Origin of the sequence: Thermomonas haemolytica, assembly GCF_004346265.1 — a bacterium.
In the GTDB taxonomy this organism is placed as follows: domain Bacteria; phylum Pseudomonadota; class Gammaproteobacteria; order Xanthomonadales; family Xanthomonadaceae; genus Thermomonas; species Thermomonas haemolytica.
In genome coordinates, this window is the sequence record NZ_SMAP01000001.1 from 110,667 (window position 1) to 167,647 (window position 56,981).

Here is a 56,981-nt window from a genome sequence, read left to right on the forward strand (position 1 = left end):
GGATCTTCGGGTCGGCGTTGAGCTGGTCGATCAGAGCCAGCAGTTCGGCCTCGGTGGTGCCGGCCGGCAGGTCGTAGTCGAACGCCTGGATGCCCACCTTGTCGGCCGCGCGCCGCTTGTTGCGCACGTAGCTCTGGCTGGCCGGATCGCTGCCGACCAGCACCACCGCCAGCCCGGGCCGCGACTTGCCGGCGGCCAACCGCGCCTGTACCTGCGCCTTCAGCGAATCCAGCAGTTCGTCGGCGATGCGTTTTCCATCGAGGATGCGGGCGGTCATGCGGCGGCACGGCGGGCGGGAAAGCGTGCATTATCGCCCAGCCGGCCGTCTTCGCGCCGCCGCTGCGTTGGCAGCGGTAAGCTGCAGCGGCCAGCCAGCAGACGAACGAGGCCCGACATGGCAATTCAGGGGGAATGCCCGAAGTGCGGCAAGCGCGTGCTGCACGTGAACGTGGAGCAGATGGTGGGAATGGTCGGTGGCGACAGCAAGGCCCGCTGCATCAGCTTCAGCTGCATCCACTGCCATGCCGTGCTGGGCGTGCAGCTGGATGCCCGCGCCAAGCCGCGGCCGCGACGCAAGGCGGCATCCGCCAGCTGAGGCCGGGGGGGGCGCCCAGCGGCGCCGGGGCGCAGCTACTCGGCGCCCTGCAACGGCACCTCCGGCAGCCGTCGCGGTGGCGCCTGGCCGGGCAGCGGGCAGCGCGGAACGCCGCTGCCCAGCACGCAATTGACGCAGCAGGTTGGCGCCGGGGGCGGCTCTGCGACCGGCGCCGGCGGCGTCACCGCGCCCAACGCGGCCAGTTCCTCCTGCGGCCGCAGCACCAGCGCCGCCACCCAGTCCTGGCGATTGAAGTCGCAGGCCTGGGGCATGTCGGGCGAACACGGCAAATCACCCTCGGCGCGCTGCGGCAGGTTCCACAGGCGGTTCTCGGCATTGGTCGGCAGGATGCGCAGGGTCACCGCCTGTTGCACGTTGCCGCCGACCAGGTACACCCGGCCCGGCTCGCGCGAAACCACGACATCGCAATGCATCGGCACGCCGCCGTTGCCGGCCTCCAGCCGCTTGCGCAGCCCGGCCGGCCCAAGCACCTGGCCGGCGCGTGCGTAGCACAGCAGGTCACCGGCCTGCAGCTGCGCGTCCTGCGGTGCCTGCAGCCGGTACGGGCTGGCGGCCGGATCGCGCAGCGCGGCGCGCACGTAATCGGCGTGGCTGGCAGAGGCGCGGAAGCCCGGCACCCCGGCGCGCTGCATCACCCAGCCCACGAACGCCGCCGACCACGGGGTGTCCACCACGAAGGCGCGGCAGCCCAGCCCCGGGGACTCCGGCCGCATCGCCGCGACCTGGCAATCGCCGGCACCGGGCTTGAACGCCATCCCCGGCAGCAGGCCGCTGGCCTGCCAGTAGAACGCCACCCGCCGCCACGGCGCGCCGCCGTCCTGCAGGCCGCGGTCCTCGGCCTCGTAGGCGGTCAGGCTGGCCAGCCGGCCCTCGGTGTCGATGAAGGGGCGGTTCCAGCGCAACGATTCGGCGCAGGCCACCGCGGCGATGCGGGTGGACACCTGCGGGTCCTGTTGCCGCGATGCAAGATCGGCACAACCGTCACCCGCCGAAGCCGTGTCGGCGGCGAACATCAGGGCCAGCCCCAGCAGCAGCACTGGCAGGCGGCGCATCCGTGCAAAGTTCGACATCGATCATTCCTCGACAGTGCCAGCCACCTGCGCCCGCAGACGGCCAACGCACCGACTGAACAACGAAGACCGGGGCGACAAACGGACGCCCAGGGCGTCAGCCGCCGCGCTTCACATGCCGCATCAGGCGCCGCTTCTTGGCGATCTGGCGCTCGGTCAGCTCGTTCTTCTTGCCTTCGTACGGGTTGTTGCCTTCGCGGAACACGAAGCGGATCGGGGTCCCGACCAGCTTGAAGCGCTTGCGGAAGAAGTTCTCGAGATAGCGCTGGTAGCTGCCGCTGAGGGTCTTCAGGCGGCTTCCGTGGACGATGAAGGTCGGCGGCGACTCCCCGCCCGGATGGGCGAAGCGCAGCTTGGCCACGTGCCCACGCACCACCGGCGGCGGGTTCGCGGCATACGCCGCCTCGACCGCACGGGTCACCTCGGAGGTGCTGAACGTACGGGTGGCGGAAGCGTGCGCGCGGTGGATGGCCCGGAACAACTCGCGCAGTCCGGAGCCGTGCAGCGCGGAAATGCGCACGCGTTCGGCCCAGTCCACGAACCCCAGCTTGCGCGCGGCCAGCGCCTCGGCCTGCTGGCGTTCGTAGTCGCTGCGGCCATCCCATTTATTGAGCACCACCACCAGCGCGCGCCCGGCGTCCAGCACCGCGCCGAGCACGGTGGCGTCCTGGTCGGTCACGCCCTCGCTGGCATCCAGCATCAGCACCGCGACCTGGCACTGCTCGATCGCCTGCAATGTTTTGACTGCGGAGAACTTCTCCACCGCCTCCTCCACCCGCGCCCGCCGGCGCAGGCCGGCGGTGTCGATCAGGCGGTACTTGCGGCCATCGCGCTCGAGGTCCACCGCGATGGAATCGCGGGTGGTGCCGGGCACTTCCGAGGCGATCATCCGCTCCTCGCCGAGGATGCGGTTGACCAGGGTGGACTTGCCGACGTTGGGGCGGCCCACGAAGGCGATGCGGATGCGCTCGGGGTCGTCGTCCAGGGTCTCCGCGCTGCCGGTTTCCGGCAGCAGCGCTGCCACCCGCGCCAGCAACGCATCGATCCCGGTACGGTGCGCGCTGGAGACTGCCAGCACGTCGGAGAACCCGTAGCGGGCGAACTCCGCCAGCGCCGTGCGGACATCGATGCCATCGGTCTTGTTGACCACCAGCAGGGTCGGCTTGGCCAGCTTGCGCAGCCAGCGCAGGATGTCATCGTCCAGCGCCGAGCTGCCTTCGCGGCCGTCCACGATGAACAGCACCAGGTCGGCTTCTTCCGCCGCCGCCCGCGACTGGCGCGCAGTGGCGCCGGCCAGGCCTTCGTCCTCGCCGGCGATGCCGCCGGTATCCACCAGCACGAACGGCCGGCCTTCCAGCAGCCGGCACACGCCGTAGTTGCGGTCGCGGGTGACGCCGGGCTCGTCGTGCACCAGCGCATCGCGGCTGCGGGTCAGCGCGTTGAACAGGGTGGATTTGCCGACGTTGGGGCGCCCGACGAGGGCGACGAGGGGAAGCATGGGCACGTACCTTCAGGAACGGATGCCGGCGGGACATCCGGGGATCGAATGCGACAGCGGCCCCGGCAGGGTAGCCGGAGCCGCGGATCGGGGCCAGCCGCGCGGGCCGGCGCGGCGGGTCACTGCTGCAGCGCGAACGCGGTCAGCTTGCCATCGACGCTCTGCACCACCACGGTGCCGTTGGCTTCGACCGGCTTGCCGGTCACCGCCGCGCCCACCTTGCTGCGCGCGGCGAAGGCGCCGTCGTTGAGGCGCAGCCAGTGGACCACGCCCTCGTAATCGCCCACCACCGCGTAGTCGCCCTGCACGGTCGGGGCCGACACGTTGCGGTTGAGCAGGCCGGACTGCTTCCACAGGCTGCCGCCGGTGTTCTTGTCCAGCCCGACCACGTTGCCATCCTTGTCGGTGATGACCACCGCCGAGTTGCTCAGGCCCAGCCCGCGCACGCCGCCGTGCTCGCTGTCCCACAGCACCTGGCCGCGCGGGCCGTCGATCGCCACGGTGTGGTTCTTGAAGCTGGTGGCGAACAGCACGGTGCCATCCAGCACCGCCGCGCCGTCCACGTCGGCCATGCGCTCCAGCTCGCTGCGGCCATCGGGCTCGGCCACCGCCACGCTCCAGCGCTCGCTGCCATCACTGGCGCTGAGCGCGGTCAGGGTGCCGTTGTCGCCCGGCACGAACAGGATGCCCGGGCCGAGGGTGAGGTCGCCGGTGCCGCGCACGGTCAGCGCCGGCATGTCGGCGCTGTAGAACCAGCGGCGCTCGCCGTTGGCGGCGTCGAAGGCGGTGACGCGGCCATCGTTGGAATGCACGAACACCAGCCCATCGGCAATGGCGGGCGCGGCGATCACTTCATTGCCGACCTTGGCGGTCCACTTCTCATGGCCATCGCCGGCATCCAGCGCGATCACCTCGCCCTTCAGGCCGCCGACCACCACCAGCCCGTCGCCGGCACCGGGGCCGCCGCTCAGGCGCGCCTTGGAGTCGTAATGCCACAGGGCCTGGCCGCTGGCGAGGTCGAGCGCGGTGACCCCGCCATCGACCGCCGCCGCGAACACCTTGCCGTCGGCGATCACCGGATGCTGGCCGATGCCGAGATACTTCTCGCCCTTGCCGATCTTCGCCGTCCACAGCTGCTTCACGCCGACGGTGGGGGTGATATCGACCAGTTTGGCCGGCTCGCCGGTCTTGTCCTTGTTGCGGCCGCCGAACAGGTTCTTGACGCTGCTGCAGCCGGACAGGGCGAGCACCGCGACGAGGGCGGCGGCAATGAGGCGCAGGGCGCGGGGCTGGCGCAGGATCATCAGGCGTTGTCCTCGGTGTGCGGCGGCGTACCGCCGGCCTCGATCAGCTTCATTTCCAGCAGGCGGTGCTGGGCATCGCCCACGGCGACCAGCACCAGCGCCTTGCGGTAGGCCTCCTGCGCCTTGGCCATGTCGCCCAGCGCGAACTGCGCGTCGCCGCGCGCGTCCAGCATCGCCGGGTTGGTCTCGTCATCGAGCAGGGCCAGCGCTTCCTTGGCCTTGCCGGCATCGATCAGCAGGCGCGCCAGGCGCTCGCGCAGGATCGGGCGCAGGTCCGAAGGCACGTCGCGCACGCCGCGCAGGGTGGCGATGGCGTCATCGCGCTTGCCGGCATCCAACTGCGCCTTGGCCAGCTGCAGCGCGGCCAGCGTGCCCAGCGCGGGGTTGTTCTTGTCGAGGCTGGCGACCACGCCCTGCCCCTTGTCGGCCGGCAGCTTGCCGTCCTCGAACGCCTTCACCGCCTGCGCGTAAGCGGCGCTGACACCCATCTCCGCCTGCTGGCGCTGGGCCTGCCACCAGTTCCAGCCGGCGATCACCGCCAGACCGAGGCCGATGCCGCCGATGATGCCGAGGGCGTTGTTGCGGAGCCAAGAGCGTACCTGCTCGCTTTGTTCATGCTCATTGAGCAGATCGTCGATCGCCATGCTGCCTCTCGCCCGTCATCCTGGACGGGGTGATGTGGATGGATTCGGGGCCGGATGCGCCGCGCGTTTCGCAGATTCAATCGACCGCGGCGACCGAGCCGTCGGAGGATACCGCAAAGCGGGCGACGTTCGCGCGGGCGTGCGCCGCGACATCAATGGTCTGCCCGCGCACGTCGAGCTGCACCGCCGACGCGTTGCCGATGGTCATGCGCCCGACCTGAGCCGCGGCATAACGGCGCTCCACGCCGGCCGGCAACAACGCCTGCTCGATCGTCGCGCCATCGCGGCCGAGCACTTCCAGCCAGGTCTTGCCGCGGGTGCGCAGCAGGATGTCCGCACCCGGTTGCGCCGTCGCGGCCGGGCTCGCCGGGGCTGGCGCGGGTGCGGCCGGCAGCGGTGCCATCGAGGCCACCACCGTGCGCGGCAGCGCAGGCTGCGCGGCGGCGGACGGCGCGGTGTCGAGCGCCGCCACCGCGGGCGCGGCTTCCGCCGCCAGGTGCTGGCGGGTGGCGACCCAGGCCGGGATCGCCAGCGACAGCGTCAGCACGATGTAAACCAGCCGGCGCCCGATCTGCTCGGCCCACCAGCGGGTCTTGGGGATATGGGTGCGGCTGACCAGCCGGGTCGGCTCCACCGGCGCCACGTCCAGCGCCTCCATCATCGCGGTGGTGCCCAGGCCGAGCAGGCGCGAGTAGCTGCGCACCTGGCCGCGCACGAACACCGGCGCACCCAGCCGCGACCAGTCCTCCGCCTCCAGGGAGCGCACCACCCGGGCGGGCATGCGCAGCCGCGCCGCGACGTCCTCGATCTGCAAACCAGCCGCCTCGCGGGCCGCACGCAGGCGCGCGCCACAACCGGCCAATGCCGCGTGGGTGGAATCCTGGGCCATGTTCGCTGTCATTGCGTGCGCGGTGCCGTGGTTGGACCGGAGGAAATCGCCTGCAAACGGGAAAGATAGCGCGAAGCGGCCGCGTTGTCGCCCAGTTTCTGCTCGATTTCCGCCGCCAGCCGTAAACCGGACGGATCGTCCGGGCTCAGCGCCAGCCAGCGCTCGACGAACGCGCGCGCCTCCAGCCCGTTGCCGCGCGCCTGCTCCAGGGCGGCCAGCCCGGCCAGCGCGGCAAGGTTCTGCGGATCCAGCGCCAGCGCCTTGCGCCAGTTCGATTCCGCCCGCTGCACCTGGCCAGCCGCGCTCGCGCAGTTGCCGGCATTGGCCAGCGCGGCGACCGGCGTCGGGTAGGACGGATCGGCCAGCGCGCGGTCGAACCAGTCCAGCGACTCCGCCGCGCGCCCGTTGGCGCACAGCCAGCTGCCGTAGTTGTTGGCATAGATGCCGTTGCCCGGCGCGCCCATCGCCGCCGCCTGGTAGGCCTTGCCGGCAGCAGCGGCATCGCCGCGCGCGCTGGCGATCGCCCCCAGCAGGGTCTGGGCATCACCGGAGCCGGGCTGCAGCCTGAGCGCCTGCCGCGCCAGGCGCTCGGCCTCGGCGTACTCGCCGCGCTGCAGCTGATCGCCGGCGGACAGCAGCAACAAGGCCGGATCGGTCTCGGCGCGGCCCTTCTTGCCGCTCACATCATAGGTGGGGGCCACCTGGGTGTAGCCGCGCGGCTGGGCGCTGGGCCGGACGAAGGACAGGCGCTCCATCTGCTGGCAGCCGGCCAGCAGCAGCACCGAGAAGACCGCAAGCCCGATCCCCGCCCCGCTATGCCGCATGTACGTCCCCTTGCGCCTGCAGGCGCTTGCGATGCTCCGCCGAGCGCCGGGTGCGGTCCATCACCTGCCCTTTCAGCTGGCCGCAGGCGGCGTCGATGTCGTCGCCGCGGGTGCGGCGCACTGGCGCGATCATGCCGGCGTTGTTGAGCAGCTTCTGGAAGGCGCGGATGGCGCCCTCGTCCGGTCGCTCGTAGCGCGCGCCCGGGAACGGATTGAACGGGATCAGGTTGACCTTGGCCGCGTCCTTCATCTGCACCCGGCGGTCGAAGTCGCGCAGCAGCGCCACCAGCGCGCGCGCATGCTCCGGCTGGTCGTTGACGCCGCGCATCAGGGTGTATTCGAAGGTGACGGATTCGCCCTTCTTGCGCAGCGCGTAGCGCACGCAGGCATCCATCAGCTCGGCGATCGGGTACTTGCGGTTGAGCGGCACCAGCTGGTCGCGCAACTCGTCGAACGGCGCGTGCAGCGACACCGCCAGCGACACGTCGCTTTCCTGCGCCAGGCGGTCGATCATCGGCACCATGCCGGCGGTGGACAGGGTGACGCGCTTGTTGGCCAGGCCGTAGCCGAGGTCGTCGCGCATGATGCTCATGGCGCGCACGACGTTGTCGAAATTCGCCAGCGGCTCGCCCATCCCCATCATCACCACGTTGGTGAGCTTGCGCTGCTGGTGCGGCACGTTGCCGAGGTGGCGCGCCGCCACCCACACCTGGCCGATGATCTCGGCGGTGGACAGGTTGCGGTTGAAGCCTTGCGTCGCGGTGGAGCAGAACGTGCAGTTGAGCGCGCAGCCCACCTGCGAGGACACGCACAGGGTGCCGCGCCCCTTGTCCGGGATGTAGACCGTCTCGATGGCGTTCTTGGCATCCATGCCCAGCAGCCACTTGTGGGTGCCGTCACTGGATGCCTTGTCGAACACGACCTGCGGGGCGCGCACCACGGCGCGCTCCTCGAGCTTGGCCCGCAGCGCCTTGCCGAGGTCGGTCATGTCCGCGAAGTCGGTGGCGTAGCGGTGATGGATCCACTTCATCACCTGGTGGGCGCGGAACTTCTTCTCGCCCAGCTCGTCCTCGAAGAAGCGCTCCAGGCGAGCGCGGTCGAAGTCGAAGATATTGGTTTTCCCGGCATCGGCCGGGGCCGCAGCCTCGGTGGTGCGGCCGTCCACGCCGGCAGTCGCCGGCGCGGCGGCGGGCGCAGCCCCGTCGTCGCCCAGCAGGGCGATCTCGATGGACGGGGTGCGCGGGTCGGTCATCGCCGGATCAGCGCGCGTAGACGTCGGTGGCCGGGAAGAAGTACGCGATCTCGATCGCGGCATTCTCCAGCGAGTCCGAACCGTGCACGGCGTTGGCGTCGATGCTGTCGGCGAAGTCGGCGCGGATGGTGCCCGGCGCGGCCTCCTTCGGATTGGTCGCACCCATCAGCTCGCGGTTCTTCAGCACCGCGCCCTCGCCTTCCAGCACCTGGATCATCACCGGGCCGGAGATCATGAACTCCACCAGCGCGTTGAAGAACGGGCGCTCGCGGTGGACGGCGTAGAAGCCCTCGGCCTCGGCGCGCGAGAGGTGCTTCATCTTGGCGGCGACGACCTTCAGGCCGGCCTGCTCGAAACGGGTGTAGATCTGGCCGATCACGTTCTTGGCGACGGCATCGGGCTTGATGATCGAAAGGGTGCGCTCCAGCGCCATGGGATTCTCCGGGAGGTTGGCGGGCGTCCTTGCCGGAAGCGCCCGAGGATAACAGAAAAACCCGCGTACTGGCGCGGGTTTGGCCGATATGGCTGCCACGGATTCTAGCGCATTTCCGGTGCATTCCGCAGCATCGGCCGCACTGCCGTCCGTCGCCCGGAACGCGACTGCGATTGACGTACGCATGCGTACGGCGTAGCCTCAAACGAGCGTTTGATTCTGGCGCCGGGAGTCCGCATGAGCCTGCAGCACTTCTCCACCAAGGACCGCATCCTGTACGCGGCCGAGGAACTGTTCGCCCAGCAGGGCTTCGCTTCCACCTCGCTGCGCCAGGTCACCAGCCGCGCCGACGTCAACATCGCCGCGGTCAACTACCACTTCGGCAGCAAGGACAACCTCGTCAACGAGGTCTTCCGCCGACGCATGGACGTAATGAGCGCACAGCGGCTGGACGCCCTGCACCGCGCGCTGGAGACCGCGCCCGGGCAGCTGGAACCGATCCTGGCCGCGTTCGTGGAGCCGGCGCTGGCCATGGCCCAGGACCGCCACGGCGGCGGCGCCTTCATCCGGGTGATCGCCCGCACCTATGCCGAGAACAACGACAGCCTGCGCAAGTTCCTGTCCGACCAGTACGGCCACGTGCTGCGCGAGTTCGCCAAGGCCATCGCCGGCTGCGTGCCGGGGCTGGGCAAGGAGGAGCTGTACTGGCGGCTGGACTTCCTGTCCGGCGCGCTGACCTATGCGATGGCCGACTTCGGCCTGATCAAGCGGCCCTCGGGGGTGTCCGAGGCCACCCACCGCCAGCGCGCCGCGCAGGCGCTCATCCGTTTCGCCGCGGCCGGATTCCAGGCCGAAGCGCACTGATTAAATCAGGATTTTCAAGGAGATGGAAAACATGCCTCAGAAACTGCTTGTACATCGCGCCGCCGTGCTCGGCGCCGGCGTGATGGGCGCGCAGATCGCCGCCCACCTCACCAACGCCGGGGTGGACACCGTGCTGTTCGACCTGCCCGCCAAGGACGGGCCGGCCGACGGCATCGTGCTCAAGGCGATCGCCAACCTCGACAAGCTCTCGCCCGCCCCGCTGGCGAGCAAGGCGCTGGCCGCGGCGATCACCCCGGCCAATTACGACACCGGCCTGTCCCTGCTGCAGGACTGCGACCTGATCATCGAGGCGATCGCCGAGCGGATGGACTGGAAGCAGGACCTCTATCGCAAGATCGCTCCCTCGGTGCCCCCGCACGCGATCCTTGCAAGCAACACATCGGGCTTGGGAATCAATGCCTTGGCAGGCGTTCTTCCGGAAGAACTGAAGCATCGGTTCTGCGGCGTGCACTTCTTCAACCCGCCGCGCTACATGCACCTGGCCGAACTCATCCCGGCGCAGACCACCGACCCGGCGGTGCTGGATGCCCTGGAGACCTTCCTCACCACCCAGCTCGGCAAGGGCGTGGTGCGGGCCAAGGACACCCCCAACTTCATCGGCAACCGCATCGGCGTGTTCTCGATCCTGTCGGTGATCCACCACACCCGCGCGTTCGGCCTCGGCTTCGACGAGGTGGACGCGCTGACCGGCCCGCTGCTGGGGCGGCCGAAGTCGGCGACCTACCGCACCTCCGACGTGGTCGGCCTGGACACCATGGCGCACGTCATCAAGACCATGGCCGACACCCTGCCGGACGACCCCTGGCACCGCTACTTCCAGTCGCCGGACTGGCTGCAGGCCCTGATCGCCAAGGGCGCGCTGGGCCAGAAGACCGGCGCCGGCATCTTCCGCAAGGTCGGCAAGGACATCATGGTCCTCGATCTTGAGAAGCAGGACTACCGCCTGGCCGACCGCGGTGCGGCGCCAGAGGTGGTCGAGATCCTGAAGCTCAAGGATCCGGCCGAGAAGTTCGCCCGCATGCGTGCCAGCGCGCATCCGCAGGCGCGCTTCCTGTGGGCCTGCTTCCGCGACCTGTTCCATTACAGCGCCTACCACCTGGCCGCCATCGCCGACACCGCGCGCGACGTGGACCAGGCTATCCGTTGGGGCTATGGCTGGGCGCAGGGCCCGTTCGAGACCTGGCAGTCGGCTGGCTGGCGCCAGATCGCCACCTGGATCGGCGAAGACATCGCCGCCGACACCGCCATGAGCGACGCGCCGCTGCCGGCCTGGGTCGGCGCGCGCGAGGGCGTGCATGCCGCCGAAGGCAGCTACAGCCCGGCCAAGGACGCCCTGCTGCCGCGCTCGTCGCTGCCGGTGTACCGGCGCCAGCGCTTCCCCGACCCGATGCTGGGCGAGCGCTTCGCCCCCGGCGAGACGGTGTTCGAGAACGACGGCCTGCGCATGTGGCACGACGGCGACGACATCGCCGTGGTCAGCTTCAAGACCAAGATGAACACCGTCTCCGACGCCGTGCTGGACGGGCTGCAGGAAGCGGTGGGCCGCGCCGAGCGCGACTTCGCCGGCATGGTGATCTGGCAGCCGAAGGAGCCGTTCTCCGCCGGTGCCGACCTCGCCGGTGCGCTGGGCGCGCTGCAGGCCGGCAAGCTCGACCTGTTCGAGGCGATGGTGGCCAACTTCCAGGCCACCAGCCAGCGCATCAAGTACTCGCTGGTGCCGGTAGTGGCAGCCGTGCGCGGGCTGGCCCTCGGCGGCGGCTGCGAATTCCAGATGCACAGCGCCAAGACCGTGGCGCACCTGGAGAGCTACATCGGCCTGGTCGAGGCCGGGGTGGGCCTGCTGCCTGCCGGCGGCGGCCTGAAGGAGCTGGCGGTGCGCGCCTCCGCGGCGGCCGGCCCGGGAGGTGACGTGTTCGCCGAGCTGAAGAAGACCTTCGAGACGGTGGCGATGGCCAAGGTGTCCAACTCCGCGGCCAACGCCAAGGAGCTGGGCCTGCTGCGCGCTGGCGACAAGATCGCCTTCAACGCTTACGAGCTGCTGCACATCGCCAAGGTCGAGGCGCGCGCGCTGGCCGAGGGCGGCTACCGCCCGCCGCTGCCGGCGCGCCGCATCCAGGTCGCCGGCGAGGTCGGTATCGCCACCTTCAAGATGCTGCTGGTGAACATGCTGGAAGGCCGCTTCATCAGCGACTACGACTACGAGATCGCCGAGCGCATCGCCACCGTGCTGTGCGGCGGCGAGGTCGAACGCGGCGCGCTGGTGGACGAGGACTGGCTGATCCGGCTGGAGCGCAAGCACTTCGTGGAGCTGGCGCAGCAGGACAAGACCCAGGCCCGCATCGCGCACATGCTCAAGACCGGTAAGCCTCTGCGTAATTGATCGTGGAAAAGATCGGGCCTCCTGCCACGACTTTTCCGGCGCGGGCGAACGATGTGACGTTCGCCCGCTTGCGCGGCATCGCACGCGATGCCGCGGCGGCACGTCCCTGTGCCGCCACCACACCAGACATCGGAGCGTATCCATGAGCAAGCAAATCCAGGACGCCTACATCGTCGCCGCCACCCGCACCCCGGTGGGCAAGGCCCCGAAGGGCGTGTTCCGCAACACCCGCCCGGACGACATGCTGGCGCACGTGCTGAAGGCCGTGGTCGCGCAGGCCCCGGGCATCGACCCCAGCCGCATCGACGACGCCATCATCGGCTGCGCCATGCCCGAGGGCGAGCAAGGCATGAACGTGGCGCGCATCGGCGTGCTGCTGGCCGGGCTGCCGGACACCGTGGCCGGGCAGACCATCAACCGCTTCTGCTCCTCCGGCCTGCAGGCGGTGGCGCTGGCCGCGCAGCAGATCCAGCTGGGCCATTCCGACCTGATGCTCGCCGGCGGCACCGAATCCATGAGCATGGTGCCGATGATGGGCAACAAGGTCGCGCTGTCGCCGTCGGTGTTCCGCGACGACCACGTGGCGATCGCCTACGGCATGGGCATCACCGCCGAGAAAGTGGCTGAGGAGTGGAAAGTCTCGCGCGAGGACCAAGATGCCTTCGCCCTGGCCTCGCACCAGAAGGCGCTGGCCGCGCAGGCCGCCGGCGAGTTCCGCGACGAGATCACCCCGTACGAGGTGGTCGCGCGCCTGCCCGACCTCGCCGGCAACACCATCCGCATGAAGAAGCTGCTGGTGGAGCAGGATGAGGGCCCGCGCGCCGACACCTCGCTGGAAGGCCTGGCGCGCCTGCGCCCGGTGTTCCGCAACGGCCAGTTCGGTGGCACCGTCACCGCCGGCAATGCCTCGCAGATGAGCGACGGCGCCGGCGCGGTGCTGCTGGCCTCCGAGCAGGCGATCAAGGACTACGGGTTGACCCCGCTGGCCCGCTTCGTCAGCTTCAGCGTGGCCGGCGTGCGCCCCGAGGTGATGGGCATCGGCCCGATCGCCGCGATCCCCAAGGCGCTCAAGCAGGGTGGCCTGACCCGCGACCAGCTGGACTGGATCGAGCTCAACGAGGCCTTCGCCGCGCAGGCGCTGGCGGTGATCCGCGACTGCGAACTGGACCCGGCCAAGGTCAACCCGCTGGGCGGCGCGATCGCGCTGGGACATCCGCTGGGCGCCACCGGTGCCATTCGCACCGCCACCATCGTGCACGGCCTGCGCCGGCGCAAACAGAAATACGGCATGGTGACCATGTGCATCGGCACCGGCATGGGCGCGGCGGGCATCTTCGAGGCGCTCTGATCCCGCCCATTCCGGGAACGCGAAAACGGCGCCGCAAGGCGCCGTTTTCGTTGGGGCTTCCGGGAGCGCTGTGCATGACGCGACCGGCGCGCCGTGAACCGGAATCCCGCATGCATGCCAAGGCGCGGGCCGGATCAGGTCTCAACCACGCCCATCTCGCCCAGCGCGTTCTGCATCAGGCTGCGCGCGGCGTCGCTGAGCCTCTCGTTGTCCAGCGCATAGCGGATGGTGGCTTCGATCAGCCCCAGGTGGGTGCCGCAATCGAACCGGGTGCCGTGGAAGCGGAACGCATCCACCCGCTCGCGCTGCAGCAGCGCGGCGATCGCGTCGGTCAGCTGGATTTCCCCGCCGGCGCCCTTCGGCGTGGTTTCCAGCAGGTCGAAGATCCCCGGGTTGAGGATGTAGCGGCCGACCACCGCCAGGTTGCTGGGCGCGTGCTCCGGGCGCGGCTTCTCGACGATCTCGCGGATCCGCCCGGCCTGGCCGTCGAACGCGTCGGTGGCGACGATGCCGTAGCTGCCCGTCTGCTCGCGCGGCACGTCCTGCACCGCCACCGCGCTGCCGCCGGTGGCCTGGGCGTGATCAGCCATCTGCTTGAGCGCACCGTCGCCGCGGCTCCAGATCAGGTCGTCCGGCAGCAGCACCGCGAACGGCTCGTCGCCGACCACCGGGCGCGCACACAGCACGGCATGCCCCAGCCCCAGCGCCTCGGCCTGGGTCACGAACACCGCGCGCACGCCCTCGGGCAGCACGTTGCGCACCAGCGCCAGCAATTCCTGCTTGCCGGATTTCTCCAGCTTCTGCTCCAGCTCGTAGGCCTTGTCGAAGTAATCGGCCACTGCGTGCTTGTAGCGGTTGGTGACGAACACCAGGGTGTCGCAGCCGGCGGCGATCGCCTCGTCCACCGCGTACTGGATCAGCGGGCGGTCGACGATCGGCAGCATTTCCTTGGGCACCGTCTTGGTCGCCGGCAGGAAGCGGGTGCCGAGGCCGGCCACGGGGAATACCGCCTTGCGGATGCGCGGAGAGGATCGGGTCATCGATGGGCTCTGTCGTTGGAATCGCGGGAATCGCGGGAATATCGGGGTCCAGGCGCGCTGGAGTCGGCGGGCGCGGCCTCGCGCAGCAGGCGCTGCAGCGCGGGCACATCGTAACGGTGCACAGCCTCGCGCAGCGCCTCCAGCCGGGTGGCGAAGGACGCCGGCGCGGCCGCCTCCAGCGGCAGTCGCCAGATCCCGGGCGCGGCCTCCTGCCGCTGCGCCGGCAGCCCCGGCTCGTGCAGGCGCTCGCCCGGACGCAGCCCGGTGAATACCATCCCGACCTCCTGCGGATGCAGGCCCGCCTGCCGCACCATGCGCGAGGCCAGTGCCAGGATCGACACCGGCGCGCCCATGTCCAACGCGTACATCGCGCGCGGCTCGCCCAGCGCGGCCGCCTGCAGGATCAGCTGGCAGGCTTCGGTGATGGTCATGAAATAGCGGGTGGCCTGCGGATGGGTCACCGTCAGCGGCCCGCCGCGGCGGATCTGTTCGCGGAACACCTGCGCCACGCTGCCGGCCGAATCGAACACGTTGCCGAAGCGCACCACCGCCAGCCGGGTCGCGGAGGCGTCCGCGAGCAGCGCCATGCAGGCCTGCTCTGCCAGGCGCTTGCTCGCGCCCAGCACGCTGACCGGGTCCACCGCCTTGTCGGTGGACACCAGCACCATGCAGGCGATGCCGGCGGCACGCGCCGCCTGCGCCACCGCCGCGGTGGCCAGAACGTTGTTGCGCACGGCTTCGCGCGGCTGCGCCTCCAGCAGCGGCACGTGCTTGTAGGCGGCGGCGTGGATCAGGGTCTGCACCGGCCCCTGCCCCAGCGCATGCGCCAGCACCGCCGGATCGCCGCAATCGCCGAGCACCGCCACGCTCTCCAGCCCCGGGAACGCCGCGTGCAGGCGCTCCTGCACCTGCAGCAACGCCAGTTCGTCGATCTCCACCAGCACCAACCGACGCGCGCCGTGCAGCGCGCACTGGCGGCACAGTTCGGCGCCGATCGAGCCACCGGCCCCGGTCACCAGCACCGACTGCCCGCGCAGCCAGGCGCGGATCATGCCGGTATCAGCCATGCGCTCGGCGCGGCCCAGCAGTGCTTCGACATCCACGCCCTGCAGCGGCCCGCGCTGGCGGTGTCCGCGCAGCGGCGTCAGGCGATGCCACCAGTGGCGGTTCATGCCCGCACCTCCGCGCCAACAAGCGCCTGACCGCGCCACCACAGCCAGGCCGTGGCCATCAGGAACACGCCACTGCCGGCCCAGGCCAGCGCGACCGGCGCGGCCTGCAGCCTGGCCATGCAGGCGATCGCCAGCACGGTCCACGCCGCGTAGCGCAGGGTGACGCGCGGATGGCCGAGGGCAGGCGCCCAGCGCTGGTAGAGATGTTGCAGATGCGGCTGCCACCAGCGCTCGCCGCGCAGGACGCGCCGGCCCAGGGTCATCCCCACGTCCACCAGCACCGCCACCAGCGGCAGCGCCAGCAGCGGCCACCGCGCGGGCGGATGGGCCTGCAGCGCCAATACCAGCAGGCAGGCCAGCAGATAGCCCAGCGCGCCGCTGCCGACATCGCCCGCGAACACGCGCGCGCGCGGGAAATTGAACGGCAGGAAGCCGAGGCCGGCGGCGATCAGCGCCAGCGCCAGCCAGCGCCCCGCCTCCTGCAGGCCCCAAGCCAGCGCCAGCGCGCACAGCAGCGCCTGGCTGGCCGCCAGGCCGTCGATCCCGTCGATGAAGTTCCACGCGTTCACCAGCACCGGCACCGCCACGAAGCCCAGGACCACCACGGTCGGCGATGCCTGCGCACGCGCCAGCGCGATCGCCAGGCAGGCGGCGGCCAGCAGCTGCGCCGATAGTTTCCAGTGGATGGCCAGTGGACGATGGTCGTCGCTCCAACCGGCCAAGGCCACCAGCCACAGGCCCGCGCCCATCCAGCCGGCACCGGGGATGCCAAGCCAGGCGAACACGGCGAAGGCCGCCAGCCCGGCCAGCGCGATCCCGGCCCCGCCACCGCGCGGCGTGGGCACGCGGTGGCTGCGCCGCGGGCCCGGCAGGTCCAGCATGCCGGCGCGCGGGGCGAACCGGCGCACACCCTCGGTGGCCGCGGCCGAGAGTAGCAGGCTGGCCGCCATCCACATCCCGGCCAGCGCCGGATCAGACCACCGCATAGTTCAGCAGCGGCTTCACCGTTCCCCACTCCTTGCAGCTCGGGCACTGCCAGTGGTGGCTGCGCGCGCCGAAGCCGCAGCGGTTGCAGCGGTAGCTGGGATTGCGCACCAGCAGCTGGTCGGTGATGTGCTTGAGGTCGTGCAACGTGGCGACTGCGTCCGCGCCATCGGCCAGGCTGAGATCGATCAGCGCCGCCTCGCCGCGCACCGAGGGCCGGTCCTTGAGCTGCTGGGCCAGATACCGCCGCGCCGCGCCGATGCCCTCCTCCGCCTCCAGCATCCGGGTCAGCGCCAGCACCGGGGAGATGCCTCGGTAGTGCTCGCACATGCCGGCGAGGAAGGCCCGCGCGCCGGTGCGCTCGCCCACCTTCTCGTAGTTCTCCAGCAGCGTCGGCAGGATCACCGGGAGGAAATCCGGGTCGTGGCGGGCGGCGCGTTCGAGCGCGCGGATGGCGGCCTGGGTATTGCCGGCCTCGGCCTCGATCCGGCCCTCGATGATCCCCGCGCGCACCGAGGTGGGATCGGCTGCATAGGCGCGCGCCACCGCCGCGCGCGCGGCCTCGGCGTCGCCATTGCTGCGGTGGCGGTCGGCCAGCTCGCATTCGAACTGCCCGATCAGGCGGCCCATCGGCTGGCCGGTCACCTGCTCGTAGCGGGTGGCGTTGTGGATCGCCTTTTCCCAGTCGCGCTCGGACTGATAGATGTCGATCAGGTGCTTGAGCGCTTGCGGGGCGCGCTGGTCGAGCTGGGCGAGATCGTTGAACACGGTTTCCGCGCGGTCCAGCAGTCCGGCGCGCATGTAGTCCTCGCCCAGCGCGGACAGCGCCTGGATCTTCTGGGTATCGGTCAGGTCCGGGCGCTGCGCCAGCGCCTGGTGCAGGCGGATCGCCCGGTCCACCTCGCCACGCCGGCGGAACAGGTGGCCCAGCGCGACCTGGGTCTCGAAGGTGTCCTTGTCCAGCTCGGCCACGTGCAGGAACAGCTCGATCGCCTTGTCCGGCTGCTCGTTGAGCAGGTAGTTCAGGCCGCGGAAATAGGTGGTCGAGAGCTTGCTGACCTGATGCCCGCTATGGCGCTCGCCGCCGCGACGCCCGATCACCCAGCCGGCCAGCGCCGCCAGTGGCACCGCGATGATGAACCACATCCACTGGTCGAGAAATTCCATGGGTCCCTCCGGGGCTCGGACAACGCAGCACGCGGGCCACCGCGGATGCGGCCGCTAGCTTAGCGGACTGGACGGGACGGGTCAGCCGGAACGCACGCCTGCGGCGTGCTCAATCGGCATCGGGCAGCGGGATCACGTCGGTGACCCGCTCGCGCAGTTCCTTGCCGGGCTTGAAATGCGGCACGTACTTCCCGGGCAGGGCCACCGCCTCGCCGGTCTTGGGATTGCGGCCGGTGCGCGGCGGCCGGTAATGCAGGGAGAAGCTGCCGAACCCGCGGATCTCGATGCGCTCGCCACCGGCCAGCGCACCGCCCATCATCTGCAGCAGCGTCTTGACCGCCAGATCGACGTCGTCGGCCTTCAGGTGCGGCTGCCGACGGGCCAGCAGTTCGATGAGTTCGGATTTGGTCATGGATTTGTGTGGTTATCGCCGTGGATTGCAAGCGGCCCGGCACGAGCCGGGCCGCTGCAGATTCCGCTACCGACCGGATCAGTCGGCCTTGTTCAACTGCTCGCGCAGCAGCGCGCCCAGCTTAGTGGTGCCGCTGGCGGCGTCGGCATTGGCCTTGTTGTACTCGGCCAGAGCTTCGGCGGTCTCGGCCGCGTCCTTGTCCTTGATCGACAGCTGCAGGCTGCGGCCCTTGCGGTCCATGCCCACGAACTTGGCCTCGATCTGCTGGCCGACCTTCAGCACCTGGCTGGCGTCGTCCACGCGCTCGTCGCTGATGTCGCGGGCCATGACGTAGCCTTCCACGCCTTCGCCCAGGTCGATGGTCGCGCCCTTGGCGTCCACGTCCTTGACGGTGCCGGAGACCTTGCTGCCCTTCGGGTGCGCCGCCATGAACTGGCCCAGCGGGTCCTGCTCCATCTGCTTCACGCCAAGGCTGATGCGCTCGCGCTCCGGATCCACCGCCAGCACCACCGCCTCAAGCGTGTCGCCCTTCTTGTAGTTGCGGGCGATGTCCTCGCCGGTGGAGTTCCAGCTGATGTCGGACAGGTGGATCAGGCCGTCGATGCCGCCCTCCAGGCCGATGAAGATGCCGAAATCGGTGATCGACTTGATCTGGCCGGACACCTTGTCGCCCTTCTTGTGGATCGCGGCGAAGGTCTCCCACGGGTTGCTGGTGACCTGCTTGATGCCCAGCGAGATGCGGCGGCGCTCCTCGTCCACGTCCAGCACCATGACCTCGATCTCGTCGCCGACCTGCACCACCTTGGCCGGGTTGACGTTCTTGTTGGTCCAGTCCATCTCGGAGACGTGCACCAGGCCTTCCACGCCCGGCTCGATCTCGACGAACGCGCCGTAATCGGTGACGTTGGAAACCTTGCCGAACACGCGGCTGTTGGCCGGGTAGCGGCGCGAGATGTTGTCCCACGGATCCTCGCCCAGCTGCTTCAGGCCCAGCGAGACGCGGTTGCGCTCGCGGTCGTACTTCAGCACGCGGACGTCCAGCTCCTGGCCCACTTCCACCACTTCGGACGGATGGCGCACGCGCTTCCAGGCCATGTCGGTGATGTGCAGCAGGCCGTCGATGCCGCCGAGGTCCACGAACGCGCCGTAGTCGGTGAGGTTCTTGACCACGCCCTTCAGCACGGCGCCCTCGACCAGCTTCTCGAGCAGCTGCTCGCGCTCCTCGGAATGCTCGTTCTCGACCACCGCGCGGCGGCTGACCACCACGTTGTTGCGCTTGCGGTCGAGCTTGATGAGCTTGAACTCCAGCTCCTTGCCTTCCAGGTAGACCGGGTCGCGCACCGGGCGCACGTCGACCAGCGAGCCGGGCAGGAACGCGCGGACGTCCTTGATGTCGACGGTGAAGCCGCCCTTCACCTTGCCGCTGATGCGGCCGACGATGGTCTCGTTCTTCTCGAGCGCTTCCTCGAGTTCGTCCCACACCATGGCGCGCTTGGCCTTCTCGCGCGACAGCACGGTTTCGCCGAAGCCGTTCTCGAGCGAGTCGAGCGCGACCTTGACCTCGTCGCCGATGCCGACGTCGATCTCGCCGGCGTCGTTGCGGAACTGCTCGATCGGGACGATGCCCTCGGACTTCAGGCCGGCATTGATGACGACGACGTCGTTGCGGACATCGACCACGATGCCCTTGACGATGGCGCCGGGCTTGAGCTTGGCCAGGTTGGCCTGGCTGGCTTCGAACAGTTCGGCGAAGGATTCGGTAGCTGCGGAGTTCATGAAAAATCTCGGGTGGATACACGGGCAACCCACAGCAACGGGGCGGCCCACCTGGGTTGGTTGGCGGCGGCGCAGCAGGCGCCTTGGCCATGTGTGGATGGATGGAAACCGCGGGCACGGGCGTGCCTGCGGGGCTGCTTCTGCTGCGCGGGAAACGCGACCGTCAGGCCGCGGGGCGGGACACGATGTCCAGCACCCGTGCGACCACCGCCTCGATCGGCAGGCCGGTGGTGTCGATGGGCACGGCATCGCTGGCCGGCCGCAGCGGCGCCACCGCACGACTGGCATCGCGGGCGTCGCGGGCGAGGATCTCGCGCAGCAGACCGTCGATTGTGACCGAAACCCCTTTTGCTTTCAACTGCTTATACCGCCTCTCCGCGCGCTCCTCGGCACTGGCGGTCAAAAACACCTTGTGGGCGGCGTCCGGGAAGATCACCGTGCCCATGTCGCGACCGTCCGCCACCAGCCCCGGCGGCTGGCGGAAGGCGCGCTGGCGCTCCTTCAGGGCGGCCCGCACCTCGGGGATGGCGGCGATCGCGGAGGCGGCCGCGCCGGCGGTCTCGGTGCGCAGTTCGTCGGTGGCATCGGTTCCGTTCACGATCACCCGCGGCTCGCCGGCACCGTCGTCGCGGAACTCCACGTGGGTATCGAAGGTGCAGCGCACCAGCGCCGAGGCATCCGACAGGTCGATGTCGGACCACCCGGCGGCGATCCCCACCGCGCGGTACAGCGCGCCGGAATCCAGGTAGTGCCAGCCCAGCCGGGCGGCCACGATGCGGCTGATGGTGCCCTTGCCGGAGCCGGAGGGACCATCGATGGTGAGAACCGGGACGGAAGCATCCATGGCGGCCATTATGGCGGCAAGCCGGCACGGCGCACAGGCACCGCCGCGAGCGGCGCGCGACGGGCATCCTCCAAGCTGTTGAAATGCCAGCCGAATACCCGCTAGAATGCGTGGCTTCGCGTTTCACTCCATTCCATTTGCCGAGGTTTCATCATGAAGGTCCTGTCCTCCCTGAAGTCGGCGAAGGCCCGTCACCGCGACTGCAAGGTGGTTCGCCGTCGCGGCAAGGTCTTCGTGATCTGCAAGTCCAACCCGCGCTTCAAGGCGCGCCAGCGCTGAGAGATGCCGGCACGCGGCGGGGCGTTCGTCCCGCGCCTGCCCAAAAGGCCGCCGCAAGGCGGCCTTTTCCGTATCGGGCCCCGCATCCGCGGGCGACGCCCGTGGTCCCCGCCCGGTCTTGGCCCGGTTCGGCATAGAATCCCCCGTTCATCCACCTGCACTCCCGGGAGCATCGCCATGGATCGCCTGCTGCGCAGTCTCGCCCTCGCCTCCGCCCTGCTGGCCGCCTCTGCCGGCGCGACCGCCGCCGTCCCCGCGGCCAGCGGCGATACCCTGCTGATCCAGCGCGTGCAGCAGGAGCCCGGCAACTTGCCCGCGCGCGGCATGACCAGCGCACAGGTGGAAGCCAAGTACGGGGCGCCGAGCCAGCGCCTGCAGCCGGCCGGCGGCCAGAAGCGGGCGTGGCCCACCATCCAGCGCTGGGCCTATCCCACCTTCACCGTGTATTTCGAGAAGGGCCGCGTGATCGACGCCGTGGCCAACCAGGCCAGCCCGGACGAGATCGGTCCCAAGCCGGCCAGCCGCTGACATCCCCCGCCGGGGCCGCGCCATACGGCCCCGGCCTGCACGTTCCTCCCCACGATGACCCACGCCTCTTCCCGTTTTCCCGCCGAGTGGGAGCCCCAGTCGGCGGTGCTGATCGCCTGGCCGCACGCCGGCACCGACTGGGCCCCGCGCCTGGCCGAGGTCGAAACCACCTACGTCGCCCTGGCCGCCGCCATCACCCGCTTCCAGCCGCTGCTGGTCTGCGTCGCCGACGCCGCCCTGCAGGCGCACGCCCGCGACCGCCTGGCCGCCGCCGGGGTGGACCTGGCGCGCGTGCGTTTCCTGCAGGTCGAATACGACGACACCTGGCTGCGCGATTCCGGCCCGATCACCCTGCGCGAGGGCGAAGGCTTCCGCCTGCTGGACTTCTGCTTCACCGCCTGGGGCGGCAAGTTCGAGGCCAGCCGCGACGACCGCCTGGTCGAGCACCTGCACGCCCAGGGCGTGTTCGGCACCGCGGCGCGCGAGCGCATCGAATTCGCGCTGGAAGGCGGCGCGATCGAGACCGACGGCGCCGGCACCCTGCTCACCACCTGGCGCTGCCTGCACGAGCGCCACCCCGGTGCGACCCGCGAGCAGCTGACCACGCGACTGGCCGCTTGGCTGCGCCAGGAGCGCGTGCTGTGGCTGGACCACGGCGCACTGGAAGGCGACGACACCGACGCCCATATCGACACCCTCGCCCGCTTCGCACCGGATGACGCCATCGTGTTCCAGGCCTGCGACGACGCGGCGGACTCGCATTACGCCGACCTCAAGGCGATGGCCGAGGAGATCGCCGCCCTGCGCACCCGCGACGGCCGGCCCTACCGCCTGTTCCCGCTGCCGTGGGCCCGCCCCATCCTCGATGAAGGCCGCCGGCTGGCCGCCAGCTACGCCAACTACCTGATCGTCAACGGCGCGGTGCTGATGCCCGCCTACGGCGATCCGGCCGATGCGCGCGCCGCCGAGGTGCTGGCCGCCGCCCACCCGGGCCGCGAGATCGTGCCGGTGCCGTGCCGGCCGCTGATCTGGCAGAACGGCAGCCTGCACTGCATCACCATGCAATTGCCCGAAGGACTCCTCTGATGTCCAAGTACAGCAAGCTCCCCGTCGCGCTGGTGCAGGAGCGCAACCACGGCACCGCCGCGGCCAACCTCGCGGTGATCGAAACGCGCATCGCCGAGGCCGCCGCCGCGGGCGCGAAGCTCGTCCTGCTGCAGGAACTGCACAACGGCGCGTACTTCTGCCAGCACGAGTCGGTGCACGAGTTCGACCTCGCCGAGCCGATCCCGGGCCCCAGCACCGAGCGCCTGGCGGCGCTGGCCAAGCGCCACGGCGTGGTGCTGGTGAGCTCGCTGTTCGAGAAGCGTGCCCCCGGGCTGTACCACAACACCGCGGTGGTGTTCGATGCCGACGGCAGCACCGCGGGCAAGTACCGCAAGATGCACATCCCGGACGACCCGGGCTTCTACGAGAAGTTCTACTTCACCCCGGGCGACCTCGGCTTCACGCCCATCGACACCTCGGTGGGCCGGCTGGGCGTGCTGGTGTGCTGGGACCAGTGGTACCCGGAGGCCGCGCGCCTGATGGCGCTGGCCGGCGCCGAACTGCTGCTGTACCCCACCGCGATCGGCTGGGACCCGGACGATGCGCAGGACGAAAAGACCCGCCAGCGCGACGCCTGGGTGCTGTCGCACCGCGGCCACGCGGTCGCCAACGGCCTGCCGGTGCTGTCCTGCAACCGCGTCGGCCACGAGCCTTCGCCGCTCGGCGCCTCCGGGATCGATTTCTGGGGCAACTCCGTGGTGCTGGGGCCGCAGGGCGAACTGCTCGCCGAAGCCGGCACCGAGCCGACGTTGCTGCTGGCCGAGGTGGACATGCAGCGCAGCGAGCACGTGCGCCGGATCTGGCCGTTCCTGCGCGACCGCCGGATCGACGCCTATGGCGATCTCGTGAAGCGCTACCGTGACTGACGCGCCCGCGCAGCACACCGCTGGCTTCGCCGGCCAGCCGGTCATCGAGGTCGAGCGCGACGGCGTGCATTACACCCTGCTCGGCACCGCGCACGTATCCAGGACCAGCATCGAGGCGGTCCATGCTGCCATCGACAGCGGCCGGTTCGACGCCATCGCCGTGGAGCTGGACGAGCAGCGCCACAAGGCGCTGACCCAGCCGGAGGCGCTGGCGCAACTGGATCTGGTCAAGGTCATCCGCGAAAAGAAAGTGGCGCCATTCGCCGCCAACCTGGCGCTGGCCGCCTACCAGCGGCGGCTGGCCGAGCAGCTCGGGATCGAACCGGGCGCGGAACTCAAGGCGGCCGCGACCGAGGCAGCCGCGCGCGGCCTGCCGCTGCAACTGATCGACCGCGACGTCGGCATCACCTTCCGCCGCATCCTGCAGGGCCTGCGCTGGTGGGACCGCATGAAGCTGGTCGGCGGCGTGGCCGGCAGCCTGTTCGCGCGTGAGGATGTCTCCGAGGACGACATCGAACGCCTGAAGGAAGGCGACATGCTCGAATCCAGCTTCGGCGAATTCGCGCGCGACACGCCTTCGCTGTTTGCCACCCTGATCGACGAACGCGACCAGTACATGGCCGCCAAGCTGCGCGAACGCGCCGACGGGGCGACGCGCGTGCTGGCGGTGGTCGGGGCCGGCCACCTGAAGGGGATGGCGCGCTACCTGCGCGAGGAGACCCGCGCGCCGGCGACGCTGACCGCGGCGCTGGCCGAAGTCAGGCAGAAGCGCCGCCTGCCGTGGATCACCCTCACCCTGCTCGCACTGATCGCCGGCGGCATCGCCTGGGGCTGGTACCACGGCGGGCATGCGCTCGGCCGCGACCTCTTGTTGCAGTGGGTGGCCTGGACCTGCGGCCTGACCGCGCTCGGCGCGCTGCTGGCCGGCGCCAACCCGTTGAGCCTGCTGGCCGGGGCGCTGGTGGCTCCGTTCAAGCCGTTCCGCCCGGGGCTGCCGTCCGGCATGTTCAGTGCCCTGGTCGAACTGCGCCTGCGCAAGCCGGCCTACCCGGACTTCCTCGCCCTGCGCGACGACGCCCAGACCCTGCGCGGCTGGTACCGCAACCGCGTCACCCGGGTGGTGCTGGTGTTCATGCTCACCAACCTCGGCACCGTCGCCGGCGAGTGGATGGCTGGCGCCCGTATCTTCGGCAAGTTGCTCGGCTGAGCCGGCTCACCCGCCCAGCGGGCGGGCGTCGGCCGCCCGCCGCTGCGCACGGCTCATGCGCGCGCGGGCGATGATGCGGGCGGTGCCGGCGCGCAGGTCGTCCAGCAGGGCGTAGATGGTCGGCAGGAACAGCAGGCTGACCACGGTCGAGAACGCCAGCCCGCCGGCGATCGCGCGGGCCATCGGGTAGTACGGCGGGCCGTCGCCGGCGATCTGGGTCTTGGACAGGGCGATCGGCACCATCGCCAGGATCGCGGTGCCCATCGTCATCATGATCGGGCGCAGGCGCTCGCGGCTGCCCTCCACCAGCGCATCGATCCGCGGCAGCCCGCGCCGGCGCAGGTTGTTGATGTGCTCCACCATCACGATGCCGTTGTTCACCACCACCCCCATCAGCACCAGGATGCCGATGAAGGCCATGATGTTGAACTGGGTGCCGGTGAGCCACAGCAGCCAGTACACGCCGAAGATCGAAAACAGCACGCAGCTCATGATCGCCAGCGGGAACAGCAGCGACTCGAACACCGCCGCCATCACGATGAACATCAGTACCAGCGCGATGCCCACGTTGCGCAGCATCTGCTGGTTCATGTCGATATTGATGCCGAAGCCGCCGCCCTCGAAGGTGATGCCGTAGCCCGGCGGCAGGTCGAGCGCTTTCACCGTGTCCTCGATTTCCTTCTTCGCCGCCTCCAGGGTGGCGCCAGGCGCCAGGTTGGCCTGTACCTTGAGCATGGTCTGCCGGTTCATGCGCTGGATGGTGTTGGCCGACGACACCGTCTGCACGTCCACCATCGCCAGCAGCGGCACGCTGCGCCCGTCGGGGGCGCGCACGGTGAACGACTGCAGGTCCTCGGGGCCGTAGTGCTCGGCGCCCTGGAAGCGCACGCTCACCGGGATCTCCAGCTCGCCGCGCTGGAACTCGCGCAGCGAGGCGCCGCGCAGGGCCATGCCGACGAACTGCGCCACCTGCTGCGCGGAGAACCCGTAGGCCGCCGCGCGCTCGCGGTTCACCCGCACCCGCAGCTCGCTGTTGGCGTCGCCGGTGTCCACCCGCACGTCGCGCAGCGACTTGCTGCGCGAGAGGATCGGGATGATGTCGTCCGCGATCTCGCGCAGGGTCTGCGAGGAATCACCGACCAGGCTGAACTGGATGCCGTTCTCGCCGCCGCCCAGCCCGCCCTGGCGCCCGAAGCCGATGTTGGCGCGCGCCGACTTCGGCAGCCCCTCGCGCATCGCGTCCTGGATCTTCTTCGAGACCTGCGGGTCCTTGGTGGCGACGGTCACCTCGGTCATCGCCCAGCCCTGCTCGGCGTAGCGCGAATAGACCTTCTGCACCCCGAAGCGCTGGCGGTTGTCGTTGACGTAGCGCTCCACCGCCGCCACCACCTTGCCCATCTCCTCCTTCGAGTACGAGCCCTTCCACTGGTAGAAGATGGCGATCTTGCTGGGGTCGGACTCGTCGCCGGAATCGCCCTTGCTGAAATGGATCGGCACGAAGCTGACCGCGCTGATGGCCAGGATCCCGGCCACCGCCCAGCCGCGGTGCTCCAGCGTCCAGCGCAGGAAGCGCGCGTAGCGGTCCTGCAGGCGCGCGATGCGCGGCGACTTCACCGCCGGCGGCGTGCGCATGCGCGCCGACAGCATCGGGATCAGGCTGATCGCCACCAGCCACGAGGCCAGCAGCGATACCGAGATGGTCACCGCCAGCTGGGTCAGGTAGATGGTCAGCATGTTCTTGCCGCCGAACATCATCGGCAGGAACACGATGCAGTGGCACAGGGTACCGGCGGACAGCGCGATGGCCACGTGGCGGGTGCCCACGATCGAGGCCAGGCGCGGGTTGCCAGGAAACTTCTCGCGCTCCTGGTAGATGCTCTCCACCACCACCACGGCGTTGTCCACCAGCATGCCCACGGCCAGCAGCAGGCCCATCATCGACAGGATGTTGAGGGTGATCCCGGCGAAGTACATGAAGCCCAGGGTCATGATGAAGCAGATCGGGATGGCGGTGGTCACCATCAGGGTCGAGGGCCAGTGGCGCAGGAACACGTACAGCACGATCACCGACAGCAGCAGGCCGATCGCACCGGCCTCGGCCAGCGCCGACAGCGAGCTCACCACCGCCTTGCCCTGGTCGTCCACCACGTCGATCTTGATCCCGGCCAGCGCCGGGTCGCGCTCCAGCTCGACCAGCTCGGCGCGCACCGCGCGCGAGAGGTCCACCAGGTTCGCCGCACGCTCCTTGTAAATGTCCACGCCCACGCTGGGGCGGCCGTCGATCTGGCGCACGTAGTTCATGCGCTGCGGCTGTAGCCGCACGTCGGCGATGTCGGACAGACGCACGCCGCGCGCATTGATCGGCAGGTCGCGCAGCTGCTGCAGATCGGTCAGCTCGCCCTTGGGCTGGATCCGCAGGCGCCGGCCGTCGTCGGTGATCTCGCCCGCCGAAACCGAGAAATTGGCGGCCTGCAGGCGCGTCACCAGGTCGTTCAGCACCACCCCGTTGGCGGTCAGGCGGTCGGGGTCGATCGCCACCACCACCTCCTGCACCGGCACGCCCTCCACCTCGATCCGCGCCACCCCGGGCAGGCGCTCCAGCCGGCGCTTGATGCTCTGGTCGATCAGCTCGCCGCGCGCGGTCAGGTTCTCGTTGCTGGTCAGGCGCAGGCTGATGGCCTCCTGGTCGCCGGTGCTCCAGCGCCGCACGAAGTAGCGCTGGAAATCGGACGGCAGCTGGTCGCGGATCGCGTCGATCCGCTCGCGGGCCTCGGAGGCCGCGACCGCCACGTTGCGGCCCCAGTCGGTGAACTGCACGAACACGCCGCCGCCGTCGGCACTGGCGTTGGCGTTCATCGACTTGATGCCGGACATGGTGGCCAGCGCCTCCTCCACCGGCCGCACCAGGTTGCGCTCCACCTCCTCGGGGGTGGAACCGGCATACGGCAGCTGCACGAAGAAGAACGGCGCGGTGGCCTCCGGCTGCGCCTCCAGCGGCAAGCGGAACGCGGCGATCAGGCCGATCACCACCATCGACACGAACAGCATGATGGTGGTGACCGGACGCCGGATGGAGAGTTCGGTGATGTTCATCGCCTGCTCACGCCTTCGCTTCGCCGCTGCCGGGTGCGGCCAGCGGGTCGTGCTCGTGGGCCAACACCTCGGCCACCGCCTGCGCGTCGCTGCGCGCGCGCCGGCCGCGCTCGGCGTAGTACTCGTCCGGCTTGCGGTCCAGCAAGTCGTACACCACCGGGATCACCACCAGGGTCAGCAGGGTGGACACCAGCAGGCCGCCGATCACGGTCACCGCCATCGGACTGCGCACCTCGGCGCCGTCGCCGAACGCCAGCGCCAGCGGCAGGAAGCCGAACACCGCGGTAAGGGTGGTCATCATGATCGGACGCAGGCGCGAGCGCGCCCCCTCCACCAGCGCCTCGCGCTTGGCCACCCCGGCCTCGCGCAGCTGGTTGACCTTGTCGATCAGGATGATCGCGTTCTTCACCACCAGGCCCACCAGCAGGATCAGGCCGATGAACACCACCACCGAGATCACCGAACGGGTCAGCAGCAGCGCGGCCACCGCGCCCACCAGCGCCAGCGGGATGGTGAACAGGATCACGAACGGGTGCAGCAGCGACTCGAACTGCGAGGCCATCACCAGGTACACCAGGAACACCGCCAGACCGAACGCGAACAGCAGCGAGCGGATCGAATCGTCCAGCTCCTGGCCCTGGCCGCCGATCTGCATGCCGATGCCGACGCCCAGCGGGTGTTCCGCCACCATCGCCTGCACCTCGCGGATCGCGGTGCCGAGGTCGATCCCGCGCAGGTTGGCGGAGACGATCGCCACCCGGCGGTGGTCGGCGCGGTGGATCTCGCTTGGGCCGGAGGTGGAGACCACGCTGGCCACCGAGGCCAGCTCCACCGGCGCGCCCTTGCCCGGGTTCACGATCAGGCGGCGGATGTCCTCCACCGAGGCGCGGTCGCCTTCCTGCGCGCGCACCAGCACGTCGATCTTGCGGTCGCGGAAGCTGTAGCGGGTGGCCACTTCGCCGGCCACCTTCTTGGTGACGGCATCGGCGATCTGGCGGGTGGTCAGGCCGAGCGCGGCGGCGCGGTCCTGGTCGAAGCGGATCTGGATCTCGGGGAAGCCCTGCTCCACCGTCGACTTCACGTCGGCGTAGTGGCCGTTGGCGCGCAGCATCGCGGCCAGCTTGTTGCCGGCGGTGCGGATGGCGTCGAGGTCGTTGCCCTCCACCTCGATCTCCAGCGGCGGCGACAGCGAGAACAGCTCGGGACGGCTGAAGTCGACCTGCACGCCCGGATACTCGCGCATGGTCTGGCGCAGGGCGTCGGTCAGTGGGCCTTCGGCCGCGTTGCTGGTCATCACCACCGACAGCTTGCCGATGTTCTCGCCGCTCTCGGTGGGGCTGGCATCCAGCCGGGTGCCGGTGCCGGAGACGCCGTACAGCACGCGCACGCCCTCGTCCTTGGCATGCGCGGCCTGCACCTGCCGGATCAGCGCGTCGGTGCGCGCCAGCGGCGTGCCGGGCGGCAGCTTGGCGGTCATGTCGAAGCGGTCCTGCGCCAGCTGCGGGATCAGGTCGGTGCCCAGCAGCGGCAGCACCGCCAGTGTCGCCGCGAACGCGATGCCCGCCACCAGCAGCACCGGCGCCGGGCGCGCCAGCGCCGCCGGCAGCACCCGCAGGTAGCCGCGCTCGGCGCGCGCATACGGCGCCATCGCGAGGTCGCTGGCCTTGCGCATCACCGGCCCCACCAGCGCGCCCAGCAGGCGCCAGGCGCGCACCACCAGCCACACCAGGCCGAAGAATCCGTAGCGCACCAGCGCGCCGATGCCACGCCCGGCGTACATCGCCGGTTTCTGCCAGGTCTTTTCGGCCTGCCAGCGCGGATGCGGCGGCTCCTCCGGGAAGCCCAGTGGGGCGCGGCCCTTGAGCGAGCTGAGCATCGGGATCAGGGTCATCGCCACCACCAGCGACACCGCGATCGCGATCGCCACCGTCAGCGCCTGGTCGCGGAACAGCTGGCCGGCGATGCCCTGCACAAACACCAGCGGCAGGAACACCGCGATCGTGGTCAGGGTCGAGGCCACCACCGCCATGCTCACCTCGCGGGTGCCGGCGATCGCCGCCTCGAGGATGCCCAGGCCACGCTCGCGCGCTTTCGCGATCGACTCCAGCACCACGATGGAATCGTCCACCACCAGGCCGGTGGCCAGCGCCAGGCCGCCCAGCGACATCACGTTCAGGCTCAGCCCCAGCTGGCCCATCACGAAGAAGGTGGCGATGATCGACACCGGCAGCGACAGGCTGATGACGAAGGTGCTCCAGCCGTCGCGCAGGAACAGGAAGATGATCAGGATCGCCAGTACGCCGCCGATAATGCCATCCACCTTCACGTCGTGGATGGCGTTGCGGATGAACACCGACTGGTCCTCGATCACGGTCAGCTCGACGTCGCGCGGCAGCTGCTCGCGGATCTTCTTCAGGCGCGCCTCCAGGGCATCGGCGGTGGCCACCGTGTTGGCGTCGCCTTCCTTGTAGATCGCCAGCTCGACCGCCTCGCGGCCATTGAGGCGAATGATGGTGTCGCGCTCCTTGTAGCCCTGGCGCACCTGCGCCACGTCGCCCAGGCGCAGGGCATCGCTGCCGCTGCTGGAACCATTGCCGCTGCCCTGCGCCAGCGCGGCCATCACGCTGGCGTTGCCGCTGGCCGCCGCCACCCGCATCGCGGCCTGCTCGGCGGGGTTGCTGGACGCCGCCGCGCGCGTGGTCAGCAGCATGTTGCGGATTTCGTCCACGTTGGCGAACTGGTTGACGGTGCGCACCAGGTAGCGCTGCGCGCCTTCCTCCAGGCGGCCGCCGGAGATGTTCACGTTCTCCTGCTGCAGGCGCTGGATCACGGTGTCGATCGACAGCCCCAGCTGCGCCAGCTTGCGCTGGTCCACGTCCACCTGCACCTCGTCCTCGAGGCCGCCGCCCACCTTCACCGCGGCCACGCCGGCCACCGGCTCCAGCTTGCGCTTGAGGTCCTCGTCGGCGTAGCGGCGCAGTTCCATCAGCTGGCGCAGCTCGTCGTCGCCGCGGCCGACCTGCTTCGGCGACAGCGCCAGGCGCATGATCGGCTGGGTGGACGGATTGAAGCGCAGCAGCACCGGGGCCTTGGCCTCCAGCGGGAACTGCAGCGACTCCATCTTGTCGCGCACGTCCAGGCTGGCCTGGTCCATGTCGGTGCCCCAGGCGAACTCCAGCACCACGTCGGACTGGCCGGTGCGCGAGACCGACTTCAGCTTGCGCAGGCCCTTGACCACGCCCAGCGCCTCTTCCGCCGGCTGCGAAATCAGCGTCTCGACCTCGGCCGGCGCCGCGCCGGGGTAATCGGTGCGCACGGTCAGGGTGGGATAGCTGAGGTCCGGCAGCAGGTTCACCTTCAGGCTGCCCAGCGCGATCAGGCCGAACAGCACCAGGGTCACCGTCATCATCGCGATGGTGACGCGCCGGCGGGTGGAGAACTCGGCCAGGCTGAAGCGGCCGGCGGGCGCGCCCAGCGGGTCGTGCGGCGACGGCGCGCTCATCGGGCCGCCTGCGCCGGGGATGCGCTCCCCTCCAGCACCTTCACCGCGCTGCCATCGCGCAGCGCGGCCTTGCCGGCGACCACCACCGGCTCGCCCTGCTTCAGGCCGTCGCGCACCTCCACCCACGGGCCGTCGTCATAGCCCAGCTTGAGGGTGGCGCGCGCGGCCTTGCCATTGCGCACCACGAACACCGCCGGGTCGCCGCCATCCTCCAGCAGGGCGGTGCGCGGGATCACCAGCGCGTCCGCGCGCTGGTCGTAGTTGATGCGGATGCGCCCGAACATGCCTGGCTGCAGGCCACCGTCGGCATTGAAGGCGCACACCACCCGGAAGGTGCCGCTGCCGGCATCCACCACCGGCGCCACCCGGTCCACCCGGCCGTTGAAGGTGCGGCCCGGCAGCGGGTCCACCGTCAGCTCCACCGCCTGCCCGGGCTTGAGCTTCTCGATCTCGCGCTCCGGCGCGTTGAGGGTGGCCTCCAGCCGCGAGGTGTCCACGATGGTGAAGATCGGGGTGTTGATCTGCACGAAGTTGCCGGGCTTGATGTCGCGGCTGGCCACCACCCCGGAGATCGGCGCGGCCACGTTGCCGTAGGCCAGCTCCAGCTTGGCCATGCGCAGGGTGGCGCGGGCATTGTCAAGGTCGAACCGCAGCTGGTCCACGTCGTTGGCGCTCACCATCTTCTGCGCCGCCAGCTGGGTGGCGCGGTTGTAGTTCGCCTCCAGCTTGCGGACCTGCGCCTCGGCCTGGGCCTCCTGCAGGAGCGCGCGGTCGCGGTCGATCACCACCAGGGTCTGCCCGGCCGCCACGTGTTGGCCGACGTCGGCCAGCACCTTCAGCGCGATCCCGGAGGTCTTGGCCACCACCTGTGCCTGGGCGCGCGCCTCCAGCGGCGCGGTGCCGTTGTAGCTGGCCGAGATCGAGCGCCGCTCGACGTGCGCCACTTCCACCGGCACCGCCTCCGGGCCCTTGTCCTGCTTGGCGTCCGGCTTGCCACCGGGGCCCGTGGAGCCTTTGCAGGCGGACAGGCCGAGGATGATCAGCAACAGGCCGGCACGGGCCAGGACGGAGGTGCGGCCAGGGCGGAAAGCGGTGGCCATGGGGGTGTGATGCATGGGGAGGTCGCCAGTGTCTGGTGTTGTAGTCAAGTATGTCACCTAGCCAACCGCACCTGCCATGCGCCGAAGGTCATGGATGAGATCATGGATGGCAGGGCCGGCGTGGTGCGGTGCGACGCGCTGGGCGGATTGGAGGACGGGACGGCGGGAATGGCGGCCGCAACCGGCTTCTACGCAGGGCCGCGCCGCATGGATGGCGCGCCGGTGTTGGGACGGAAAATCGCCGCTATACTCCCTGAACGGAAGCTGCCTGACGCGGCGGCTTCGCCTGCCAACGCACTCCTTCCGAAATCACCACGGGAACCGCCCGATGATGCGACCGCTGTCGATTGCCGCAAGCCTTGCCCTGCTCCTGGCGGCCTTCTCCGCCACCGCCCAGGACCCCGCGCCCGCCGCCGCGACGCCGGCAACCGCCGCGCAGGCCGCTGCCAAGGGCGATGCCGCCCGTGGCAAGGGCCTGACCTACACCTGCCGCGGCTGCCACGGCCTGACCGGCTACAAGAACGCGTATCCGAGCTACCACGTGCCGATGATCGGTGGGCAGTCGGAAACCTATCTTCTCAACGCGCTGAACGAGTACCGCACCGGCAAGCGCAAGCACCCGACCATGCAGGCGCAGGCGCAAAGCTTCTCCGAGCAGGATCTCGCCGACATCGCCGCCTACCTGTCCAGCCTGAAGTGAGCCGCGCCATGACCAAGACCTCCATGACCCTGCTGGCCCTGGCCTGCGCGCTCGCCCTGTCCGCCTGCAGCGCCGGCAAGCCTGACGCCGAAGCCGCCGCCGAAACTGCCCACGCCACCGCCTCGTCCGCGGGCCTGCCCAAGGGCGACATCCGCGCCGGCCAGGAGCTGGCCACCAACGGCGGCAACGGCATCGCGCCCTGCACCTCCTGCCACGGCGCCGAAGGCAATGCCCCGATCGGCGACATCTATCCGAAGATCGGCGGCCAGTACGCCGACTACATCGCGCACGCCCTGCAGGCCTACCGCGGCGGCACCCGCGCCGGCGGCAACGCCGACGTGATGGCGGCGCAGGCCAAGGCGCTGAGCGACCAGCAGATCGCCGACTTGGCCGCCTACTTCCACAGCGTGCCCACCCAGCTGCACGACCTGTCGAACGTGAACTGATCCCGGCCCGCGCCGGCGCACCATGCGAAGGGGCCTGCGGGCCCCTTTTGCATGACAGGGGAGTCATCCAGCGAAAGCCGCCCATCGGCAGCACGCGCCGCCATCACGCGGCGCCCGGATGCGTGCATGCAAGGGCGGGCGCGCATAACAAAAGACCCGGTCTCGCGGGCGTTGCGCCTGGAGGGGACCGGGTCGTGGCCGGAGCGATTCTGCAGGGCGCCTTGCGCGCCGGACAGTTTTTCTCCGGTGCCGGAAACCTTAGGACCGGCGGCGTTAGCAAAACGCTAAGCGCACCCGCGCCGCGACGCCGCCCGTCGGCGAGCCGCATTCAGTCGCGCGCCCACGGCCACCAGCCGCGCCCGCTCAACGCATAGCGGTCGGCCGCACGCTCGAAACGGTTGCGCGCGGACACCCCGCCGTGCAGCAGGTACAGCGGCAGGAACAGCGCACCCAACGCCATGTACTGGAAGACATGCGCGCGCTCGTGGTCGGCCAGCAGGATCGGCGGATCGTGGCCGATCCCCGCCGCATGCGCATAGGTGTGGCACGGGCGCGCGAGCGTGTCGCCGGTATCGAGGATCACGTTGCCCAGGGTCAGCGCGCCGCCCGGCCCCCACGGCACCCGCTGGAACACACAGGCCAGGTCGCGCGGGCTGAAATGCATCCGCGCGCCGGCGGCCAGTGCCGCCAGCCCCGCCACCAGGCCGAGCGCCGTCATCGGCAAGGCCCACGCAATGCCGAGGCCCTGCGCGAGGCGCAGCAGCCAGCGCTGCGGCGCGCGCATGTTCAGCGCGACCGCTGCGCCAGCCAGTCGTGGATCGCCTGCGGCACGTCCTTCTGCGCGCGCCCGGAGACGTAGATGCCGATGTGGCCGCCGCGGAAGGAATACTCGGTGTAGTCGCGGCTGCCGCACAGCCTGCGCAGCGCGCGCGAGGCATCCGGCGGCACCAGGTGGTCCTGCTCGGCGTAGATGTTGAGGACCGGCATCTCCACCAGCCCCAGGTGCACCTCGCGTTCGCCCACCTTGGCGCCGCCGGTGACGAAGCGGTTCTCCTGGAAGAACTGCTTGCTGAACTCGCGGAACGCCTCGCCGGCCTGGTCGGGCGAATCGAAGATCCACTGCTCCATGCGCAGGAAATCCTCCATCGCCTTGCGGTCGTCGAGGATGTCGAGCATCCCGACGTATTTCTGCGCGAACAGCCGCCACGGCTTCAGCATCAGGTAGGTGAAGTTCATCATGTCGGCCGGCACGTTGCTGAGCGTGTCCACCAGCAGGTCCACGTCGATCTCGCGGTTCCAGTTCGACAGCATGTTGTCCGGGGTGTGGAAGTCCACCGGGGTCACCATGGTGACGAGGTTCTTCACCCGCTCCGGGTGCAGCGCCGCGTAGCACAGCGAGAACGCGCCGCCCTGGCAGATGCCCAGCAGGTTGACCGCCGGCAGCCCGTGCGCGTGGCACAGATGCTCGATCGCGCCGCCGAGGAAACGCTCGATGTAGTCCTCCAGGGTCAGGAAGCGGTCGGAGCGGTCGGGGTAGCCCCAGTCGATCACGTACACGTCCTCACCGCGCGCCAGCAGCCCCTTCACCAGCGAGCGGTCGTCCTGCAGGTCCACCATGTACGGGCGGTTGACCAGCGCGTAGGCGATCAGCAGCGGAACCTTCGCCGTGGGCGCGCGCTCGCCGCGGAAGCGGTACAGCACCACCTTGCCGTCGCGCCAGACCTCCTCGCGCGGAGTCGCGCCGACGTGCACGTCCTGCAACTCGCGCAGGGTGCGCAGGCCGGCCGCGAGTTTCCGTTGCAGCGTGCTGGCCTCCTCGGCCAGTGTTTCCGGGGTGATGGCGAGCGGGCCGTACATGTCAGCGCTTCCTCGCGGTGGTCTTGGCAGCCGTCTTGGTAGTGGTCTTGGCAGCGGGCTTTGTCGCAGGCTTCACGGCAGGCCTGCGCGTGCGCCCAGCCTTGGCCGGCGCAGCCTTCGCCGCTCGGGTGGCTCCCGCCTTCACGGCCTTGCCGGCCGCGCTCTTTGCAGCTCCCGCTGGGTGCATGGTCGAGTCGGCGGCCGGCGCGCGCTGCATCCGCCGCACTGCGCGTTCGAGTTCCGCGATCTTGCGGTGCGCGCTGTCAAGCTCCACCCGCCCGGGCAGACCCAGTGCCGTCGCCATCTGCTCGCCGATCGCCTGCGCCGCGGCGCGCGCCTGCATCTGCGCATTGACCAGCTCGCCCAGCACGCGGCGGTACTCCGGCGACAGCGCGATCTCGGCCCAGGCCTCCTCGGCGGCATCCACCCACAGGTCGAACAGCGCGCGCACGCGGGTGAGCTGGCGACCTGGCTCCTCGTGCTCGGCCAGCTTTGCCTCGAAGCGCGCGAACGCCTCCTGCGAGGCCTTGGCCAGCAGCGCGTTCCAGGCCTCCTGCGCGCTCTGCAGGCGCAGCTGCGCGCGCCCCAGTGCCTGCAATCGCTCCTGGTGTTCGCGCGTGAAACCGAACACCGGCAGGCCCAGCAGCCCCTCCGCCTGCGCGCGCAGCCCGTGCAGCCACGGCGCGGCTGCCTCGCCCCACTGCGCGATGTTCCCCAGTCCCGGCCCCTGCATGCCCTGGACCATGCCGGCGAACGGATTACCTCCGACCACACCGCGCCAGGCGCGCGCCACGTCCTGGGCCGTATGCGTCTGGCCCGCGAGCTGCGCTGCGACCTGCTGCATCTGCGCCAGCCAGGTGCCGGCCTGCCGCTGCAGGTGGTCGAGCACGCCGTTGAAGGTATCGCCGCCGCCGAGCTGGGCGCGCCATGCCCCAAGCGCGTCCTGCAGGCCAGCCGCCGCCGGGCCGCCCGCGGCCGATGCACTGCGCAGGGCATCGCCCCACAGCGCCCAGTACTGGCGCGCCAGTGCCGCGAAATCGTTGGATGCGTCCGTCATGTGTCCTCCGCGAGATGCATCCGATGCTAGCAACGCGGCGATGACGCCGCTATTGCATCCTCGGTCAGGGTTTGGGGATGCGCAGCGTCTTGCTGATCATCAGCGAGCCCGACAGCGCATACACCAGCACCAACGGGTGCAGCTGCCAGGGCCCGAGGTGGACCACGCCCAGCCACAGCGATGGCCCGATCGCCCCCGACCAGGCGGCAACCGCCAGCACGCCGACGATGGCCACGCTGGTGGGAATCGGGGTGCCCTCGAAATAGCGGACCTTGCCGGCGTCGCCGGACAGCTGCTCGGCGGTGACGTTGTAGCGCGCCAGCCGGCTGACGCCGCAGCCGATGAAATAACTCAGCACCACCCAGTCCCAGCCGCCCTGCAGGCCGCAGGCATAGCCCAGCGCCGCAGGCGCCACGCCGAAGCTGATCACGTCGGCCAGCGAGTCGAGCTCGCGCCCCAGGGTGCTGGCGACCTTGCGCCAGCGGGCGATGCGGCCGTCCAGCGCGTCGAAGACGAACGCCAGCGGGATGAGCGCCATGCCCACCAGCAGGTCGCGCACCCCGCCCTCCTGCAGGAAGCGCATCGCCGCGAAGATCGCGCCGGTACCGCAGAACGCGTTGGCCAGGGTGAACCAGTCAGCGAGATGGAAATCCCGCAGCATCGAGAAATGGCGCTGTTTCATCGGCGGCTCCGGCGGCAGGGCCGCCAGCGTGCCAAGCGGGCGCGACGCCCGCAACCTCAGTGCGGCATCGCCAGATTCGCCGGTGCCAGCGGCGCGCCCATGCGCGGCACGGTGGCGATCACCGCGTCCTCCGGCAGCGCGGCCTTGCCGTCGAGGTAGGCCTCCACCCGATCCAGCGCCGTGTACACGTACGGCAGCAGCGGCAGGTAAGCCGCGGCCATGTGCGGCAGGCCGAGGAAGGCATCGAAATGCTGGGCATTGCGCACCTGCCAGTAGCGCACGTCGCGGCCGGCGGACTTGGCCATCGCCACGTAGGGCGCGCTGGAGAACGCCGGCGGCACCAGGCCGTCGTCGCTGCCGTGCACGACCACCAGCGGCAACCCGGCGCGCGGCGGCGCGGCGCGGATCTCGGCGATGCCCTGGCGCACGCGGCGGGCATCCGCGCCCTCGCCCGTCCATAGCCCGCGCAGGCACTGCAGGCCGGTCAGGCCGAGATCGGCCGGCGGCTGCGGATCGACGATGGCCACACCCGCACCCGGCGGAATGCCGCTGGCATCGGCCCACCAGGCGGCGCGCTCGGCCTCGGTGGCGGCGCGCGGCGCGAGGTCCGCGCCCAGCGCGGCATAGCGGTAGCCGCAGGGGTGCGCATCGTGCGGATAGCGCCCGTAGGCCGAGGCATAGGCCACCGCGATCGCGCGCCATAAGTCGAAGCCCACGCTGATCGCACCCGCGCGCAGGCCGGCATCGCTCCAGCCGGCTGCACGCAGCCGTGCCAGCGCGTCCTTCTGCTGGGCATCGAAGGTCGCACCGGAAATCACGCCACGCGCGGCCAGCGCCGCGCACCTCATCTCCAGCCCCGGCAGTGCCGGGATGCCCAGCTGCGGCAGCGCGCAGGGCATCAGCAGCGCGGCCTCGCTGGCGTAGTCGTACAGCGCACGCGCGCCATGGCCGTCCACCAGCACGCTGGGTTCGCCGGCCACCGCCGCATCCAGCCACGGCTCCGGGTCTTCCGCCGCGCGCAGCACCGCGCCGCCCGCATTGGAAATGCCGACCGCGATGATGCGGGTGTTCGCGAAGGTGAACGGCGCCTGTTGCGGGAATTGCGCGTCCAGCACCGAAAGCGCGAACTGCGCCGCCTGCTTGAGGTGGCGGCCCCAGTCGGCCTCGGGGTTGTCCTGCGAATGCGCGTGCTTGAAGGCCACGCCGTGGCCGGAAGCCGGCGTGGGCGCGAAGGCCAGCGCGGCATCGTCCCCTGCAACTGCGACGGTGCCATCCAGCGCGATGCCCTGCCCGGCATCCAGATCGAAATAATCGGTGCCCGTGCCCTTGTCGGTGTAGGCCACCGCGCAGCCGCGCGGCAGGCCCCAGGCGCCGACCACCGCGATCGCGCCGTAGATGCCGCGCGAACCCGAGGACGCGGTCACCACCACGCAGCGCTTGCGCGCATCGAAATCGTCCGGCAGCTGCACCAGCACGCGATGCGGCTGCCTGGCGCCGGACAGGCGGGCATAGGCGCTGAACTCGCGGCCTGGCACCGCCGCGGTGCTGCCGTACAGCTCGCCATAGCCGCCACCGGGGGCGAGGTCGGCGATCCCGCGCCAGTTCGACCAGATCGCACGCCGGCGTAGCTCGGATGGGGTCGGATGCGCGGCCTCCGCGAACGCCGGCGGCACCAGCGCACGCAGGCCCTGTAGGCCGAGGCCGGCGGTCAGCAGATCGTCATCGCCGCGGTGTTCGGTGATACGGATCGGGCTGAACATGGGACGGGCTTCCTGGTTGGACGGTGCCTGCGCGGGCAGGCTGGCACAGGCGGCCAGCAGCAGGCCAGCCGCAGCGAGGGCGCAATGGCGGAGTGTATGCATGTGCCGACCTTACCCCCTGCCGCAAGCTCCCGCATCGTACTTTCGTACCAGCCGCGCGTAACCGCCGCTTGGGTGCGATCCTGCTAGCGTATGGCTCCCCCACGGCGTCGCGGAGTTCCCCCATGAGCGAATCCTTCCTGCACGGGCGCACCGCCCTGGTCACCGGCAGCACCTCCGGCATTGGCCTGGCGATCGCCAAGGCCCTGGCCGCGGCCGGCGCACGGGTGGCGATCAATGGCCTCGGCACCGACGAGCAGATCGCAGCCGCCATTGCCGAAGTGGACGCGGCCACGGGCGGCAGTGGTGGCACCCGCCACTTCGGCGCCGACCTGCGTGACCCAGCCGCCATCGAAGCGATGATGCGCGATCTCGCCGCCTGGTCGGACGGCGGCGTGGACGTGCTGGTGAACAACGCCGGCATCCAGCACGCGGTGCCGCTGCACGAGATGCCGGTTTCGAAGTGGAACGACATCCTCGCCATCAACCTGTCATCCGCCTTCCACACCATGCGCGCGGCGCTGCCGACGATGGCCGCGCGCGGCTACGGGCGGGTGGTCAACATCGCCTCGGTGCACGGGCTGGTGGCATCGAAGGACAAGGCGCCGTACGTGGCCAGCAAGTTCGGCCTGGTGGGCCTGAGCAAGGTCGCCGCGCTGGAATACGCGGCGCAGGGCAGCCGCGAGTCCGGCGGCATCACCGTCAATTGCATCTGCCCGGGCTGGGTGGAAACCCCGCTGATCGAGCCGCAGATCGAGGCGCGCATGCACGGCGGCTCGCGCGAGGACGGCGTGCGCGCACTGCTGGCCGAGAAGCAGCCCAGCCTGCGCATGACCCTGCCGGAGGAGATCGCCGCGCTCGCCGTGTTCCTGTGCCGGCGCGAAGCGCACAACATCACCGGTGCCGCACTGCCGGTGGATGGCGGTTGGACGGCGCAGTGAGCCCATGCCCTCGCTGCTGATCGCCGACGACCACCCGCTGTTCCGCGCTGCGCTCAAGCAGGCGGCGCGCGAGGCGTTGGGCGGGGTGGAGCTGTTCGAAGCCGGCACTCTGGAGGCGACGCTGGCGTTGCTGGAGGCGCAGCCGCAGGTGGACCTGGTGCTGCTGGACCTGCACATGCCGGGCAACCACGGTCTGGCCGGGCTGGCCGCGATCCGTGCGCAGTTCCCCGGCGTGGCGGTGGTGGTGGTGTCGGCCAACGACGATCCGCGGGTGGTGCGGCGCGCGCTGGACCACGGCGCGGCCGGCTACCTGCCCAAGAGCGCCGGGCTGGAGGAACTGCGCGCGGCGATCACCGCCGTGCTGGCCTGCGAGACCTGGCTGCCGCCGGCACTGCGCACCAGCGTGGCGCGCGCGCAGAGCGCGCCGGGCGATGCCGATCTTGCCGCGCGGCTGGCCAGCCTGTCGCCGCAGCAGTTCCGGGTGCTCACGCTGGTCGCAGACGGCCTGCTCAACAAGCAGATCGCCGACCGCCTCGGCGTGCAGGAGCGCACGGTGAAGGCGCACCTGACCGCCATCTTCGAACGCCTGGGCGTGCGCAACCGCACCCAGGCCGGGGTGGTGCTGCGCTCGCTGGAGCTGAGCGACCCGGCGCGCCAGGTCGAAGCCTGAGCCGCACCCGCAACTGGCGATTTTTTCACCACCCCCATTGACAGCCGCGCCACGCAAGGCGCGCGCGTGGTTGTCCACATCGTTATACGATTTCCATCCACAGCCGCTGTGGAAAATCCAGGATCAGGGCCGCGCAGTCGGCCTGGATACACTGGCGATTTTTTCGCCACACCTCTTGACAGCCGCGCCGCGCAAGGCGCTCGCGCGGTTATCCACACCGTTATCCGACGTCCATCCACAACCGCTGTGGAGAACGCGCCGGCTCCGGCACAGCGCCCTGGGTCCACACGCCTCGGGCACGCGGCGATGCCCGCCACGTACCCTGCCTCACAGGGTGGCGGTATCGATCACGAAGCGGTACTTGACGTCGCTCCTGAGCATGCGCTCGTAGGCAACCTCGATCTCGTCCGCGCGCACCATCTCGATGCTGGCCACGATCCCGTGCTCGGCGCAGAAATCCAGCATTTCCTGGGTTTCGGCAATGCCGCCGATCAGGGAACCGGCGATCGACTTGCGGCCGAAGATCAGGCCCATCACCGCCGGGCTGGGATGCGGCGTGGCCGGCGCGCCGACCAGGCACAGGGTGCCGTCGCGCTTGAGCAGCGCAGTGAACGCATCCAGCACGTGCGGCGCGGCCACCGTGTCCAGGATGAAGTCGAAGCTGCCGCGGTGCGCGGCCATCTGCGCCTCGTCGCGCGAATTCACCACCGCGTCGGCGCCCAGCGCATGTGCTTCCTGGCGCTTGGATTCGCTGGTGGTGAACGCCACCACGTGCGCACCCATCGCGTGCGCGATCTTGATGCCCATGTGGCCCAGCCCGCCGATGCCGACGATCCCGACCTTCTTGCCCGGGCCGGCCTTCCAGTGGCGCAGCGGCGAATAGGTGGTGATGCCGGCGCACAGCAGCGGTGCCACCGCCGCCAGCTGGTCCTGCGGATGGCGCACGTGCAGGACGAACTTCTCGTCCACCACGATCCGCTGCGAATAGCCGCCGAGGGTATGGCCCGGCGCATCCGTGGTCGGGCCGTTGTAGGTGCCGACCATGCCGTTCTCGCAGTATTGCTCCAGCCCCTCCTCGCAGGCCGCGCAGTGCTGGCAGCTGCCGACCATGCAGCCTACGCCCACGGTGTCGCCGGGCTTGAAGCGGGTGACGGCCGCGCCGACCGCGCTGACATGGCCCACGATCTCGTGGCCGGGGACGCAGGGGTACAGCGTGCCGGGCCATTCCGAGCGGATGGTGTGCAGGTCGGAATGGCAGATGCCGCAGTAGGCGATGTCGATCTGCACGTCGTTGGCGCCCGGCGCGCGGCGCTGGATGTCGAGGGCGACGAAGGGCTGGTCGGCGGCGTGCGCGCCCCGGGCTTTCACGGTCATGGTCATGCGGCTCTCCAGGTGGGGGAAAGCCACTATTGTGCGCCTACAAACATTCAGCCGGCGCGAATGCGGCCCGCCGCCCACCGCCGCCGCCCGCGCCTTGCGGCGGCCCTTACAGGCGGGAAAAGGACCAGGACTGCATGCGCCCGTCGCGGTAGGGCATCACCCCGTGGAACGGGCGCGGATCGTCGTCGAACACCAGCGGCAGGAAGTGGCGATCGCCTTCCCACAACGGCAACTCGAGCAGGCGCTCGCGTTCCACCCATTCCAGGGTGCCTTCCGGGTTGCGCTGCAACGGGGTGCCGGTGAAGGCTTCGACCAGGAACACGAAGCCCAGCCAGTCCTCGCCCTGCTTGCCGAAGCCGGGCCAGCTGATGGTGCCGCGCAGGCGCACGCCGGTGCACTCGATCCCGGCCTCCTCGCGCAGCTCGCGGCGCAGGCCGGCCAGCACGTCCTCGTCGCGCTCCAGCTTGCCGCCAAGGCCGTTGTACTTGCCGAGGTGGTGGTCGCCGGGGCGCGCGTTGCGGTGGATCATCAGCACCCGCCGGCGATCGGGCGAGAGCACGTAGCCGAGGGTGGCGGCAATCGGGGTGTAAGGCATGCGCACAGTGTAGCTGGCGCACCGCGGCGGCCTTGCGACTAAGGAACCTCTGAACAACTCAGAGGTTCCTGCCGGCCATGGATGGCCGGCCACGCATCAATCACGTAAGTGATGGATGCGTGTGAGCCGAGTCCGGGCCTGTACCGGACTCGGCGTGGGCTGACAACGCCTGGATGGCGTTGTTCAGACCTTCCCTAACCCGGGATGCGCGGTGGATGCGCGGCCAGCAGGCGATCCAGCATCGACTTCAGCGCCAGCGGGCGCAGCGGCTTGGCCAGCAGCGGCAGCCCGGCCTCCTGTACCGCGCTGCGTACCGCGCCGGTCTGGTCGGCGCTCAGCACCAGGCAGGGCGCCGGCGGGAAGCGCGCCGCCAGCCGTGCCTGCAGGGCCACGCCGTCATCGCCGTCATCCAGGTGGTAATCCAGCAGCCACAGCTCGCAAGGCGCCGCGGCCAGTACTGCGGCGGCGGCCTGTCCATCGGCCACGGCATGCACCTGGCAGCCCCAACCTTCCAGCACCCGGCACAGGGCTTCGCGTGCGCCGGCTTCGTTATCCACCACCAGCACCCGCAACCCGGACAGGCCGCGGGTGGCGACGTGCGCCGGCGGCCGCTGCGGCTGCACTTCGACCGGCGCCAGGCACAGGCCGAAGCAGCTGCCGCGCCCGGGTTGCGAACGCAGGAAAATCTGGCTGCCCAGCAGGCCGGCGATGCGCCGCGCGATCGCCAGCCCCAGCCCCAGGCCCTGCCCCGGTGCGCCGTCGCCGCGGCGGAACTCCTCGAAGATCGCCTCACGCTGGGCATCGGAGATGCCCGGGCCGGTGTCGTGCACCTCGATGCACAACTGGCCGTCGCGGCGGCGCACGCCCAGCAGGATTTTCCCGCGCGCGGTGTAGCGCACCGCATTGGCCAAAAAGTTCTGCAGCACCCGCCGCAGCAGCTGCGGATCGCTGTGCACCCAGGCCCGGGTGGGCACGTAGCGCAGCTGCAACCCGCGCTCGGCCGCCAGTGCCCTGAACTGCGCGACCAGCGGCTCCAGCACGTCGGCCAGCGGCAGATCGCGCGGCTCCGGCACCAGGCCGCCGGCCTCCAGCCGCGACATGTCCAGCAGGGTGGTCAGCAGGTCTGCGGTGGAATCCAGCGCCGATGAAATCTGCCGCGCCAGCTCGCGCTGCTCGCCGTCGCCGCGCTGCTGCAACGCATCCGCGAACAGGTGCGCGGCATGCAGCGGCTGCAGCAGGTCGTGCCCGATCGCGGCCAGGAACCGGCTCTTGGCATCGTTGGCCTGCTCGGCCTCGCGCTTGGCGGTTTCCAGCAGCGCGGTGCGTTCGGCCACCCGCTGCTCCAGGGTTTCGTTCACCCGCATCAGCCCGGCCTCGGCCTGGCGGAACGCGGTGACGTCGGTGAAGGTGGCGACGAAGCCGCCGCCCGGCATCGGGTTGCCGCGGATCTCGACGATGCTGCCGTCCGGGAACACCCGTTCCGACAAGTGCGCGGTGCCCGCGCGCATGTGCGCCAGCCGCCGTTCCAGCGCGGCGGCTTCCTGCACCGGGTCGATCGCGGCCACCCGGCGCAGCGCCCAGCGCGCGGCCTGCGCGATCGGCATCCCCACCCGCAGCATCCCGCGCGGGTAGCCGAACAGTTCCTCGTAGCGCCGGTTCCAGGCCACCAGCCGCAGCTGGGCATCGACCACGCTGATGCCCTGGCTCATGTTCTCCAGCGCCGCCTCCAGCACCCGCTGGTTGAAGCGCAGGTCCTGCGAGGCCTCGCCCACGATTGCGGCCACCGTATCGAGGTCGGCCCCCGGCGCGGCGCGGCGCGCGGCATCCAGCAGCAACCGCGCCGAAGCGCTGCCCAGCACCGCCGCCAGCTCGTGCTCCAGCCGCGACTCCAGCCGCGCCGGCACCGGCCCGCTCGCCGGCGCCCCGCGCAGCAGCGCCTCCACCCGTTCCGCCGGCAGGAAGCGCAGCCCGGCGCTGCGCAGGGTGGCAAGGTCGGCCCCACGCGCGGCGCGTTGACGCGGCACGCCGCGCAGTATCGCCACCAGCCAGGTGGTGACGGTGCCGACGAACAGGCTGGCGCCGACCGCGCGGCCCAGCCGGCTCCAGCCGGTCAGGCCGAAGATCGCCTCCGGGGCCAGCCAGGACATCCCCAGCGGCCCGTCGCGCAGCCAGTGCGGGTCGCCACCCAGTGCCGTCGCCAGCATCGGCACCAGCATCACCCAGGCCCAGGCGGCGAACCCCGCCAGCACTCCGGCCGTGGCAGCGATCGCCGGGGTGAGCGGGCGCCAGACCGCGAAGGCTAGCGCCGGGGCCAGGGTGGCCAGCGCCGAGAACGACACCGCGCCGACATCCGCCAGCGCTTCATTGCCGCTGAGTAGGCGGGCGTAGCCCCAGCCCAGCAGCATCAGCAGCAGGATGCCCAGCCGCCGCAGCAGCAGCAGGTCGCCGCGGCGATCGCCTCCCTGCGCGTGCGCCCAGGCCCCGCGCAACAGGCCCGGGGCGAACCAGTGGTTGCCGATCATCAGGCTCAGCGTGAGCGTGCTCACGATCACCATGCCGGTGGCCGCACTGAGCCCGCCCAGGAACACCAGCAGGGCCAACCCGGCATGCCCCTGCGCCAGCGGCAGCGCCAGCGCGTACATGTCGGTGGGCACGCTATCGCCCAACAGCGCCGCGCCCGCGCGCGCCAGCGGCAAGGTGGGCAGCGCGATCAGCAGCAGGTACAGCGGGAACTGCCAGCGCGCAGTGCGCACGTCGGCCTCGTCGCGGCATTCCACCACCCCGACGTGGAACTGGTGCGGCATCACGAACATCGCCAGCGCACCCAGGAGCACCAGCGGCATGAACCCCCCGGCCGCCGCGGGCGGCACCGGCGGCGACAACTCCGGCAGGCCGCGCAGGCCAAACCAGACGAACGCGCCCAGCGCCAGCATCGCCATCAGCTTGAACAGCGATTCGAACGCCAACGCCAGCACCAGCCCGCGATTGTGCCCGGCGGCGCTGACGTGGCGGGTGCCGAACAGGATCGCGAACGCCGCCATCGCCAGCGCCACGTACAGCGCACCGTCGCGCCACGCCGGCGGCGCGCCGTCGGCCGCGCTGGCCATGCCCGAGGTGAGCGTGGCCAGGCTCATGGTGATCGCCTGCAGCTGCAGGGCGATGTAGGGGATCAGGCCGAGCACCGCGACCAGGGTCACCACCGCGGCCAGCCACGCATCCTTGCCCAGCCGGGTGGCGATCAGGTCGGCCAGCGAGGTGGCATTGCTCTCGCGCGCCAGCCGCGCCAGCCGCGCCATGAAGGCGATCGCCAGCGCGTAGAACAGGATCGCGCCGACGAACGTGGGCGGCAGCGGCCAGCCGTAGCGGGCGGCCTGGGTGACCGTGCCGTAGAAGGTCCACGAGGTGCAGTGCACCGCCAGCGACAGCGCATAGACATGCCGCCAGTGGCGGGCGAACACCTCCGGGTGGCGCTCCGCGTACAGGCCGGTGCCGAACAGCAGGCCCAACCACAGCAGCGCGGCGGCCACCACCGCGGCGACGCTCAGCATGGCGCCGCCTTCAGGCATGCATGGGGACGCGGGTCATCATCAAGGCGCATTCGCGGCGAGGATAGCGCGACGGCGGGCTTGCGCCCGCCGTCGTAGCGTCCCGGCCCGGAAAGTGCGCGGGTCAGAAGTTGTAGCGCACCGAGGCGTACCAATTGCGCGGCAGCCCGTAATAGGCGGTCTGGATGTTGGCCACGCTGGCGAACTCCTGGCCGTCGATCATGTAGCGCTCGTCGGTCAGGTTGCGCACCCCAACCCGCACCTGCCATTTGTACTCGGGCGAATCCCACACCCCGTACAGCCCGACCACGGTATAGGCCGGCTGGCTCAGCACGTCGCGGTTGTCCACCGACAGCCAGGTGCGGGTGCGGTAGGACACGTCGCCCCCGAAGCTGAGCATGCCGCCATCGGGGAGCGGGATGGCGTGGTTGACCGCGATCCGGCTGGTGAAGCGCGGCGAGAACGGCACGTGCGCATGGCTGACGTTGGGGTCGTAGCCGGGGTAGCTGGGATCCAGCCGGAAGTCGTCGAAGCGGTCGTACTTGGCATCCAGCCAGCTCATCTGGCCGGTGACGGTGGTGCGCTCGCCGAGCATCGCGCTGCCCTCCAGCTCCAGGCCCTGGATGCTCAGCGCCGCCGCGTTGAGCACCGGGAACGTGCTCACGTCCTGCGAGACGCGTGCCTGGAAGTCCTTGTAGCGGCTGGTGAACGCAGTGATGCCGCCGCGCAGGCGATGATCCGCGGACTCCATCTTCAGCCCGGTCTCGTAGGTCCACACGTATTCCGGGTTGTACTTGGCATGGGCCACGTCGTAGGGCGTGTTGGCGCGCCCATTGAACCCACCGGACTTGAAGCCGCGATTGGCCGAGGCGTACCACATCAGGCCCGCGCTGATCTTCTTCTGCAGGCTGAAGGACGGGGTCACCGCGGTCCAGGTGGCGCCGGTGCGCGGGAACGGCACGGTGCCGTTGAGCCCGGTGAACGGCGCGCCCCAGAAGGTGCTGGTGGTGCGCTCGTAATCCTTGTGGTCGCGGGTCCAGCGCACGCCGGCCGACAGGGTCCAGCTCGGCACGAATTCCCAGCTGGCGTGGGCGAACGCAGCCGTGCTGGTGGTGGTGAGGTCATCGGCAATCGTGCGCAGGAAGCTCACCCGGCTGCCGGCCACCGCGTACAGGTCGCTGGCATAGGCCTCCTGGTAGGACGGCACGTGCTCGCGCATCCAGTACGCGCCGAAGATGGCGCGCAGGTTGCTTCCGTTGTCGAACTGCAGCTGCAGCTCCTGGCTCTTCTGGTCCTGGTCGATGGCCACCAGCACATCGCCCAGCTCCCACTTCGAGGCGTCGATGTCGATGAAGGAGTGGGTCTTGAGCTTGCGGTAGGCGGTGATGCTCTTGAGCAGCCAGGCCTGCGACAGGTTCCACTGCATCGACAGGCTGACGCCCTGGTGGGTCATCTGCTGGCCCTTGCCGGGCGCGAACGAGGTCTGCGCGGAATAATCCCACTTGCCGGTCTCGCCGGGCTGCAGCACCACCGGTCCGAATACCACGTCGGTGCGCACCAGGTTGGCCATCGGGCGACCCATGGTCAGCGCCGCGTCCTGCTTGGTGTAGTCCAGCGACAACATCGCCTCGAATGCCTCGCTGGGCTTGAAGCCGAGCTTGGCGCGCACGCTGCGGGTGTCGTCGTCGTTGAAGTTGTGGCCGCCGGCGCGGTTCTTCACGTAGCCGTCGTTGGTGATCCAGGCGCCCGCAATACTGCCGGCCACGGTGTCGGAGAGCTTGCCGCCGGCATAGAAACGCGCCTCGGCGCGGCCGTAGTCGCCATAGGTCAGCTCGGCGGCGCCACCTTCGTACGAGAACGGGTCCTTGGTGGTCAGCTTGACCGCGCCGCCGGTGGAGTTCTTGCCGTACAGGGTGCCCTGCGGCCCGCGCAGCACTTCCACGTCGGCGATGTCGAACAGGGAGAACAGCGCGCCGTTGATGCGCGAGTAGTACACATCGTCCACGTACATGCCCACGCCCGGATCGAAGGTCTGCAGCGCGTCCGGCTGGCCGATGCCGCGGATGAACACGTTCACGCTGTTGGCCGAACCGCGGCCCTGCACGATGTTCATGTTGGGCACCGCGCCCTGCAGGCCATCGACATTGCTGGCCTGCAGGTCCTTGAGCTGGTCCTCGCCGAACGCGCTGACCGCGACCGGCACGTCCTGGATGGACTCGGCGCGGCGACGGGCGGTGACGGTCACGGTGTCCAGGGTCTTCGCCACCTGCTCGCCTTCCTTCGCCTTCGGCGCGTCCTGCGCCAGCGCCGGGGCCCCGACCAGCAGCGACACGACCAGCGCGCCGTGGATCGCCATGCTCAACTGCTTGCGTTTCATCTCTCCCCCTCCGGGTATGCGGGCGGCACGATTACCACCAATGGCGGGCACGGTAAGCCGCGCCGTCCGCCGGCGGCATTGGACGTTCGGACAATGGGCCGGCCTGCCCCGGGCCTTGACACTCGCAGCCCTGCATCCGTCGCCGGGAATGGGCATGTCGTTTCTGATCGTGTTGGCCGCGCTGTGCTTCCTGATGCTGGTGGCCTACCGCGGCTACAGCGTCATCCTGTTCGCGCCGGTGGCCGCCCTCGGCGCGGTGCTGCTCACCGACCCGCAGCTGGTCGCGCCGATGTTCACCGGCCTGTTCATGGACAAGATGGTCGGCTTCCTCAAGCTGTACTTCCCGGTGTTTCTGCTGGGCGCGCTGTTCGGCAAGCTGATCGAACTGTCGGGGTTCTCCAAGGCGATCGTGCAGGCCACCATCCGCGTGGTCGGCGCGCAGCGGGCGATGCTGTCGATCGTGCTGGTGTGCGCGCTGCTGACCTATGGCGGGGTCTCGCTGTTCGTGGTGGTGTTTGCGGTGTACCCGTTCGCGGCCGAGCTGTTCCGCCAGGGCGACATCCCCAAGCGGCTGATCCCCGGCACCATTGCCCTGGGCGCGTTCACCTTCACCATGGACGCCCTGCCCGGCACCCCGCAGATCCAGAACATCATCCCGACCACCTTCTTCGGCACCACCACCTGGGCGGCGCCGGTGCTGGGCACGCTGGGCGGCGTGTTCATCCTGATCACCGGCCTTGCCTGGCTCGACTGGCGGCGGCGGGTGGCGGCGCGCAACGGCGAGGGCTATGGCGATGCCGCCACGCTCACGAACGAACCGGCCGCATTCACCGGCGGCAAGCTCGCCCACCCGCTCCTCGCCGTGCTGCCGCTGCTGGTGGTGGGCGTGGCGAACAAGCTGCTGACGCTGTGGATCCCGCTGCATTACGGCGACAGCACCAGTTTCATGCCGGCGGTGATCGGCAACCCCGCCCCGGTGGTGCAGGACACCTCCAAGCTGGTGGCGATCTGGGCGGTGGAAGGCGCGTTGCTGGCGGGCATCGCCTGCGTGCTGCTGCTGGCCTGGCGGCCGGTCAAGGCGGGGTTCTCCGAAGGTAGCAAGTCCGCGATCGGCGGTGCGCTGCTGGCCGGGATGAACACCGCCTCCGAATACGGCTTCGGCGCGGTGATCGCCGCCCTGCCCGGCTTTCTGGTGGTGGCGCAGGCGCTGGGCAGCATCCCCAACCCGCTGGTCAACGAGGCGGTGACGGTCACCGCGCTGGCCGGCATCACCGGCAGCGCCTCCGGCGGCATGAGCATCGCGCTGGCGGCGATGGCCGACACCTTCATCGCCAACGCGCACGCCGCCGGGATCCCGATGGACGTGCTGCACCGGGTCGCCGCGATGGCCTCCGGCGGCATGGACACCCTGCCGCACAACGGCGCGGTGATCACCCTGCTGGCAGTGACCGGCCTCACCCACCGCCAGGCCTACAAGGACATCTTCGCCATCACCTGCATCAAGACCCTGGCCGTGTTCGTGGTGATCGGCCTGTACTACGCCTTCGGGCTGGTGTGAGCGGGCTTGCCAGCGCGGCGGGCCGCCCGCACCATGGGCGGCCATGAGCGAACTCATCGAAGATGCGCGCCAGCTGCCGCGCCGCACCACGCCCACCTGGGAAGTCGAGTTGCTGATCTCCGGCGTGGCGGTGTTCGCCATGCTGCAGCTGCCGGGCTGGCTGGACGACCGGATGTTCGCGCTGGCACCGCGCCTGGGCGACGAATGGCTGTCGGTGCTGCGGCTGTCGTATTTCTACGCGAAGAGCGCGGCGGTGGTGCTGGCGGCCACCTTCGCGCTGCACCTGCTGCTGCGCGCGCAGTGGATCGCGCTGGTCGGCACCCACTCCGTCTATCCCCTCGGCATCCGCCTGGACCGGCTGAAGATGGGCCCGATCCAGCGCGCCATCGAGGAAGCCCGCCCCGACAGCACGATGGAGGCGATCGAACGCGCGGACAACCGCGCCAGCATCGTGTTCGCCATCGGCGTCAGCGTGGCACTGATCATCGCCAGCGTCTGCATTGGCTTCTGCGGCACCCTGCTGGTCGCGACGCTGGCCACCCGGATGCTGGGCTGGCAAGTGGACCCCCTAGTCACCATGTGCGTGGTGTTCGGCCTCTTCATGGTGCCGTTCGCGTTGGCCACGTGGCTGGACCACCAGTTCGGCGCCCGCCTGCGGGCAGGCAGCCCGGCGCGTCGCCTGATCGCAGGACTGCTCCGCCTCTACACGCGGATCGGGATGGGGCGCCGCAACAACCGGATCGTGGCCATCCTGGGCAGCAATGGCGGCGAGCGCAGGATGATGGCGGTGGTCGTGGGCGTCATGCTCGCGGCGATCATCGGCGTCGTCGTGGCCGACCTGCTGGCGCGCGACGGCAGCCGCTTCGGCAGCTATGCGCAGCTCCCGGATTCGGACATGCTGGCCCTGCATCCGGCCCATTACGACGACCAGCGCGATCCGGGCCGCGATGCGCCGCTGCCTTACGTGCAGTCCGCCATCATCACCGGCCCCTACCTGCAGCTGGTCGTGCCCTACCGGCCGAACCGGGACGAGGCGGCCATGCGCATCGCCTGCGCCACGCGCACGCAGGGGCTTGCGGGCGAGGCCCTCGCCGCCGCCCGCCTGGCCTGCCTGCAGGACCTGCACCCGGTGACGCTGGACGGCAAGCCGCTGAAAGACCTGCGCTACGACATCGCCAGCGACCCGCGCAGCGACCGCCCGGCGCTGCTCGCCATGATCGACGTGCGCGACCTGCCGCGCGGCCGCCACGAGCTGCACGTCGGCCGCCCGTCGCGCGCCGGGCGCAAGCCGGACCAGGGAACCCCGGATCCCGGCTACGACGCCATTGCGTTCTGGCGCTGAGCCGGAGCAGGCGCCGGCATAAAATCGTCGGGTGAGCGCCCCGCAACGCAAGATCATTCACGTCGACATGGACGCATTCTACGCGTCGGTGGAGCAGCGCGACGATCCCGCGCTGCGCGGGCGGCCGGTGGTGGTGGCATGGAAGGGCGCGCGTTCCGTCGTATGCGCGGCCAGCTACGAGGCGCGCCGCTTCGGGGTGCGCTCGGCGATGCCGGCGCTGCGCGCGGAGCGCCTGTGCCCGCAGGCGGTGTTCGTGCCGCCGGATTTCCCCCGCTACAAGGCAGTGTCGCGGCAGATCCGCGCCATCTTCGAGCGCTATACCGACCGCATCGAACCGCTGTCGCTGGACGAGGCCTACCTCGACGTCAGCGCGCCCCGGCGCGACCTCGGCAGCGCTACCGCGATCGCCAGCGAGATCCGCGATGCGATCCGCGCAGAGACGCAGCTGACCGCCTCGGCCGGCATCGCGCCCAACAAGTTCCTGGCCAAGATCGCCAGCGACTGGAACAAGCCGAATGGCCAGTTCGTGCTCAAGCCGGCGATGGTCGATGCCTTCGTCGCCTTGTTGCCGGTCGGCAAGATTCCCGGCGTCGGCAAGGTGATGGAAGCGAAGCTGGCCGAACTGGGCATCGCCACCTGCGCCGACCTGCGCGCGTTCGGCGCCGAGGCGCTGCAGGCGCGCTTCGGGCGCTGGGGCCTGCGCCTGCACGAGCTTGCACGGGGCATCGACGACCGCGAGGTGGAATCCGAGCGGCTAACCCTGCAGGTCTCAAGCGAGGACACCTTCCCCGAGGATCTGCCGCTGGAGGCGCTGGAACCGCATCTGCGCCGGCTGGCGGGCAAGACCTGGGCCGGCTACCTGCGCGAGCGCGCCCGCCATCCCGAACGGGTGGCGCGCACCGTGGTGCTCAAGCTCAAGACCGCCGATTTCCGCACCCTGACCCGCAGCCTGACCGCGCCGGAACCGCCGACCTCGGAACAGGCACTGGCCGACACCGCCTGCGCCCTGCGCGCGCGCGTGGGCCTGCCCGCCGCGACCCGCTACCGGCTGGCGGGCGTGTGCCTGTCCGGGTTCGCCGAGCCGGACGGCAGCCATGCCCAGGACGACCTGTTCGGCTGACTGTTCGGCTGCGCCTGCGTTCGCATACGCTAGGCCGATGCACAGCCTCGATCCCGCACTCCTGCCAGCGCAGTCCGGCGGCCTGTCCCGCCAACAGGCCAAGACCCTCGTGCTGTCGGCACTCGGCGGCGCGCTCGAGTTCTACGACTTCGTGGTGTTCGTGTTCTTCGCCACCACCATGGGCACGCTGTTCTTCCCGGCCGCCATGCCCGAGTGGATGCGGCTGGTGCAGACCTTCGGCATCTTCGCCGCGGGCTACCTGGCGCGTCCGCTGGGCGGCGTGCTGATGGCGCATTTCGGCGACCTCTCCGGGCGCAAGCGGATGTTCCTGCTCAGCATCCTGCTGATGGCGCTGCCCACCCTGCTGATGGGCCTGCTGCCGACCTACGCCCAGATCGGCATCGCAGCCCCGCTGCTGCTGTTGCTGCTGCGCATCCTGCAGGGCGCGGCGATCGGCGGCGAGGCGCCGGGCGCGTGGGTATTCGTGAGCGAGCACGTCAGCCCGCGCCACCGCAACCTCGCCTGCGGCGCGCTGTCGCTGGGCCTGCTGGCCGGCATCCTGCTGGGCGCGCTGGTGGCGCGCGCGCTCAACGCCTGGCTGAGCGATGCCGAGCTGCTGGCCTGGGGCTGGCGCCTGCCGTTCCTGCTGGGCGGCGTGTTTGGCCTGCTGGCGATGGTGCTGCGCCGGCAGTTGCACGAAACCCCGGTGTTCGCGGAACTGCAGGCGCGCCGCACGCTCTCCGCCGAGCTGCCGCTGAAGGCGGTGGTGCGCGACCATCCGGGCGCGGTGGTGCTGGCCATGCTGCTGACCTGGCTGCTGACCGCGGCGGTGGTGGTCACCATCCTGATGATGCCGACCTTCCTGCAGGGCATGGGCGTCCCCCGCGATGCCGCGCTCGCCGGCAATGCGCTGGCGGTGCTGGCGGCAATGGCGGCCAACCTGGTCGCGGGCGCGCTGGCCGACCGCTTCGGCGCCGGCCGCGTGCTGGCGCTGTGGAGCCTGCTGCTGGGCGTGGCGTTCTGGTGGTTCTACCGCGAGGCGCAGGCCGGCGCGTATTCGCAATGGCACTATGCCATCGCCGGCAGCGCGGTGGGCTTGACCGCGATGGTCCCGGCGATCGCGCTGGGCGGGTTCCCGGCGCGGGTGCGCTTCTCCGGGCTGTCGTTCTCCTACAACCTCGCCTATGCCATCGCCGGCGGCCTGACCCCGGTGCTGCTGAGCGCCGCGATGAAAGGCAACCCGGCCGCGCCCATGCACTACATCGCCGCCATGGCGGTGCTGGGCATCGCGCTGGGCGCATTCGTGGAATGGCGCGACCGGCGCGCACCGGCGGCGTAAGCGCCTGCCCGTTTCAGGGCAAGCCACTCCGGGAGAAGTTGTCAAGCTGTCACGCAGCGCCACACGCGGCGACAATGCGGCTTCCGTGACCGTTCGCAGCCGTTTTCGATGCCCCAGCCCGCCCCCGCCGTTGCCCGCAAGATCGCCGCCGCCATCGCCACCGAGATCGGCGCCCAGCCCGCACAGGTGCAGGCAGCGGTGGACTTGCTGGACGAAGGCGCCACCGTTCCGTTCATCGCGCGCTACCGCAAGGAAGTGACCGGCGGGCTGGACGACACCCAGCTGCGCACCCTGGAAACCCGGCTGGCCTACCTGCGCGAGATGGAGGAGCGCCGCGCGGCGATCCTGTCCAGCATCGAAGAACAGGGCAAGCTGACCGACGCGCTGCGCGCCGAGATCGAGGCCGCCGATAGCAAGGCGCGCCTGGAAGACCTCTATCTGCCCTACAAACCCAAGCGCCGCACCCGCGCCCAGATCGCCCGCGAGGCCGGGCTGGAGCCGCTGGCCGATGGCCTGCTGGCCGACCCGACGCGGGTGCCGGAAGAATTCGCCGCCGGCTTCGTCGCTGCCGACAAGGGCGTGGCCGATGCCAAGGCCGCGCTGGAGGGCGCGCGCGCCATCCTGATCGAACGCTGGGGCGAGGACGCCGCGCTGCTGGGCGAACTGCGCGACTGGCTGGCGCGCGAAGGCCTGATCCGTTCGAAGGTGGTGGACGGCAAGCAGGCCGCGGGCGAGAAATACCGCGATTACTTCGACCATGCCGAGCCGCTGGCGAAGATCCCCTCGCACCGCATGCTGGCGCTGCTGCGCGGCCGGCGCGAGGAGATCCTGCAGCTGGACCTCGACCCCGGCGCGGACGCCGAGGCCGGCCACCATTACGCGGAGGCGAGGATCGCCCTGCATGCCGGCATCCAGGACCGCGGCCGCGCCGCCGATGCCTGGCTGCGCAACGCGGTGCGGCTGGCCTGGCGCGCCAAGATCCACATGCACCTGCTGCTGGACCTGTTCAACCAGGCGCGCGAGAAAGCCGAGAGCGAGGCCATCGCCGTGTTCGGCGACAACCTCAAGGACCTGCTGCTGGCCGCGCCGGCCGGCCCGAAGGCGGTGCTGGGCCTCGACCCCGGCCTGCGCACCGGGGTGAAGGTGGCGGTGGTGGATGCCACCGGCAAGCTGGTCGCCACCGACACCATCTACCCCCATGAACCGCGCCGGCAGTGGGATCAATCGCTGGCATCGCTGAAAAAGCTGTGCGTCGCGCACGGCGTACAGCTGATCGCCATCGGCAACGGCACCGCCAGCCGCGAGACCGACAAGCTGGCCGGCGACCTGCTGAAACTGGTGCCGGAACTGAAGGCGCAGAAGATCGTCGTCAGCGAAGCCGGCGCCTCTGTGTATTCGGCGTCGGAGCTGGCGGCGAAGGAGTTCCCGACCCTCGACGTGTCGCTGCGCGGCGCGGTCTCCATCGCCCGCCGTCTGCAGGACCCGCTGGCCGAGCTGGTCAAGATCGACCCGAAGTCCATCGGCGTGGGCCAGTACCAGCACGATGTGGATCAATACCAGCTTGCACGGCGGCTGGATGCCGTCGTGGAAGACTGCGTGAACGCCGTCGGCGTGGACGTGAACACCGCCTCCAGCGCCCTGCTGGCGCGCGTCTCCGGGTTGTCGGCGACGGTGGCGGAGAACATCGTCGCCTACCGCGACCAGCACGGCCCCTTCCCGTCGCGCAAGGCGCTGCTGAAGGTGCCGCGCCTGGGCGACAAGACCTTCGAGCAGTGCGCGGGCTTCCTGCGCATCATGGACGGCGAGCAGCCGCTGGATGCCTCGGCGGTGCACCCGGAGGCGTATCCGGTGGTGGAGCGCATCCTCGCGGCCGGCGGCAAGTCGGTGAAGCAGATCATCGGTGATACCGTCTTCCTGCGCTCGCTGAAAGCGGCGCAATTCACCGACGAACGCTTCGGCGAACCCACCGTGCGCGACATCCTCAAGGAGTTGGAGAAACCGGGCCGCGACCCGCGCCCGGAGTTCAAGGCCGCGCAGTTCGCCGACGGCGTGGAGGACATCAAGGACCTGCGCCCCGGCATGGTGCTGGAGGGCGTGGTGAGCAACGTCGCCGCGTTCGGCGCGTTCGTGGACATCGGCGTCCACCAGGACGGCCTGGTCCACATCTCGGCGCTGTCCGACCGCTACGTGAAGGACCCGCGCGAGGTGGTGAAGGCCGGCGACATCGTCAAGGTGAAGGTGCTGGAGGTGGACGTGGCGCGCAAGCGCATCGCCCTCACCCGCCGCTTGGATGATCCCATCGGCGAGGCCCGTCCCGACGCGCGGCGCGATGACCGCCCGGCCCGCCGCGACGGCCAGGCCCCGCGGGGCGTGCGTCCGGCGCCACCGCAGGCGCAGCCGGCGAAGGCGCCGTTCAACAGCGCGATGGCGGACGCGCTGCGTGGCCTGAAGCGATGAACGCCCCGCGCCCGCCGCTGCCGGACCCCGATCCGCGCCCGCTCCCGCCGGAGCCCCCGCTGCCCGGCGACTGCTGCGACAGCGGCTGCGACCCCTGCGTGAACGACACCTACGCCGAGGAGCTGGCCTACTACCGGCAGGCGCTGGCCGCGTGGCTGGCGCGCCATCCCGACGCGGCGCCCTGAACCTCCGGGTGCCGCGCACCGGCGGCGGCGCTCAGAACGCCATGTCGAAGGCCACCTCGCCCTGCACGCCGACCTGGTAGGCCGACACGCGCCGCTCGAAGAAATTGGTCAGCTCCTGCACGTCCTGCAGTTCCATGAACGGCAGCGGGTTGCGCACGTGGTACTGGCGCGCCATGCCCAGCCGCTCGAAATGCTGGTCGGCGCAGTGCTGCAGGTACAGCCGCATATCGCGCAGGGAGATCCCGGCCACCCCGCCGGCCAGCACGTCCTCCGCGAACTGCAGCTCGCATTCGATCGCTTCCGCCAGCATCGCCCGCACCTGCGCCTCCAACTCGGCATCGAACAGGTCCGGCTCTTCGGCGCGGATGGTGCGTACGCATTCGAACGCGAAGTGCATGTGGCAGCTCTCGTCGCGGAACACCCAGTTGGTGCCCGACGACAGCCCCGGCAATAACCCGCGCGAACGGAAATAGTAGACGTAGGCGAACGCCGCGAAGAAGAACAGGCCCTCGATGCAGGCGGCGAAGCAGATCTGGTTGAGCAGGAACTGCCGGCGCTGTTCCCGCGTCTGGATGCGGGTGAGGCCCTGCAGCGCATCGATCCACTTGAAGCAGAACTCCGCCTTCTTGCGGATCGACGGAATGTTTTCCA

Annotated in this window: 48 protein-coding genes (2 of these 48 cut by a window edge); 19 read left to right on the top strand and 29 right to left on the bottom strand. The window is 70.3% G+C overall.

Features of this window, described 5'->3' with window-relative positions:
- Positions 1 to 277, bottom strand: partial view of a bifunctional methylenetetrahydrofolate dehydrogenase/methenyltetrahydrofolate cyclohydrolase FolD gene (gene folD, locus EDC34_RS00580; RefSeq protein ID WP_114958912.1) — the start only. Its footprint begins 602 nt before the window's first position; the window shows 277 of its 879 coding nt (coding positions 1-277); the start codon lies at positions 275 to 277; its stop codon lies beyond the left edge, outside the window.
- A gap of 117 nt (positions 278 to 394) precedes the next feature.
- On the opposite strand from folD, the gene EDC34_RS00585 reads away from it, so the two are divergent.
- Complete coding sequence (locus tag EDC34_RS00585) at positions 395 to 595, top strand: hypothetical protein (protein WP_132982820.1); 201 nt, start codon at positions 395 to 397, stop codon at positions 593 to 595.
- Between the two features lie 35 nt (positions 596 to 630).
- Here the strand turns inward: EDC34_RS00585 and EDC34_RS00590 are convergent, their stop codons facing one another.
- The 8 genes from EDC34_RS00590 to ndk form a co-directional block, all read right to left on the bottom strand.
- Complete coding sequence (locus EDC34_RS00590) at positions 631 to 1,686, bottom strand: DUF2272 domain-containing protein (RefSeq protein WP_114958913.1); 1,056 nt, start codon at positions 1,684 to 1,686, stop codon at positions 631 to 633.
- Positions 1,687 to 1,783: 97 nt separating this feature from the next.
- Entirely contained in the window at positions 1,784 to 3,184 is a 1,401-nt protein-coding gene (gene der / locus EDC34_RS00595; protein WP_114958914.1) for a ribosome biogenesis GTPase Der, read from the bottom strand.
- Between the two features lie 119 nt (positions 3,185 to 3,303).
- Positions 3,304 to 4,482: an outer membrane protein assembly factor BamB gene (gene bamB, locus EDC34_RS00600; protein WP_425477431.1), complete on the bottom strand. Its 1,179-nt coding sequence runs from the start codon at positions 4,480 to 4,482 to the stop codon at positions 3,304 to 3,306.
- A gap of 5 nt (positions 4,483 to 4,487) precedes the next feature.
- The gene (locus EDC34_RS00605; protein WP_114958916.1) at positions 4,488 to 5,132 is read right to left on the bottom strand and encodes a YfgM family protein; all 645 of its coding nucleotides are present in this window, start codon (positions 5,130 to 5,132) and stop codon (positions 4,488 to 4,490) included.
- Between the two features lie 76 nt (positions 5,133 to 5,208).
- The gene (locus tag EDC34_RS00610; protein ID WP_114958917.1) at positions 5,209 to 6,021 is read right to left on the bottom strand and encodes a helix-turn-helix domain-containing protein; all 813 of its coding nucleotides are present in this window, start codon (positions 6,019 to 6,021) and stop codon (positions 5,209 to 5,211) included.
- A gap of 8 nt (positions 6,022 to 6,029) precedes the next feature.
- Positions 6,030 to 6,845, bottom strand: a complete 816-nt coding sequence (locus tag EDC34_RS00615) for a tetratricopeptide repeat protein (protein WP_114958918.1) — start codon at positions 6,843 to 6,845, stop codon at positions 6,030 to 6,032.
- On the bottom strand, positions 6,835 to 8,097 hold the full coding sequence (rlmN, locus tag EDC34_RS00620; protein ID WP_240311026.1) for a dual-specificity RNA methyltransferase RlmN: 1,263 nt from the start codon (positions 8,095 to 8,097) through the stop codon (positions 6,835 to 6,837). The genes EDC34_RS00615 and rlmN overlap by 11 nt, the downstream gene beginning before the upstream one ends.
- Positions 8,098 to 8,104: 7 nt before the next feature.
- The gene (gene ndk / locus EDC34_RS00625) at positions 8,105 to 8,530 is read right to left on the bottom strand and encodes a nucleoside-diphosphate kinase (protein ID WP_114958920.1); all 426 of its coding nucleotides are present in this window, start codon (positions 8,528 to 8,530) and stop codon (positions 8,105 to 8,107) included.
- A 237-nt stretch (positions 8,531 to 8,767) separates the two neighbouring features.
- Here ndk and EDC34_RS00630 point away from each other — a divergent pair, with 237 nt between their 5' ends.
- The 3 genes from EDC34_RS00630 (at position 8,768) to EDC34_RS00640 (ending at position 13,143) form a co-directional block, all read left to right on the top strand.
- Positions 8,768 to 9,394 carry a TetR/AcrR family transcriptional regulator gene (locus EDC34_RS00630; RefSeq protein ID WP_114958921.1) on the top strand — a complete coding sequence of 209 codons (627 nt, stop codon included), beginning with the start codon at positions 8,768 to 8,770 and terminating at the stop codon, positions 9,392 to 9,394.
- A 31-nt stretch (positions 9,395 to 9,425) separates the two neighbouring features.
- Positions 9,426 to 11,795, top strand: a complete 2,370-nt coding sequence (locus EDC34_RS00635) for a 3-hydroxyacyl-CoA dehydrogenase/enoyl-CoA hydratase family protein (protein WP_114959255.1) — start codon at positions 9,426 to 9,428, stop codon at positions 11,793 to 11,795.
- 142 nt (positions 11,796 to 11,937) lie between these two features.
- Positions 11,938 to 13,143, top strand: coding sequence for an acetyl-CoA C-acyltransferase (locus tag EDC34_RS00640; protein ID WP_114958922.1), 1,206 nt, complete (start codon positions 11,938 to 11,940; stop codon positions 13,141 to 13,143).
- 134 nt (positions 13,144 to 13,277) lie between these two features.
- Here EDC34_RS00640 and galU read toward each other — a convergent pair whose 3' ends face one another.
- From galU to cmk, 7 genes are all read right to left on the bottom strand, one after another.
- The gene (galU, locus tag EDC34_RS00645) at positions 13,278 to 14,183 is read right to left on the bottom strand and encodes a UTP--glucose-1-phosphate uridylyltransferase GalU (protein WP_114958923.1); all 906 of its coding nucleotides are present in this window, start codon (positions 14,181 to 14,183) and stop codon (positions 13,278 to 13,280) included.
- Entirely contained in the window at positions 14,180 to 15,355 is a 1,176-nt protein-coding gene (locus tag EDC34_RS00650) for a polysaccharide biosynthesis protein (RefSeq protein ID WP_114958924.1), read from the bottom strand. Before EDC34_RS00650 ends, galU begins: the two co-directional genes overlap by 4 nt.
- On the bottom strand, positions 15,352 to 16,341 hold the full coding sequence (locus tag EDC34_RS00655; RefSeq protein ID WP_114958925.1) for an MraY family glycosyltransferase: 990 nt from the start codon (positions 16,339 to 16,341) through the stop codon (positions 15,352 to 15,354). The genes EDC34_RS00650 and EDC34_RS00655 overlap by 4 nt, the downstream gene beginning before the upstream one ends.
- Positions 16,328 to 17,506 carry a lipopolysaccharide assembly protein LapB gene (lapB, locus tag EDC34_RS00660; RefSeq protein ID WP_114958926.1) on the bottom strand — a complete coding sequence of 393 codons (1,179 nt, stop codon included), beginning with the start codon at positions 17,504 to 17,506 and terminating at the stop codon, positions 16,328 to 16,330. Before lapB ends, EDC34_RS00655 begins: the two co-directional genes overlap by 14 nt.
- Positions 17,507 to 17,615: 109 nt before the next feature.
- Complete coding sequence (locus EDC34_RS00665; RefSeq protein WP_114958927.1) at positions 17,616 to 17,918, bottom strand: integration host factor subunit beta; 303 nt, start codon at positions 17,916 to 17,918, stop codon at positions 17,616 to 17,618.
- Positions 17,919 to 17,996: 78 nt separating this feature from the next.
- Positions 17,997 to 19,694 carry a 30S ribosomal protein S1 gene (rpsA, locus tag EDC34_RS00670; protein WP_114958928.1) on the bottom strand — a complete coding sequence of 566 codons (1,698 nt, stop codon included), beginning with the start codon at positions 19,692 to 19,694 and terminating at the stop codon, positions 17,997 to 17,999.
- Between the two features lie 163 nt (positions 19,695 to 19,857).
- Positions 19,858 to 20,538: a (d)CMP kinase gene (gene cmk / locus EDC34_RS00675; RefSeq protein WP_114959256.1), complete on the bottom strand. Its 681-nt coding sequence runs from the start codon at positions 20,536 to 20,538 to the stop codon at positions 19,858 to 19,860.
- A 153-nt stretch (positions 20,539 to 20,691) separates the two neighbouring features.
- Between cmk and ykgO the strand changes: the two genes are divergently transcribed.
- The 5 genes from ykgO (at position 20,692) to EDC34_RS00700 (ending at position 24,525) form a co-directional block, all read left to right on the top strand.
- Positions 20,692 to 20,817: a type B 50S ribosomal protein L36 gene (gene ykgO, locus EDC34_RS00680; RefSeq protein WP_010342887.1), complete on the top strand. Its 126-nt coding sequence runs from the start codon at positions 20,692 to 20,694 to the stop codon at positions 20,815 to 20,817.
- A gap of 177 nt (positions 20,818 to 20,994) precedes the next feature.
- Positions 20,995 to 21,345: a hypothetical protein gene (locus EDC34_RS00685; protein WP_114958929.1), complete on the top strand. Its 351-nt coding sequence runs from the start codon at positions 20,995 to 20,997 to the stop codon at positions 21,343 to 21,345.
- Between the two features lie 54 nt (positions 21,346 to 21,399).
- Positions 21,400 to 22,431: an agmatine deiminase family protein gene (locus tag EDC34_RS00690; protein WP_114958930.1), complete on the top strand. Its 1,032-nt coding sequence runs from the start codon at positions 21,400 to 21,402 to the stop codon at positions 22,429 to 22,431.
- Complete coding sequence (locus EDC34_RS00695) at positions 22,431 to 23,318, top strand: carbon-nitrogen hydrolase (RefSeq protein WP_114958931.1); 888 nt, start codon at positions 22,431 to 22,433, stop codon at positions 23,316 to 23,318. The genes EDC34_RS00690 and EDC34_RS00695 overlap by 1 nt, the downstream gene beginning before the upstream one ends.
- Positions 23,311 to 24,525 carry a TraB/GumN family protein gene (locus tag EDC34_RS00700; protein WP_114958932.1) on the top strand — a complete coding sequence of 405 codons (1,215 nt, stop codon included), beginning with the start codon at positions 23,311 to 23,313 and terminating at the stop codon, positions 24,523 to 24,525. The genes EDC34_RS00695 and EDC34_RS00700 overlap by 8 nt, the downstream gene beginning before the upstream one ends.
- 6 nt (positions 24,526 to 24,531) lie before the next feature.
- On the opposite strand, the gene EDC34_RS00705 is transcribed toward EDC34_RS00700, so the two are convergent.
- The 3 genes from EDC34_RS00705 to EDC34_RS00715 are packed head-to-tail and all read right to left on the bottom strand — an operon-like array spanning position 24,532 to position 32,220.
- A complete protein-coding gene (locus EDC34_RS00705) occupies positions 24,532 to 27,618 on the bottom strand; it encodes an efflux RND transporter permease subunit (protein ID WP_114958933.1) in 3,087 nt (1,028 codons plus the stop codon).
- A 7-nt stretch (positions 27,619 to 27,625) separates the two neighbouring features.
- Positions 27,626 to 31,120 carry an efflux RND transporter permease subunit gene (locus EDC34_RS00710; protein WP_114958934.1) on the bottom strand — a complete coding sequence of 1,165 codons (3,495 nt, stop codon included), beginning with the start codon at positions 31,118 to 31,120 and terminating at the stop codon, positions 27,626 to 27,628.
- Positions 31,117 to 32,220, bottom strand: coding sequence for an efflux RND transporter periplasmic adaptor subunit (locus EDC34_RS00715; RefSeq protein WP_114958935.1), 1,104 nt, complete (start codon positions 32,218 to 32,220; stop codon positions 31,117 to 31,119). Before EDC34_RS00715 ends, EDC34_RS00710 begins: the two co-directional genes overlap by 4 nt.
- Positions 32,221 to 32,551: 331 nt before the next feature.
- Between EDC34_RS00715 and EDC34_RS00720 the strand changes: the two genes are divergently transcribed.
- Together EDC34_RS00720 and EDC34_RS00725 are read left to right on the top strand one after the other, a co-directional pair.
- A complete protein-coding gene (locus EDC34_RS00720) occupies positions 32,552 to 32,920 on the top strand; it encodes a c-type cytochrome (RefSeq protein WP_114959257.1) in 369 nt (122 codons plus the stop codon).
- 8 nt (positions 32,921 to 32,928) lie between these two features.
- Positions 32,929 to 33,366 carry a c-type cytochrome gene (locus EDC34_RS00725; protein WP_114958936.1) on the top strand — a complete coding sequence of 146 codons (438 nt, stop codon included), beginning with the start codon at positions 32,929 to 32,931 and terminating at the stop codon, positions 33,364 to 33,366.
- Between the two features lie 328 nt (positions 33,367 to 33,694).
- On the opposite strand, the gene EDC34_RS00730 is transcribed toward EDC34_RS00725, so the two are convergent.
- From EDC34_RS00730 to EDC34_RS00750, 5 genes are all read right to left on the bottom strand, one after another.
- Positions 33,695 to 34,150, bottom strand: a complete 456-nt coding sequence (locus EDC34_RS00730; protein ID WP_114958937.1) for a hypothetical protein — start codon at positions 34,148 to 34,150, stop codon at positions 33,695 to 33,697.
- 2 nt (positions 34,151 to 34,152) lie between these two features.
- A complete protein-coding gene (locus EDC34_RS00735; protein WP_114958938.1) occupies positions 34,153 to 35,223 on the bottom strand; it encodes a class III poly(R)-hydroxyalkanoic acid synthase subunit PhaC in 1,071 nt (356 codons plus the stop codon).
- Position 35,224: 1 nt separating this feature from the next.
- Positions 35,225 to 36,280: a class III poly(R)-hydroxyalkanoic acid synthase subunit PhaE gene (gene phaE / locus EDC34_RS00740; protein WP_114958939.1), complete on the bottom strand. Its 1,056-nt coding sequence runs from the start codon at positions 36,278 to 36,280 to the stop codon at positions 35,225 to 35,227.
- A gap of 64 nt (positions 36,281 to 36,344) precedes the next feature.
- Positions 36,345 to 36,962 carry a CDP-alcohol phosphatidyltransferase family protein gene (locus EDC34_RS00745; RefSeq protein WP_114959258.1) on the bottom strand — a complete coding sequence of 206 codons (618 nt, stop codon included), beginning with the start codon at positions 36,960 to 36,962 and terminating at the stop codon, positions 36,345 to 36,347.
- A 56-nt stretch (positions 36,963 to 37,018) separates the two neighbouring features.
- Positions 37,019 to 38,824, bottom strand: a complete 1,806-nt coding sequence (locus EDC34_RS00750) for a 3-hydroxybutyrate oligomer hydrolase family protein (protein WP_114958940.1) — start codon at positions 38,822 to 38,824, stop codon at positions 37,019 to 37,021.
- 122 nt (positions 38,825 to 38,946) lie between these two features.
- Between EDC34_RS00750 and EDC34_RS00755 the strand changes: the two genes are divergently transcribed.
- Positions 38,947 to 39,762, top strand: coding sequence for a 3-hydroxybutyrate dehydrogenase (locus EDC34_RS00755; protein ID WP_114958941.1), 816 nt, complete (start codon positions 38,947 to 38,949; stop codon positions 39,760 to 39,762).
- Positions 39,763 to 39,766: 4 nt separating this feature from the next.
- Entirely contained in the window at positions 39,767 to 40,432 is a 666-nt protein-coding gene (locus EDC34_RS00760) for a response regulator transcription factor (protein ID WP_114958942.1), read from the top strand.
- 327 nt (positions 40,433 to 40,759) lie between these two features.
- Here the strand turns inward: EDC34_RS00760 and EDC34_RS00765 are convergent, their stop codons facing one another.
- The 4 genes from EDC34_RS00765 to EDC34_RS00780 form a co-directional block, all read right to left on the bottom strand.
- A complete protein-coding gene (locus tag EDC34_RS00765) occupies positions 40,760 to 41,806 on the bottom strand; it encodes an NAD(P)-dependent alcohol dehydrogenase (RefSeq protein WP_114959259.1) in 1,047 nt (348 codons plus the stop codon).
- Positions 41,807 to 41,918: 112 nt separating this feature from the next.
- Positions 41,919 to 42,407 carry an NUDIX hydrolase gene (locus tag EDC34_RS00770; protein ID WP_114958943.1) on the bottom strand — a complete coding sequence of 163 codons (489 nt, stop codon included), beginning with the start codon at positions 42,405 to 42,407 and terminating at the stop codon, positions 41,919 to 41,921.
- Between the two features lie 194 nt (positions 42,408 to 42,601).
- Positions 42,602 to 45,955 (bottom strand): PAS-domain containing protein, encoded by a 3,354-nt coding sequence (locus tag EDC34_RS00775; protein WP_114959260.1) that lies wholly within the window; start codon positions 45,953 to 45,955, stop codon positions 42,602 to 42,604.
- Between the two features lie 121 nt (positions 45,956 to 46,076).
- Complete coding sequence (locus tag EDC34_RS00780) at positions 46,077 to 48,329, bottom strand: TonB-dependent receptor (protein ID WP_114958944.1); 2,253 nt, start codon at positions 48,327 to 48,329, stop codon at positions 46,077 to 46,079.
- Between the two features lie 154 nt (positions 48,330 to 48,483).
- Between EDC34_RS00780 and EDC34_RS00785 the strand changes: the two genes are divergently transcribed.
- The 6 genes from EDC34_RS00785 (at position 48,484) to EDC34_RS00810 (ending at position 56,330) form a co-directional block, all read left to right on the top strand.
- Positions 48,484 to 49,887, top strand: a complete 1,404-nt coding sequence (locus EDC34_RS00785) for a GntP family permease (protein ID WP_114959261.1) — start codon at positions 48,484 to 48,486, stop codon at positions 49,885 to 49,887.
- A gap of 43 nt (positions 49,888 to 49,930) precedes the next feature.
- Positions 49,931 to 51,229, top strand: a complete 1,299-nt coding sequence (locus EDC34_RS00790; RefSeq protein ID WP_114958945.1) for a hypothetical protein — start codon at positions 49,931 to 49,933, stop codon at positions 51,227 to 51,229.
- Between the two features lie 31 nt (positions 51,230 to 51,260).
- Positions 51,261 to 52,349, top strand: a complete 1,089-nt coding sequence (gene dinB / locus EDC34_RS00795; RefSeq protein ID WP_114958946.1) for a DNA polymerase IV — start codon at positions 51,261 to 51,263, stop codon at positions 52,347 to 52,349.
- A gap of 37 nt (positions 52,350 to 52,386) precedes the next feature.
- Entirely contained in the window at positions 52,387 to 53,688 is a 1,302-nt protein-coding gene (locus tag EDC34_RS00800) for an MFS transporter (RefSeq protein ID WP_114958947.1), read from the top strand.
- 108 nt (positions 53,689 to 53,796) lie between these two features.
- Complete coding sequence (locus EDC34_RS00805; protein WP_114958948.1) at positions 53,797 to 56,145, top strand: Tex family protein; 2,349 nt, start codon at positions 53,797 to 53,799, stop codon at positions 56,143 to 56,145.
- Positions 56,142 to 56,330, top strand: a complete 189-nt coding sequence (locus EDC34_RS00810; protein WP_114958949.1) for an oxidoreductase-like domain-containing protein — start codon at positions 56,142 to 56,144, stop codon at positions 56,328 to 56,330. Before EDC34_RS00805 ends, EDC34_RS00810 begins: the two co-directional genes overlap by 4 nt.
- A 31-nt stretch (positions 56,331 to 56,361) precedes the next feature.
- Here EDC34_RS00810 and EDC34_RS00815 read toward each other — a convergent pair whose 3' ends face one another.
- Positions 56,362 to 56,981, bottom strand: the 3' portion of a protein-coding gene (locus EDC34_RS00815) for a ribonucleotide-diphosphate reductase subunit beta (protein ID WP_114958950.1). Its footprint extends 400 nt past the window's final position; the window shows 620 of its 1,020 coding nt (coding positions 401-1,020); the start codon falls outside the window, past its right edge; its stop codon occupies positions 56,362 to 56,364.

Coding starts and splice junctions, on each gene's coding strand:
- EDC34_RS00585 (WP_132982820.1), top strand. CDS start 395: ATGGCAATTCAGGGGGAATGCCCGAAGTGCGGCAAGCGCGTGCTGCAC.
- EDC34_RS00590 (WP_114958913.1), bottom strand. CDS start 1,686: ATGTCGAACTTTGCACGGATGCGCCGCCTGCCAGTGCTGCTGCTGGGG.
- der (WP_114958914.1), bottom strand. CDS start 3,184: ATGCTTCCCCTCGTCGCCCTCGTCGGGCGCCCCAACGTCGGCAAATCC.
- EDC34_RS00605 (WP_114958916.1), bottom strand. CDS start 5,132: ATGGCGATCGACGATCTGCTCAATGAGCATGAACAAAGCGAGCAGGTA.
- EDC34_RS00610 (WP_114958917.1), bottom strand. CDS start 6,021: ATGGCCCAGGATTCCACCCACGCGGCATTGGCCGGTTGTGGCGCGCGC.
- EDC34_RS00615 (WP_114958918.1), bottom strand. CDS start 6,845: ATGCGGCATAGCGGGGCGGGGATCGGGCTTGCGGTCTTCTCGGTGCTG.
- rlmN (WP_240311026.1), bottom strand. CDS start 8,097: ATGACCGACCCGCGCACCCCGTCCATCGAGATCGCCCTGCTGGGCGAC.
- ndk (WP_114958920.1), bottom strand. CDS start 8,530: ATGGCGCTGGAGCGCACCCTTTCGATCATCAAGCCCGATGCCGTCGCC.
- EDC34_RS00630 (WP_114958921.1), top strand. CDS start 8,768: ATGAGCCTGCAGCACTTCTCCACCAAGGACCGCATCCTGTACGCGGCC.
- EDC34_RS00635 (WP_114959255.1), top strand. CDS start 9,426: ATGCCTCAGAAACTGCTTGTACATCGCGCCGCCGTGCTCGGCGCCGGC.
- EDC34_RS00640 (WP_114958922.1), top strand. CDS start 11,938: ATGAGCAAGCAAATCCAGGACGCCTACATCGTCGCCGCCACCCGCACC.
- galU (WP_114958923.1), bottom strand. CDS start 14,183: ATGACCCGATCCTCTCCGCGCATCCGCAAGGCGGTATTCCCCGTGGCC.
- EDC34_RS00650 (WP_114958924.1), bottom strand. CDS start 15,355: ATGAACCGCCACTGGTGGCATCGCCTGACGCCGCTGCGCGGACACCGC.
- EDC34_RS00655 (WP_114958925.1), bottom strand. CDS start 16,341: ATGCGGTGGTCTGATCCGGCGCTGGCCGGGATGTGGATGGCGGCCAGC.
- lapB (WP_114958926.1), bottom strand. CDS start 17,506: ATGGAATTTCTCGACCAGTGGATGTGGTTCATCATCGCGGTGCCACTG.
- EDC34_RS00665 (WP_114958927.1), bottom strand. CDS start 17,918: ATGACCAAATCCGAACTCATCGAACTGCTGGCCCGTCGGCAGCCGCAC.
- rpsA (WP_114958928.1), bottom strand. CDS start 19,694: ATGAACTCCGCAGCTACCGAATCCTTCGCCGAACTGTTCGAAGCCAGC.
- cmk (WP_114959256.1), bottom strand. CDS start 20,538: ATGGATGCTTCCGTCCCGGTTCTCACCATCGATGGTCCCTCCGGCTCC.
- ykgO (WP_010342887.1), top strand. CDS start 20,692: ATGAAGGTCCTGTCCTCCCTGAAGTCGGCGAAGGCCCGTCACCGCGAC.
- EDC34_RS00685 (WP_114958929.1), top strand. CDS start 20,995: ATGGATCGCCTGCTGCGCAGTCTCGCCCTCGCCTCCGCCCTGCTGGCC.
- EDC34_RS00690 (WP_114958930.1), top strand. CDS start 21,400: ATGACCCACGCCTCTTCCCGTTTTCCCGCCGAGTGGGAGCCCCAGTCG.
- EDC34_RS00695 (WP_114958931.1), top strand. CDS start 22,431: ATGTCCAAGTACAGCAAGCTCCCCGTCGCGCTGGTGCAGGAGCGCAAC.
- EDC34_RS00705 (WP_114958933.1), bottom strand. CDS start 27,618: ATGAACATCACCGAACTCTCCATCCGGCGTCCGGTCACCACCATCATG.
- EDC34_RS00710 (WP_114958934.1), bottom strand. CDS start 31,120: ATGAGCGCGCCGTCGCCGCACGACCCGCTGGGCGCGCCCGCCGGCCGC.
- EDC34_RS00715 (WP_114958935.1), bottom strand. CDS start 32,220: ATGGCCACCGCTTTCCGCCCTGGCCGCACCTCCGTCCTGGCCCGTGCC.
- EDC34_RS00720 (WP_114959257.1), top strand. CDS start 32,552: ATGCGACCGCTGTCGATTGCCGCAAGCCTTGCCCTGCTCCTGGCGGCC.
- EDC34_RS00725 (WP_114958936.1), top strand. CDS start 32,929: ATGACCAAGACCTCCATGACCCTGCTGGCCCTGGCCTGCGCGCTCGCC.
- EDC34_RS00730 (WP_114958937.1), bottom strand. CDS start 34,150: ATGCGCGCGCCGCAGCGCTGGCTGCTGCGCCTCGCGCAGGGCCTCGGC.
- EDC34_RS00735 (WP_114958938.1), bottom strand. CDS start 35,223: ATGTACGGCCCGCTCGCCATCACCCCGGAAACACTGGCCGAGGAGGCC.
- phaE (WP_114958939.1), bottom strand. CDS start 36,280: ATGACGGACGCATCCAACGATTTCGCGGCACTGGCGCGCCAGTACTGG.
- EDC34_RS00745 (WP_114959258.1), bottom strand. CDS start 36,962: ATGAAACAGCGCCATTTCTCGATGCTGCGGGATTTCCATCTCGCTGAC.
- EDC34_RS00750 (WP_114958940.1), bottom strand. CDS start 38,824: ATGCATACACTCCGCCATTGCGCCCTCGCTGCGGCTGGCCTGCTGCTG.
- EDC34_RS00755 (WP_114958941.1), top strand. CDS start 38,947: ATGAGCGAATCCTTCCTGCACGGGCGCACCGCCCTGGTCACCGGCAGC.
- EDC34_RS00760 (WP_114958942.1), top strand. CDS start 39,767: ATGCCCTCGCTGCTGATCGCCGACGACCACCCGCTGTTCCGCGCTGCG.
- EDC34_RS00765 (WP_114959259.1), bottom strand. CDS start 41,806: ATGACCGTGAAAGCCCGGGGCGCGCACGCCGCCGACCAGCCCTTCGTC.
- EDC34_RS00770 (WP_114958943.1), bottom strand. CDS start 42,407: ATGCCTTACACCCCGATTGCCGCCACCCTCGGCTACGTGCTCTCGCCC.
- EDC34_RS00775 (WP_114959260.1), bottom strand. CDS start 45,955: ATGCTGAGCGTCGCCGCGGTGGTGGCCGCCGCGCTGCTGTGGTTGGGC.
- EDC34_RS00780 (WP_114958944.1), bottom strand. CDS start 48,329: ATGAAACGCAAGCAGTTGAGCATGGCGATCCACGGCGCGCTGGTCGTG.
- EDC34_RS00785 (WP_114959261.1), top strand. CDS start 48,484: ATGTCGTTTCTGATCGTGTTGGCCGCGCTGTGCTTCCTGATGCTGGTG.
- EDC34_RS00790 (WP_114958945.1), top strand. CDS start 49,931: ATGAGCGAACTCATCGAAGATGCGCGCCAGCTGCCGCGCCGCACCACG.
- EDC34_RS00800 (WP_114958947.1), top strand. CDS start 52,387: ATGCACAGCCTCGATCCCGCACTCCTGCCAGCGCAGTCCGGCGGCCTG.
- EDC34_RS00805 (WP_114958948.1), top strand. CDS start 53,797: ATGCCCCAGCCCGCCCCCGCCGTTGCCCGCAAGATCGCCGCCGCCATC.
- EDC34_RS00810 (WP_114958949.1), top strand. CDS start 56,142: ATGAACGCCCCGCGCCCGCCGCTGCCGGACCCCGATCCGCGCCCGCTC.